The sequence below is a fragment of the Methylobacterium pseudosasicola genome (assembly GCF_900114535.1).
In the GTDB taxonomy this organism is placed as follows: Bacteria; Pseudomonadota; Alphaproteobacteria; order Rhizobiales; family Beijerinckiaceae; genus Methylobacterium; species Methylobacterium pseudosasicola.
In genome coordinates this window covers 55,676-113,346 of record NZ_FOTK01000017.1, presented here as the reverse complement: position 1 = coordinate 113,346, position 57,671 = coordinate 55,676, and the positions used below count along the sequence as shown (strand labels likewise).

Annotated in this window: 42 protein-coding genes, 1 tRNA gene and 3 pseudogenes (2 of these 46 running past the window's edge); 24 read left to right on the top strand and 22 right to left on the bottom strand. The window is 69.0% G+C overall.

The annotated features are described in order from the left end of the window. Positions 1–238, top strand: a pseudogene (locus tag BM228_RS36115) (DUF4365 domain-containing protein) (it extends 284 nt beyond the left edge of the window). After that, positions 235–1,383, top strand: coding sequence for a hypothetical protein (locus tag BM228_RS33815; protein ID WP_139234105.1), 1,149 nt, complete (start codon positions 235–237; stop codon positions 1,381–1,383). Before BM228_RS36115 ends, BM228_RS33815 begins: the two are co-directional and overlap by 4 nt. A 414-nt stretch (positions 1,384–1,797) precedes the next feature. Here the strand turns inward: BM228_RS33815 and BM228_RS35405 are convergent, their stop codons facing one another. The 6 genes and pseudogenes from BM228_RS35405 to BM228_RS17260 all read right to left on the bottom strand — a co-directional run bounded on the left by BM228_RS35405 (position 1,798) and on the right by BM228_RS17260 (position 6,448). Then, positions 1,798–2,082: a DUF4113 domain-containing protein gene (locus BM228_RS35405; protein WP_244537178.1), complete on the bottom strand. Its 285-nt coding sequence runs from the start codon at positions 2,080–2,082 to the stop codon at positions 1,798–1,800. A gap of 11 nt (positions 2,083–2,093) precedes the next feature. Beyond that, complete coding sequence (locus tag BM228_RS17280) at positions 2,094–3,059, bottom strand: Y-family DNA polymerase (protein ID WP_244537177.1); 966 nt, start codon at positions 3,057–3,059, stop codon at positions 2,094–2,096. 3 nt (positions 3,060–3,062) lie between these two features. Then, positions 3,063–3,511 (bottom strand): annotated as a pseudogene (locus tag BM228_RS35400) (LexA family protein). Between the two features lie 243 nt (positions 3,512–3,754). After that, the gene (locus tag BM228_RS17270; RefSeq protein WP_092042605.1) at positions 3,755–5,512 is read right to left on the bottom strand and encodes a retron Ec67 family RNA-directed DNA polymerase/endonuclease; all 1,758 of its coding nucleotides are present in this window, start codon (positions 5,510–5,512) and stop codon (positions 3,755–3,757) included. A gap of 263 nt (positions 5,513–5,775) precedes the next feature. Beyond that, positions 5,776–5,994, bottom strand: a complete 219-nt coding sequence (locus tag BM228_RS35395; RefSeq protein ID WP_244537176.1) for a hypothetical protein — start codon at positions 5,992–5,994, stop codon at positions 5,776–5,778. Between the two features lie 14 nt (positions 5,995–6,008). Then, positions 6,009–6,448 (bottom strand): annotated as a pseudogene (locus BM228_RS17260) (DUF2958 domain-containing protein). Between the two features lie 169 nt (positions 6,449–6,617). On the opposite strand from BM228_RS17260, the gene BM228_RS33810 reads away from it, so the two are divergent. Next, entirely contained in the window at positions 6,618–6,902 is a 285-nt protein-coding gene (locus BM228_RS33810; RefSeq protein WP_139234104.1) for a hypothetical protein, read from the top strand. A 103-nt stretch (positions 6,903–7,005) separates the two neighbouring features. Here BM228_RS33810 and BM228_RS17255 read toward each other — a convergent pair. After that, a tRNA-Glu gene (locus BM228_RS17255) sits at positions 7,006–7,081 on the bottom strand. A 106-nt stretch (positions 7,082–7,187) separates the two neighbouring features. Here BM228_RS17255 and cobU point away from each other — a divergent pair. The 5 genes from cobU (at position 7,188) to BM228_RS34710 (ending at position 11,513) form a co-directional block, all read left to right on the top strand. Further along, entirely contained in the window at positions 7,188–7,742 is a 555-nt protein-coding gene (gene cobU / locus BM228_RS17250; protein ID WP_208612055.1) for a bifunctional adenosylcobinamide kinase/adenosylcobinamide-phosphate guanylyltransferase, read from the top strand. Continuing rightward, positions 7,739–8,341 carry a cob(I)yrinic acid a,c-diamide adenosyltransferase gene (gene cobO, locus BM228_RS17245; RefSeq protein ID WP_092042603.1) on the top strand — a complete coding sequence of 201 codons (603 nt, stop codon included), beginning with the start codon at positions 7,739–7,741 and terminating at the stop codon, positions 8,339–8,341. Before cobU ends, cobO begins: the two co-directional genes overlap by 4 nt. 23 nt (positions 8,342–8,364) lie before the next feature. After that, positions 8,365–9,807: a cobyric acid synthase gene (locus BM228_RS17240; RefSeq protein ID WP_092042602.1), complete on the top strand. Its 1,443-nt coding sequence runs from the start codon at positions 8,365–8,367 to the stop codon at positions 9,805–9,807. Positions 9,808–9,885: 78 nt separating this feature from the next. Next, positions 9,886–11,235 (top strand): MFS transporter, encoded by a 1,350-nt coding sequence (locus tag BM228_RS17235; RefSeq protein WP_092042601.1) that lies wholly within the window; start codon positions 9,886–9,888, stop codon positions 11,233–11,235. A 101-nt stretch (positions 11,236–11,336) separates the two neighbouring features. After that, on the top strand, positions 11,337–11,513 hold the full coding sequence (locus tag BM228_RS34710; RefSeq protein WP_167367757.1) for a hypothetical protein: 177 nt from the start codon (positions 11,337–11,339) through the stop codon (positions 11,511–11,513). 4 nt (positions 11,514–11,517) lie between these two features. On the opposite strand, the gene BM228_RS17225 is transcribed toward BM228_RS34710, so the two are convergent. Together BM228_RS17225 and cbiB are read right to left on the bottom strand one after the other, a co-directional pair. Beyond that, entirely contained in the window at positions 11,518–12,432 is a 915-nt protein-coding gene (locus BM228_RS17225) for an NAD(P)-dependent oxidoreductase (protein ID WP_092042598.1), read from the bottom strand. Positions 12,433–12,482: 50 nt separating this feature from the next. Then, positions 12,483–13,466, bottom strand: coding sequence for an adenosylcobinamide-phosphate synthase CbiB (cbiB, locus tag BM228_RS17220; protein ID WP_208612054.1), 984 nt, complete (start codon positions 13,464–13,466; stop codon positions 12,483–12,485). Here cbiB and cobD point away from each other — a divergent pair. Further along, entirely contained in the window at positions 13,458–14,474 is a 1,017-nt protein-coding gene (cobD, locus tag BM228_RS17215) for a threonine-phosphate decarboxylase CobD (RefSeq protein ID WP_092042596.1), read from the top strand. The genes cbiB and cobD overlap by 9 nt on opposite strands. Here cobD and BM228_RS17210 read toward each other — a convergent pair. Further along, positions 14,467–15,642: an MFS transporter gene (locus BM228_RS17210; protein ID WP_092042595.1), complete on the bottom strand. Its 1,176-nt coding sequence runs from the start codon at positions 15,640–15,642 to the stop codon at positions 14,467–14,469. The two genes, cobD and BM228_RS17210, sit on opposite strands and share 8 nt — an antisense overlap. A gap of 319 nt (positions 15,643–15,961) precedes the next feature. Between BM228_RS17210 and BM228_RS17205 the strand changes: the two genes are divergently transcribed. The 3 genes from BM228_RS17205 to BM228_RS17195 all read left to right on the top strand — a co-directional run bounded on the left by BM228_RS17205 (position 15,962) and on the right by BM228_RS17195 (position 19,484). Further along, positions 15,962–16,153 carry a hypothetical protein gene (locus tag BM228_RS17205; protein ID WP_092042594.1) on the top strand — a complete coding sequence of 64 codons (192 nt, stop codon included), beginning with the start codon at positions 15,962–15,964 and terminating at the stop codon, positions 16,151–16,153. A gap of 261 nt (positions 16,154–16,414) precedes the next feature. Further along, entirely contained in the window at positions 16,415–17,824 is a 1,410-nt protein-coding gene (locus BM228_RS17200) for a malonyl-CoA decarboxylase (RefSeq protein WP_092042592.1), read from the top strand. 151 nt (positions 17,825–17,975) lie between these two features. Further along, positions 17,976–19,484: a malonate--CoA ligase gene (locus BM228_RS17195; protein ID WP_092042591.1), complete on the top strand. Its 1,509-nt coding sequence runs from the start codon at positions 17,976–17,978 to the stop codon at positions 19,482–19,484. Positions 19,485–19,529: 45 nt separating this feature from the next. Here BM228_RS17195 and BM228_RS17190 read toward each other — a convergent pair whose 3' ends face one another. The 4 genes from BM228_RS17190 to BM228_RS17175 form a co-directional block, all read right to left on the bottom strand. Next, entirely contained in the window at positions 19,530–20,306 is a 777-nt protein-coding gene (locus BM228_RS17190) for a hypothetical protein (RefSeq protein ID WP_092042590.1), read from the bottom strand. A gap of 77 nt (positions 20,307–20,383) precedes the next feature. Further along, positions 20,384–20,755 carry a DUF3618 domain-containing protein gene (locus BM228_RS17185; RefSeq protein ID WP_208612053.1) on the bottom strand — a complete coding sequence of 124 codons (372 nt, stop codon included), beginning with the start codon at positions 20,753–20,755 and terminating at the stop codon, positions 20,384–20,386. Positions 20,756–20,760: 5 nt separating this feature from the next. Next, entirely contained in the window at positions 20,761–21,186 is a 426-nt protein-coding gene (locus BM228_RS17180) for a phage holin family protein (protein WP_092042586.1), read from the bottom strand. A 2-nt stretch (positions 21,187–21,188) separates the two neighbouring features. Next, positions 21,189–21,710, bottom strand: coding sequence for a hypothetical protein (locus BM228_RS17175; protein WP_092042584.1), 522 nt, complete (start codon positions 21,708–21,710; stop codon positions 21,189–21,191). A 479-nt stretch (positions 21,711–22,189) separates the two neighbouring features. Between BM228_RS17175 and BM228_RS17170 the strand changes: the two genes are divergently transcribed. From BM228_RS17170 to glgB, 9 genes are all read left to right on the top strand, one after another. Further along, a complete protein-coding gene (locus tag BM228_RS17170) occupies positions 22,190–23,611 on the top strand; it encodes an alpha,alpha-trehalose-phosphate synthase (UDP-forming) (protein ID WP_092042583.1) in 1,422 nt (473 codons plus the stop codon). A 285-nt stretch (positions 23,612–23,896) separates the two neighbouring features. Continuing rightward, positions 23,897–26,017 (top strand): glycogen debranching protein GlgX, encoded by a 2,121-nt coding sequence (gene glgX / locus BM228_RS17165; protein ID WP_092042581.1) that lies wholly within the window; start codon positions 23,897–23,899, stop codon positions 26,015–26,017. Between the two features lie 176 nt (positions 26,018–26,193). Continuing rightward, complete coding sequence (locus BM228_RS17160; protein ID WP_167367756.1) at positions 26,194–26,418, top strand: hypothetical protein; 225 nt, start codon at positions 26,194–26,196, stop codon at positions 26,416–26,418. Between the two features lie 3 nt (positions 26,419–26,421). Beyond that, positions 26,422–26,982 (top strand): type II toxin-antitoxin system VapC family toxin, encoded by a 561-nt coding sequence (locus BM228_RS17155; RefSeq protein ID WP_092042578.1) that lies wholly within the window; start codon positions 26,422–26,424, stop codon positions 26,980–26,982. Positions 26,983–27,156: 174 nt separating this feature from the next. Next, positions 27,157–28,962 carry a malto-oligosyltrehalose trehalohydrolase gene (treZ, locus tag BM228_RS17150; protein WP_092042576.1) on the top strand — a complete coding sequence of 602 codons (1,806 nt, stop codon included), beginning with the start codon at positions 27,157–27,159 and terminating at the stop codon, positions 28,960–28,962. After that, entirely contained in the window at positions 28,959–33,866 is a 4,908-nt protein-coding gene (locus BM228_RS17145; RefSeq protein ID WP_092042574.1) for a malto-oligosyltrehalose synthase, read from the top strand. The genes treZ and BM228_RS17145 overlap by 4 nt, the downstream gene beginning before the upstream one ends. Before the next feature lie 248 nt (positions 33,867–34,114). Continuing rightward, on the top strand, positions 34,115–37,504 hold the full coding sequence (locus tag BM228_RS17140; RefSeq protein WP_092042573.1) for a maltotransferase domain-containing protein: 3,390 nt from the start codon (positions 34,115–34,117) through the stop codon (positions 37,502–37,504). A 146-nt stretch (positions 37,505–37,650) separates the two neighbouring features. Continuing rightward, positions 37,651–40,929, top strand: coding sequence for a maltose alpha-D-glucosyltransferase (gene treS, locus BM228_RS17135; protein ID WP_092042571.1), 3,279 nt, complete (start codon positions 37,651–37,653; stop codon positions 40,927–40,929). After that, on the top strand, positions 40,926–43,211 hold the full coding sequence (gene glgB, locus BM228_RS17130) for a 1,4-alpha-glucan branching protein GlgB (protein WP_092042570.1): 2,286 nt from the start codon (positions 40,926–40,928) through the stop codon (positions 43,209–43,211). Before treS ends, glgB begins: the two co-directional genes overlap by 4 nt. Positions 43,212–43,356: 145 nt before the next feature. Here glgB and glgA read toward each other — a convergent pair whose 3' ends face one another. Both glgA and BM228_RS17120 read right to left on the bottom strand, forming a co-directional pair. Further along, positions 43,357–44,898 carry a glycogen synthase GlgA gene (gene glgA / locus BM228_RS17125; RefSeq protein ID WP_092042568.1) on the bottom strand — a complete coding sequence of 514 codons (1,542 nt, stop codon included), beginning with the start codon at positions 44,896–44,898 and terminating at the stop codon, positions 43,357–43,359. A gap of 212 nt (positions 44,899–45,110) precedes the next feature. Next, entirely contained in the window at positions 45,111–46,694 is a 1,584-nt protein-coding gene (locus BM228_RS17120) for an alpha-amylase family glycosyl hydrolase (RefSeq protein WP_092042567.1), read from the bottom strand. A 322-nt stretch (positions 46,695–47,016) separates the two neighbouring features. Between BM228_RS17120 and BM228_RS17115 the strand changes: the two genes are divergently transcribed. Beyond that, on the top strand, positions 47,017–49,557 hold the full coding sequence (locus tag BM228_RS17115; protein WP_092042635.1) for a glycogen/starch/alpha-glucan phosphorylase: 2,541 nt from the start codon (positions 47,017–47,019) through the stop codon (positions 49,555–49,557). Between the two features lie 71 nt (positions 49,558–49,628). Here BM228_RS17115 and BM228_RS17110 read toward each other — a convergent pair whose 3' ends face one another. From BM228_RS17110 to BM228_RS17100, 3 genes are read right to left on the bottom strand one after another with little or no spacing between them, the layout of a single operon-like run. Then, entirely contained in the window at positions 49,629–50,672 is a 1,044-nt protein-coding gene (locus BM228_RS17110) for an SGNH/GDSL hydrolase family protein (RefSeq protein WP_092042565.1), read from the bottom strand. Positions 50,673–50,710: 38 nt separating this feature from the next. Beyond that, positions 50,711–51,634, bottom strand: a complete 924-nt coding sequence (locus tag BM228_RS17105; protein WP_092042563.1) for a ferredoxin reductase domain-containing protein — start codon at positions 51,632–51,634, stop codon at positions 50,711–50,713. Positions 51,635–51,663: 29 nt separating this feature from the next. Beyond that, on the bottom strand, positions 51,664–52,017 hold the full coding sequence (locus tag BM228_RS17100; RefSeq protein ID WP_092042562.1) for a hypothetical protein: 354 nt from the start codon (positions 52,015–52,017) through the stop codon (positions 51,664–51,666). 319 nt (positions 52,018–52,336) lie between these two features. On the opposite strand from BM228_RS17100, the gene BM228_RS17095 reads away from it, so the two are divergent. Both BM228_RS17095 and BM228_RS17090 read left to right on the top strand, forming a co-directional pair. Further along, complete coding sequence (locus tag BM228_RS17095; RefSeq protein ID WP_092042560.1) at positions 52,337–52,777, top strand: helix-turn-helix domain-containing protein; 441 nt, start codon at positions 52,337–52,339, stop codon at positions 52,775–52,777. A gap of 2 nt (positions 52,778–52,779) precedes the next feature. Continuing rightward, positions 52,780–53,370 (top strand): PIN domain-containing protein, encoded by a 591-nt coding sequence (locus BM228_RS17090; protein ID WP_208612052.1) that lies wholly within the window; start codon positions 52,780–52,782, stop codon positions 53,368–53,370. Positions 53,371–53,400: 30 nt separating this feature from the next. Here the strand turns inward: BM228_RS17090 and BM228_RS17085 are convergent, their stop codons facing one another. From BM228_RS17085 to BM228_RS17075, 3 genes are all read right to left on the bottom strand, one after another. Further along, entirely contained in the window at positions 53,401–53,814 is a 414-nt protein-coding gene (locus BM228_RS17085) for a globin family protein (RefSeq protein ID WP_092042557.1), read from the bottom strand. Between the two features lie 71 nt (positions 53,815–53,885). Beyond that, positions 53,886–56,768 carry an EAL domain-containing protein gene (locus tag BM228_RS17080; RefSeq protein WP_092042556.1) on the bottom strand — a complete coding sequence of 961 codons (2,883 nt, stop codon included), beginning with the start codon at positions 56,766–56,768 and terminating at the stop codon, positions 53,886–53,888. Between the two features lie 204 nt (positions 56,769–56,972). After that, positions 56,973–57,671, bottom strand: the 3' portion of a protein-coding gene (locus BM228_RS17075; RefSeq protein ID WP_092042554.1) for a M16 family metallopeptidase. It continues 597 nt past the right edge of the window; only the last 699 of its 1,296 coding nucleotides appear in the window; its start codon lies off the right edge, out of view; its stop codon occupies positions 56,973–56,975.

Here is a 57,671-nt window from a genome sequence, read left to right as displayed (position 1 = left end):
TACGAACCCGCGCTACCTCGTCGTAGTATTCGTATCTAATACCGTTGATGAGTGGATTTCTCAAACGGAGCAAGAGCTGACGTTTAGACATTGCGGTTACTGGTGTTCCCTCAAGGGACAGCCAGAAAGCGAAAACGGAACGGTTCAGACTGTCTACCTGGCGAGGGCAAACGTCTTCACTCCTGACGTGCTGCGGCGAATGATGGAGAGAGCAAGCAACGGCGAGGACATGCCATGAAAGCATTGATCCAAGACGCTGTAGCAATCAATTCCATCAAGCCGTTGAACGTCATCGGCTATCTGCGCTCGCACGGATGGAGCAAATTTAGCGAAGTTCACGGTAAGTTTTCCGTGTGGGATAATCCTGCGTTCCCAGATAACGAGGTTGTTGTACCTTTACGGCGGGAAGCTAGTGATTTTATCATCCGCCTTGGGGATATTCTCAAGGAACTATCCGCGGCAGAAGGTCGCTCACAGCTTGAGGTTCTTCGTGACCTAATAAATTCAGGGTTTGACGTCATTCGGCTGGGCGTTAGATCGCCAAACACTGATAGCGGAACTGTGAGAATTGAAGACGGTGTAAGGCTGTTTGAGCAAACACGCGAAATGCTGCTTGCTGCGGCATGTTCTACGGTGCGCCCGCGTGCGGTGTTCCACTCACGGAAGCCACAACAGGCACTTGAGTATATGAATGGTGCGCGGCTTGGACAGACTGAACATGGAAGCTTCATTCTAACCGTGCTTTCGCCAGTTGCGCCACAGCTTAACCCGTTCAGCGAAACCGACCTTTTCCCGGAAGAACCTTTTGAAAGGCAGGTCGTAAAGACGCTTGCACTAGGCGTTCAAACTACAGTCACAGCCGCAGAACAGTCTGCCCTTGCGACTGAGGATAATTTCCGGCCATTCCAGGAGGCCGTAAACTTAGGGGTGAGCGCGAACCTGTGCGAGGGCATTGTAGGGCTATTTAGGTTCGGCGATCAGGCTTCTATCAGCCTGTCTGTAGCATGGGCACAAAACAGGCCGATGCCTGAGGCGGTGCCATCCCGAACTGTCATCACAAGCGACGTTATCCCGACAATAACGGAAGCTGCCCGCATATTCAGGGCACGGGATGCCCTTGAAGACTACCAAGTTACCGGTCCTGTGGTGAAGCTTGAACGCGCAGACGGGCAGGAAGCTGGGCGTGTTACAATCTATGCATTGATTGAAGGCGTCATGAGAAAGGTCAACGTAACTCTACTACCAACGGAATACGCGCAAGCGACCCGTGCCCACGAGGAATACAAGTCAGTCAAGCTGATAGGTACGGTGGTAAGAGAAGGGCGCTCTTACCGGGTTAACAATCCTACGGGCTTCTCTTTTGCTTCTGACGAAGACGAATAACTTAAATCCGCCCGCGGCCTCTAAGGGTGTTACTACTGCCATGCCAGGCCATAGAGGATGATCCCTCCGGCTACGATCTGGGCCGCGAGCAAGACTGGGTATAGGTGCTGCCGTAATTCCTCGATCTGTTTTAATTCTGGTAGGCATGGCCCTTTGGTGGGCATTCAGCGGGTTGAGAAAAACGGCATGACACATTCGCCGCAAAGCTCTTAATATTTTGCCATGTACATCCTATTCATTGCCATAGTGCAACGTCCGGCGTTGCCATGCACAGCATAGAATTTAACAGCGCCGCAGCCTGCGAAGTTGCCAAATCTCAAATCGTTGGCTTTGGCGATGCGGGAAATGTCTCAGCGAAATGCGTTGCAAAGGGACCGGAGAAACACGTTTAGGCGCTAGTATCAGGCTGCGCCGCTAGACCGCCAACAGCTCGCCCCATCGGGTCGTGTAGCGTTGAGACAAGAACTCCGCCTTGAGCTTCCATGGCCGATCGGTGCCGCTGCACGCGAACCGCACCCGGTCGCGCCCGTAGCGGGCATTAAGCTGGTCCACGCATGCCATCAAGCGTACCCGTTCGGGCCGGTCCGGCCGGAGGAACAGCGAGCCTTGCACGCTGTCGGCCGGGTGCAGATCGAGGAACAGCACCCCGCACTTTTTGTAGCGGAACCCGGGCCGGTAGATGCCCTTCAGGCCCCACAAGGCGGCGCGGATCAGCCGGCCGGTGTCGCGCTGGTGCCAATCGTCAGCCGGACGGGCCGGGTCGCGTAGTACGGGGCGTCCTCGGGTTTGTGCCGGTTGGTGGTGACCATCACGACCACGGAGGCGGTCGCCAGGCCCTGCCGACGCATTTTCTGCGCGGCGTAGGAGGTGTAGGCGGTCAGTGCCTCGGCCATCTCGGAAAATCCTTCCACCGCTCGCCCGAAACTTCGGCTGCAGCAGATGGTTTTGCTCTCCGGACTGTCCTGTTCGAGGTCCAAGCAGGGTGTCCCCTGCAGCTCCAGGACGGTCCGCTGTAGGACTACGTTGAACCGCTGGCGGATCATGGTGGGGTCCGCGTCGCGTAGCTGGAGAGGGGTGGTGATCCCGATCTCCGCCAGACGCTGCACGATGCGATGTCCGACGCCCCACACGTCGCCGAGGTCCAGCTTCGCCAGCGCTGCGGTCTGCTCCTTGTCATTGGGGAGGTAGCAGACTCCTCCGCTGGCGGGGTCCTTCTTGGCCGTGCGGTTGGCGACCTTGGCGATGGTCTTGGTTGTGCTGATCCCGACGCACACGGGGATCCCGGTCTTCTGAAGGACGGTGGCGCGTGCCTGCCGCGCAAGGGCGTCCGGATCGGCAAAGCCGGACAGCCCGAGGAAGGCTTCGTCGATCGAGTACATCTCCAGGTCCGGTGTGAATTCGGACAGCACACGCATCACCCGGGCGGAGAGATCGCCGTAGAGGGTATAGTTGGAGCTGCGCACCTGGACGCCCCAACGCTCAAACTCGGCGCGGCGCAGGTGCCAGGCATCGCCCATCTTGATCCCGAGCGCCTTGGCCTCGTTGCTGCGCGCGATCACGCAGCCGTCGTTGTTGGAGAGGACCACCACCGGCACGCCGCGCAGCTTGGGCTGAAACAGCCGCTCGCACGAGGCGTAGAAGTTGTTGCAGTCGACGAGGGCGACCGGGCCGCCCATGGATCAAAACATCCACACGGAACGGATCACGACACCCCAGATCTCAAATTCGGCCTTCGGGGAGACCGGGATGTCGGAGAACGCCTCGTTCTCCGGGCGCAGGATGACCTGCTCGCCTTTGAGGATGTAGCGCTTGAGGGTGAACTCACCGTTCAGGCAGGCGACGATCACACAGCCGGAGCGGACCGGCGCCGCCTTTCGACGACGGCGATGTCACCGGGAAACAGCCCCGCCTCGATCATGCTTTCGCCGGTGACGCGCACGGCGAACACCGACGGCAGGTGGGCGCTCATCAGCTCGTTGAAGTCGAGCGGGTTCTCCAGGTCGGCCTCGGCCGGGGAGGGGAAGCCGCAGGCCACGGAGCCGGCCACAAAGGGCACCGCACCCGCCGTGCGGGCCTCGACATTCAGAAACGCGCCGATGCCACTGGAGGAGCCGCCGCGGGCTGCCATGCGCCGCGCCATATCGGCAATCTCCACCGGCAGGCGAACCACTGTGGTCGGTTCCTTCTTCGGCTGGCCGGCGCCCTCACGGGGGCCGCCCCAGCCGGTTCTCTTGCTCTGGCGCACAGGGCCATCCTCCGTCTTGATACTTGTTACAGGTATCAAGCGCGGGGATGCCGCCCGAGGCCCAGACAGTTTCTTATGTCAATGCCCGTTTGACAGGCAGGACTGTGTCTTCTGGGGATAAGTGTTCTACGCCGCAGGAGGCGCTTTCGCCGCGTGATGATCTAAGACAGCAGTAATACGGTCGAGGAGCGGCTCGAACGCATCGAATTTAATCGTCGCTTTGTTCGGTCTAATCACTTTCTCGGCGAAAATCGCTTTCCCGTACTTCCCTGGCTCGAGGTGCTTCTTGTTCAGGCTGAGGGTTTTCCCGCCAAGGACAGTCTTGAGAACAGTATCCTCAAAAAATGTTTCTATGCACGTCATACCCTTATCTTTACCAATTTCTGGGGTTTTGATCATATACAGATTGGCAGTGATGTAATAAAACGGTTCTGTGGTGAGGGTGCTAATAGGGGGGCACTTTGTTAAACCCTGAATTTTACCAAATATCTTCCCTGCTCCATCATCATTGTCGATCAAGACAATAACTGGTGCAGCAAGAGGCGCATGCTTAAACTTTGATAGGATCTTGAAGTATTTCTCGATGAAGTGCATCAGATCGCCGCTTCCTCCTCCTAGCTGCAGTACATCGCGAACCGTGCTGGTAAAATTCAGAAAACGTACGGTTGTCTGAAACTTGCCACCTTTGAAAGCGCCCAGTTTTGGATGAAATTTGGGCAGCCGCTCAATCGCGGCCTTCAGGTAAATTGGGTCTGTTTTGCCTTCCGTCACAATAAGGGGACGCACAGAAATGACGAAATTTTTGTAGAAGAGAAAATGATGATAAAGCTTACGAATAGCTGTTACGTTCTCTTCTTTTTTCTTTTCCGCGCTTGTCCGCCGATCGACGGTATTTTTGATCAAGTAAATGTGACTTAGGATGCCTTCAAGTACCGGCGGAGTGTCATAGACTATATCTTCCATCGGATCCTCAGCCTTGCCGCCTACCAGCGCAGCGGGCACTCGATGGTAGTATTTCCCTGTCTGAAAAAATGCCGAGCACATCGAACGCGCGGCACGATAATACTCCGGGACGATATTGACTTTCTCGTTAACCAGAAGACCAGTTACCGTCTGACGCGAGTCACGGAACTGCATTCGAGTTTTGCCGTGATTGATTTTGAACCCGGTCCCGACAATCTCAGCATCTAACGCATTTCCAACGATCCACTTGCCAGCAGCTGCAGGGTCGGGCGCAGCTAAAGCCGCAGGGAACGTTGACTGATTGGTGGAGAAGGTTAGGTCATCCGCGTAGCGCGAGTAGGTGCATTTGTGCTCCTTGGCCAGACGGACCAGACGGACATCAAGCAAGCGGCCAACAATATTTGAGATTACCGGCGAACATGGACTTCCTTGAGGCAAGGAATGATCATGACATGCGATTTGCGCAATTATGGTTGCGATTTTCGGATCGAACTCGAAGCGTCTGTCTTTGATAAAAACGCCGCGAACTCGCCCAAAATTTATGGTCGGAAAGAAATCTTCTAAATCGATATTGAGGACATATCGACGCCTTTTGTGAACGGCGGCATTTGTGATAATGGACTTACCTTCAGCAAAACCATGCGAAACAGCCTTGAAAGGCTTCTTTTTCTCCTCAATGCCATCAAGATAATTATAAAGTATTTCTGCAAGTCTGGTTTGTAAAAGCTTCAGTTTCGGCTCGGGCGCCTTGATCGTTCTTGTTCCACCCTTGCGTTTTGGGATCTGGAACTCAGTGTAACGAGCGGCACTATTCGATTTGTATAGAATGTATGACAATCCGCTGGCCGAGAAACCGAGCAACAAGGCCAGATCGTCTAAGGATTTCGCGGCCTTAAGATCTTTAACAATCGACACTGTCATTTCCAAGATTGTAAAAGCTTGCAGGCACTCTTATGCGGTATGGTCGTCAGTGATGCGGATCATAGATCTGCAATAAGGGGTCATGGGAAGCAATCGCCTCCTGACATTCTTAGCTTATATCGCGATGCGCGATAACAACTCTGCCTGCAAGCTTGCCCCCTCATGGGCCACCCTAGGTTAAATTTCAATGAGAAATTGCCGAGCTAGGCCTCCGGTGGCTGACTATGCACAGACCGCCCCGGGGGCGGTTTGGCAGTGAGCAGCTAGCCGAATAGGCTGAGCTGCCGCCGGTCGGTTTCGGCCTGCGTCCACACCGTCCCAAAGGCCTCGGCGTCCAGCCATCGCAGGACGAAGGCGACCGGCCCACCGCTATCCTGCACCAGCGCCGGCGACATGAACCATGACAGGTAGCCGCTTGCGGTGATCGGCAGGGGCGCGCGATGCGGGTCGATGCTCTCGATCTGCAGGTGCCCCGGCTGCATGCGGGCGCCGGTGTTCAGGAACTGCGGCTCCCAGCGGATGCGGAGGGCAACACCGCGCCAGCGCGCGGTGTGCTCCTCGATGTACCGGAGACCGGCGGTAATGCGACCGGCTCTAGTTCGACGATGTGCTCGGCCCAATGGGCCGTCGCCGCGAAGGCGGACAGCGGTCCCTTGGCCTCGAACCATAGATCCCGCTCGACCGGCAGGCCCAGCTTGTCGTGCACGGTCTGCAGCTCAGACGGGCGCACGTAAACCAGCTTCGGGCAGCCCGCCCCAGGTCGCACAGGCCAAAGGCAATGTCCGGCTCGGTCGGATCCAGCTCGGTCAGCAACCACGTGGCGCCGGCATCGGGGATGAACAGCTTGACCACCGGATAGGGATCGATGTCCCGCTTGGCGCTTTCTACGCCGTTGACGAGCAACGCGGCGCGCTGCTCTGCGGCGAGGAGTTGCATGGGATTGGCTTCGTTGGTTCAGAACTAAGCCGCAGAACCCTTCCCCGTGAAGCGTGAGGCCCCGTCCTGACCTTCTGCCCATCGCGAGACCGGGGGTGGCGCAGGTCACAGAGGAGGGGGATCACCCGCCTAGCAGGCGTGCCATCACGCCGAAGGCATGGGACACTCCTTGACCGCAGCCGAGAGCCAGCACCACGCCTTCAAGGCGATGCGGACGCTCACCGGAAATTGTGGCCAACAGCTGCGCGCTACCAGAGATCTGAGGCTCTACGCCAAAAAGCGCCTTGTGGTTCGAAGCCGGCTCAAACGGCAGGCCATTCGTTTGGCTGCGAAACCGCACCCGGATTGCGACAGCTTCGACAAGGGTTGGCACTGTAACGGCAAGCCTAAGCCCACCGCAGGCGAGGCCCGCTTCAACGTGGCTTGGATTCAAAAAGAGCTGGATGGCCGGTGACGTGGCCACTGACGTCCAGTCCTGTCCAGAGCTATCCAACCTGTCGGACGGGACACAAACTGGACACCGCCTCCAGCCACTCAAGCTAAGTGCTTGATTTTGCTGGCGCGCCCTACGGGAATCGAACCCGTGTTTTCGCCGTGAAAGGGCGACGTCCTGGACCGCTAGACGAAGGGCGCTTTGGCTAGGCCGGGGTTCTATAGTCGGCGGCGGGGCGTCCGGCAACCATCGATCCGCAGGTTGGCGCGGGTTTGACCGCGGGGCGGGTTGGGGCGATGGAGGGGCATGGTGCAGATTCCGCCCCGCATGACCCTCGTCCTCGGCGGGGCGCGTTCCGGCAAGAGTGCTTACGCGGAGGGGTTGATCGAGGCCTGCCCCGGCCCGTGGCTCTATCTCGCCACCGCGCAGGCTTTCGATGACGAGATGGTCGCGCGCATCGCCCAGCATCGGGCTCGGCGCAGCGAGGCGTGGCGCACGCGCGACGTGCCGCTCGCCCTGCCGGAAGCGGTGGCGGCGGCGGAGGGGCCCGTCCTGGTCGATTGCCTCACCCTCTGGCTCACCAACCTGATCCTGGCGGAGGCCGATATGGAGGACGCGGTGGCGCGGCTTCTTGCCGCCTGCGCGCGGGCGCCGGGGCCGCTGGTGCTGGTCGGCAATGAGGTCGGGCTCGGGATCGTGCCCGACAACGCGCTCGCCCGCCGCTTCCGCGACGAGGCCGGGCGTCTGCACCAGCGGCTCGCCGCCCGGGCCGACCGGGTAGTGCTCACCGTGGCGGGCCTGCCGCTCATCGTGAAGCCGCAAGCCCCCATTCAAGCCCCTATGCCCGGAGCCTGCTCATGAGCGACGACGCGACCCGCCACCGCGAGAAGATGGAGAAGCGCAAGGCCGTGCAGGACGCCGAGGTGGCGGAAAAGACCCTCGAGAAGGGCCTGCTCCTGGTCCATACCGGCCCCGGCAAGGGCAAGAGCACGGCGGCGCTGGGGCTGATGCTGCGGGCGCTCGGCCGCGGCTGGCGGGTCGGCATGGTGCAGTTCATCAAGGGCGGCTGGGATACCGGCGAGCGCCACGCGGTCGGGGTGTTCGGCGACCGGGTCGCTTGGCACACCCTGGGGGAGGGGTTCACCTGGGAGACCCAGGACAAGGCCCGGGACATCGCCGCCTGCCGCCACGCCTGGGCCGTGGCCGAGAGCCTGATGGCCGATCCCACGATCCGCCTGCTCGTCCTCGACGAGCTCAACATCGCGCTGCGCTACGATTATCTCGACCTCGACGCTGTGGTCGCCGCGCTGCAGGCGCGCCGGCCGGATCTGCACGTGGTCGTCACCGGCCGCAACGCCAAGCCGGCCCTGATCGAGGCCGCCGACCTCGTCACCGAGATGGGCAGCGTGAAGCACCACTTCTCGGCCGGCGTGAAGGCCCAGGAGGGGATCGAGTTCTGACCCCCCCACGCAAGAAGGCCCTGATGATCCAGGGCACCGGCTCCGATGTCGGCAAGTCGCTGCTCGTGGCGGGACTGGCGCGCGCCTTCACCGACCGGGGCTTGGCGGTGCGCCCGTTCAAGCCGCAGAACATGTCGAACAACGCCGCCGTCACCCCGGATGGCGGCGAGATCGGCCGCGCCCAGGCGCTCCAGGCTCGGGCCGCCCGGGTGGCGCCCTCCGTCCACATGAACCCGGTGCTGCTCAAGCCCCAGAGCGAAATCGGCTCCCAGGTGGTGGTTCAGGGCCGGATGGTCGCCACCGTGAAGGCCCGCGACTACCAGGCCTGGAAACCCCGGCTGATGCCCGCCGTCCTGGAGAGTTTTTCGCGCTTGGCCGCGGAGTCCGACCTGGTGCTGGTCGAGGGCGCGGGCTCGGCCTCCGAGGTGAATCTCCGGGCCGGCGACATCGCCAATATGGGCTTTGCCCGGGCCACCGACACGCCGGTGGTGCTGGTCGGCGATATCGACCGGGGCGGGGTGATCGCGAGCCTCGTCGGCACCAAGGCTGTGATCGAGCCCGCCGACGCCGCGATGATCGCCGGCTTCATCGTCAACCGCTTCCGGGGCGATCCGAGCCTGTTCGCCGACGGCATGCGGTTGATCGCCGAGCGGACCGGCTGGGCGCCGCTGGGCCTGGTGCCGCACTTCCCCGAGGCCGCGCGCCTGCCGGCCGAGGACGTGCTCGGGCTCGCGGGCTCCGGGCCGCGCCCGGCCGGGACCGTCACGGTGGCGGTGCCGGTGCTGCCGCGGATCGCCAATTTCGACGATCTCGACCCGCTCCGGGCGGAGCCCGGCGTGTCGGTGGTGCTGGTGCGCCCCGGAACGCCGATCCCCGCAGAGGCCGCCCTGGTGCTGCTGCCGGGCTCCAAGACCACGATCGACGACCTGGACGTCTTCCGGGCCGAGGGCTGGGACATCGACCTGCGCGCCCATGTCCGGCGGGGCGGGCGGGTGCTCGGCCTGTGCGGCGGCTACCAGATGCTCGGCCGCAGCCTCGCCGATCCGCACGGGATCGAGGGGGCGCCCCGCACGGTGCCGGGCCTCGGGCTCCTCGACGTCGAGACCGTGATGAGTCCGGACAAGCGGCTGGCCGCCGTGACCGGCACGAGCCTGCCCGATGCGGTGCCGTTCTCGGGCTACGAGATGCATATCGGCGCCACCCACGGCCCCGACGCGGCCCGGCCGCTGCTGCGGCTCGCCGACGGACGCGCCGACGGGGCGGTCTCGGCGGACGGGCTTGTGGCCGGGACCTACGTGCACGGCCTGTTCGCGCACGATGCCCAGCGCGCGGCCTGGCTCGCCCGTCTCGGCACGGTCTCGGAGGGGGCGGGCTACGAGGCGGGGGTCGAGGCGGCCCTCGACGGCCTCGCGCGACACATCGCGGCCCATGTCGACTGCGACCGGCTCCTGGCGCTTGCCCGGTAGGCGAGGGCCGGGCCAGGGATTACTCTGTGTAATGCCGGCCCTCGCCATGAAGGGCCGCAGGGCCCAGAGGAACGCCATATGCCCCCCACGCAGCCCCCGGTCGGCGAGGAGTTTGCCGAGAGCACCGTCCGGACGGTGACCCTGCGGCTGATGCCGCTGCTCGGCCTGCTCTACCTGATCGCCTATATCGACCGGCAGAACGTGTCCTACGCCAAGCTGGACATGGTCGGCAGCCTGGGCCTCAGCGAGACCGCCTACGGGCTCGGCGCGTCGCTGTTCTTCCTCGGCTACTTCCTGTTCGAGGTGCCGGCCAACGTCTTCCTGGAGCGGGTCGGCGCCCGGATCTGGTTCGCCCGGATCATGTTCACCTGGGGCATCGTCACGATCCTGCTCGGCTTCACCCAGAACGCCGCGATGTTCTATGTGCTGCGCTTCCTGCTCGGCGCCGCGGAGGCCGGCTTCTTCCCCGGCGTGCTGTTCGCCCTCACGCTCTGGTTCCCGCAGGCACACCGAGCCCGGATGATCGGCTGGTTCATGATCGCCAGCGCGGTGGCCAACGCGGTCGGCGCGGCGATCGGCGGGGCGCTGCTCGGCCTCGACGGGATTCTGGGGCTGGCCGGTTGGCAATGGGTGTTCCTGGCCACGGGGGCGCCGGCGATCGTGATGACCGCAATCGTGCTGTTGATCCTGCCGAACGGTCCCGAGACGGCGCCCTGGCTCTCCCAGGACCAGCGCGACTGGCTCGCGCGCACGCTCCGGGCCGAGCGCGAGGGCGGGAGCCACGTGGATCACGGCAATCCGTTCGCGGCGCTCCTCGACAAGCGCGTGCTGATGCTGGCCGGGGTCTACGTCTCGCTGCCGCTAGCCGCCTACGGCCTGGGCTACTGGCTGCCCACGGTGGTCAAGGGGTTCGGCGTCTCGAACCTGACCAACGGCTTCCTCAACATCATCCCGTGGGCCGCCACCGCCGTCGCACTCTGGTGGGTCCCCCGCCACGCCGCTCGCACCGGCGCCCAGGGCAACGCCCTGACCTGGCACGTGGTCGGGCCGGCCCTGGTCGGGGCGGCCGGGCTCGCGCTCAGCGTCATCCTGCCGGGCAATGCGGTGAAGTTCGCCTGCCTGTGCGTGGCGGCCGCCGGGACCTTCTCCGCCCAGCCGGTCTTCTGGTCGATGCCCGCCACCTTCCTGCGCGGCGCCACGGCGGCGGCCGGGATCGCGGCGATCAACTCAGTGGGCAATCTCGGCGGCTTCGTCGCGCAGAACATGGTCCCGTTCATCCGCGACCAGACCCAGAGCGACCTCGTGCCGATGCTGTTCCTGTCCGCCTGCCTGGCGATCGGCGCCGGCCTGATGTTCATCGTGCTCTCCGCCCTGCGGCGGGACGCGGCCCGGCGCGAGACGGCGCCGCGGGCAGCCCGCACCGCCTGAACATCGGACCGCATCGTGCGTTATCGTGCCTGACGCCGGTATATCCGGCAGGATGATGCAAATCCGTGCCCCTACGGACCATCATCGAGGAGGGCACCGCGATGAGCGAAGGAATACCGCTTCTGATTCTCGCCCTGGGGACTCTGGGCGGCGTCTGGTTCCTGGCCGCCGCGGCCCGGAAGCAGGTCGCCGACGCCAAGGGTTCCCCGGAACGGTCCAACGTGATCCGCGACCATGGCGGCGCACCGCGGGCGAACATGCCAGGTACGGAACACTGATCCCTCAGCCGGCGGCGATCCGCCGGCAATGATCGAGGGCGGCGCCGATCAGGTTGTCGATGGCCTCCGGCGTGCGGAAGGCCGAATGCGCCGACAAGGCGACGTTCGGCAGGGACGCGAGCGGGTGGTCGGCGGGCAGCGGCTCGACCGTGAACACGTCGAGCCCGGCCCGGGCGATCCGCCCGTCGCGCAGGGCCTCGACCAGGGCGGTTTCGTCGATCAGCGCCCCCCGGGCGGTGTTGATCAGGATCGCGCCGGGCTTCAGGGCGGCGATGCGCGCGGCCGACAGGAAGCCGCTTGTCTCGTCGGTCAGGAGCAGGTGGAGCGAGACCACGTCGCTCTCGGCCAGCAGCTGATCGAGCGGGACGAAGTCGACTCCCGGATGCGTTTTCGGGGTCCGGTTCCAGGCCAGCACCCGCAGGCCGGCGCCGCGGCAGAGCCGCGCCATCTCGGCCGCGATCCCGCCGAAGCCGATGAGCCCGACGGTCTTGCCGGTGAGCTGGATCGCCTCGGTGCGCAGCCAGCGCCCCGCCCGCATCGCCCGGTCCATCTCGGGCAGGCCCCGGGCGGCGGCCCAGAGCAGCGCGAAGGCGCATTCCGCCACCGCGGTATCGCCGTAGCCCTTGATCGTGTGGACCGTGATGCCGAGCTCGGCCTGGAGCGCCTCCGGGTCCATGTAGCTGCGGGCGCCGGTGCCGAGGAACACCACGTGGCGCAGGTCCGCGCAGGCGCGGGCCACGTCGACGGGGAGGGCGGTGTGGTCGATCACCGCGATCTCCGCCCCGGCGAGCAGGCCGGGCAGGTCCTGCGGGGTGATGTCGGGCTGGAGGTTGATCGCGAAGGGCGGATCGTCCAGCCGCAGTAGGCGCCGCGCCACGGCCGCCAGGGTCTCGCTGGCATCGACGAACACCGCGCGCATCGGCTTCTCCCCGTCCCTCGGGCGACCGTAGCGCAGGCCGTGCCATTGGGTCAGCCCATCACCACCAGCCAGAGCGCGAGCAGCGCCAGGACGAGCCCCCCCTGGATCAGGCAGGCGGTGCGGTAGAGGGTCAGCGCCCGGGCGATGTCGTCGGCCGTGGCCTCGGCCCGGCCGTCGCCCATATGGGCGTCGGGGACGCGGGTGCCGCCATAGACCCGCGGGCCCGCGAGCCGCAGGCCGAGCGCCCCGGCCATGGCGGCCTCGGGCCAGCCGGCATTGGGCGAGCGGTGGCGGCCGGCATCGCGGGCCATCGCCCGGAGCGCGCCGCGCGCATCGGCGCCGCGCAAGAGCGCCGCCCCGACGATCAGCAGGCCGGCGAGCCGCGAGGCCGGCAGGTTCACCACATCGTCCAACCGGGCCGCCGCCCAGCCGAAGGCGGCGTAGCGCGGCGTGCGGTGGCCGATCATGCTGTCGGCGGTGTTGATCGCCTTGTAGAGGGCACCGCCCGGCAGGCCGAGACAGCCGATCCAGAAGGACGGCGCCACGATCCCGTCCGAAAAATTCTCCGCCAGGCTCTCGATCGCGGCGCGGCACACCGCTGCCGCGTCGAGGGTCTCGGGGTCGCGCCCGACGATCATCGACACGGCCCGGCGCCCGGCCTCCAGGCCGCCGTCGCGCAGGGCGGTTTCTACCGCCGCGACATGGTCGTTCAGGCTGCGCTGCGCCGGCAGGCTCGCGCAGAGCAGGCCGAGGAGCAGGAGGGCGGGGAGGGGGCCGAACCATTCTGCCAGCCCGGTGAGCGCCCAGGCCGGCAGCCCGGTGGCGGCGAGCAGGAGCGCCAGGGCGACGCAGCCGGCGACCCGACGCCGCCCTTCGGAGCCGCGGTTCAGACCGCGCTCCAGCCAGGAAATCAGCCGGCCGATCCAGGTGACAGGGTGGCCGATGGCCTTGTAGAGCGCGTCCGGGTAGCCGGACGCCGCCTCGATCCCGAGGGCGAGGGCGAGGATGGCAAGCGTGTCGGGCGGATGGACCATCGTTTCTGGAATTCCGCTCCGAAGCCGGGTCCCATCCCCCATGGCGGCGATCTCGGAAGCCTCCGACACGCCTTTCCGGACGCGCCGGAGCCCTGGCTCGACCTTTCGACGGGGATCAATCCGGTCCCGTATCCCGTGCCGCCGGTGGAGGCCAGCGCCTGGACGCGGTTGCCCGCCGCCGCCGAGGTCGAGGCCCTGCGGGCGGCGGCCGCTTCGGCCTACGGCGCGCCCGATGCGGCGCATGTCGTCCCCGCCCCCGGCACGCAGATCCTGATCGAGACCCTGCCCCGGCTCGTGGCTCCCACCCGGGTCGCGGTGGTCGGCCCGACCTATGCCGAGCACGAAGCCGCCTGGGTGCGGGCCGGGCACGTGGTGACGCCGGTCGACGGGATCGCGGCGATCGGCGACGCGGCCGTGGCGGTGCTGGTCGATCCGAACAACCCGGATGGGCGGACCCATCCGCTGGTTGAGCGGCTCGCCCTGGCGGAAGCGCTGCGCGCCCGCGGCGGCCTGCTGGTCGCCGACGAGGCTTTTGCGGATCTGGAGCCGGTGGCGAGCCTGTGCCGGCACGCGGCCGCGGGGCTCGTGGTTTTGCGCTCCTTCGGCAAGACCTACGGGCTCGCGGGCCTGCGCCTCGGCTTCGCGATCGCCGATCCCGGGACGGCGGACCGGATCCGTACGGCGCTCGGCCCCTGGGCGGTGTCGGGGCCGGCCCTGGCGATCGGCCGGACCGCCCTCTCGGACACGGTGTGGCGGGCCGAGACCGCCCGGGCCCGGGCGGCGGATGCGGCGCGCCTCGACCGGCTGATCGCCCGCGGCGGCGGCACCCTCGTCGGCGGCACCAGCCTGTTCCGCACCGCCGATTTCCCCGACGGGGCGGGGCTGTACCGCCGGCTCGCGGAAGCCGGCATCGCGGTCCGGCGCTTCCCCGAGCGGCCCGCGCGCCTGCGCTTCGGCCTGCCGGCCGGGAAGGCGGCGTGGTGCCGCCTGTCGCGCGTGCTCAAGTAGCCGGCGTCGCGGGCCCGTGCGGATCGCGGGCCGCCACCAGCACGGCCAGCGCCGAGAAGGCCAGCCCCACCGCGCAGACCCCCGGCCAGCCCACCACCAGGAAGGCCTGCGAGCCCGCGAAGGCGCCGAGCGCCCCGAACACGAACAGGGTCGTGAACAGCACGGTGTTGATCCGGCCCCGCGCCCCCGGGACCAGGGCGTAGGCCCGGGTCTGGTTGGCGATGAGCGCACCGTTCATGCCGATATCGATCAGCAGGACCCCGATCCCGACCGCCACCAGCGACCACGTCCCCCCGGCCCAGAGCACCAGGAACGAAAGGGCGACCATCAGGCTGCCGCCGAGCACCACGGGCTTCGCGCCGCGCGTGTCGGTGAACCGGCCCGACACCGGCGCCACGAAGGCGCCGCAGACGCCGATCACCCCGAACAGCCCTGCCCCGGCGGCGGAGAGCCCGAAGGGCGGGTTCTCCACCAGCAGCGCCAGGGTCGCCCAGAAGGCGTTGAAGGCGGCAAACAGCAGCGCCTGCGACAGGCTGGCGGTGCGCAGCACCGGCTGCGACCGGGCGAGATGCAGGATCGACAGCATCAGGGCGCGGTAGCGCAGGCGCTGGGTCTGGGGCGTGTGCGGCAGGGTCGCCCGGGCGATGCCGGCCATGGCGAGCGCCAGGAGCGAGGCGGCCAGAAACACCGCCCGCCAGCCGAGATGCGCCCCCAAAAACCCGCTCGCTGTGCGGGCGAGCAGGATGCCGGTGAGCAGCCCGGTCATCACCTGCCCGACGATCCGCCCACGGCTCGCATCGGGGGCGAGCTCGGCCGCGAACGGCACGGCCTGCTGCGCGGCGCAGCTGAGCACGCCGACGACGAGGTGGGCGAGCGCAAGGCAGGCGAGGTTCGGGGCGAGGCCCACGGCGAGCAGCGCCACGGCGAGGCCGAGGCATTGCCACACGATCAGGCTGCGGCGGGGCAGGGCGTCGCCCAGGGGCACGAGTCCGATGATGCCGAGCCCGTAGCCGACGAGCGCCGTGGTCGGCACCCACAGGGCGGCGGCATCGCCGAATTCGGATACGATCAGGCCGAGCAGCGGCTGGTTGTAATAGATGTTGGCGACCGCCCCGCCGGCGATCAGCGTCAGGCCGAGCCGGGCCTTCGCGTCGAGGATGGTCGTCACGGCAGGATCGGGGGCGGGCAGGCGCACCGCCGCTTCAGGGCCGTCATGGGGGCCATGGTGAGGTCCGTGTCGGGAGGGGAGGGCCGAGACCGATACGGGCAGGGCACGCCCTCCGGCAAGCGCCGCGGCTGCAGCCCTCGGTCACGCCCCCTGCCTCTTCACCGGCCAACGTCCTGCACCATATGCGATCGACGCGGTCCCGGCCGTCCGCGTCCCGGGCGTCGAACCTAAACACGCTGGTTCGTCAGCCGGATACGGTTTCGGGGCCGGGTTCGTTCCGTGCGGGCACGTCCGGAACCACCGCAGCAGGGAGTACGGGATGCCGAACTACCGCGTCGAGTTCGCCAAGGAGATCCTCGGGGTGCCCTTCACCATCGGGTCCGTCGCGATCATGCGGGCTCGCGATCCGGAGCGCGCTCGCCGCGCCGCCGAGATCCGCTTCGCCCGCCAGCACGGCCTCGGCGACTGGCGGGAGTTGGCCGACCTCGCCACCGTGGCGGAAAGGCTCTGACCGGACGGGATCAGCCCGTCACATCACCGTCGTCGCGAGCCCGCAGGCTGCACGTTTGGGGCGCTCCGCGACCGCTCAAGCTCTGGTCGTCGCGCCCGTGCCGCCGTAGAATGGTAGGCGGAACCGGGGGTCTGAGCCGACCGGCCTGAACAGGCCAGGCTCGTCCCGGTTCGACGGTTTCGCGCGCCTCCGATCGACGAGCCGGCGTCACGGGTCCGGGTGCGCTTCGGGTCCGGTCCGACAGGGGTCAGTGCGAGGGTCATGGCGGCGATCTCCTTCTTCGGCGACCTGCTCCAGACCATCAGCGAGCGCGGCCGCGACCTGATCGGCATCGGCCGCGGCGACATCGCCGGCCGGGCCAATGCGGGCGAGCTAGTCAAGCTGTGCGAGGACCTGATCTCCCGGCGCGGCGAGGCCTCCGGGGTGGCCCTGGCCCGGCTGATCCTCGACCGCTACGCCAGCTTCGGCCAGACTGAGCGCCACGCCTTCCTGCGGGCGATCGCGCTGGATTTCGACGCGGACCACGCCGCTGTCGACGAGGCGATCGCCGCCTACCGATCCGACCCGACCCGCGCCCGTCTCGGCACCCTGCACGAGGCCGCCGAGCCGCGCAGCCAGGAGTTGATCCGCCGCCTCAACCTCGCCCGCGGCGGCACGCTCAGCCTCGTGCGGATGCGCGAGGACCTGTTCGACCTGCGCAAGGCGCTGCGTGCCGGTGCCGAGGCAGAGGCCGCCGTGCTCGACGCGGTCGACAGCCTCGATTCCGATTTCGAGCACCTGTTCGCCTCCTGGTTCAACCGGGGCTTCCTGGTGCTGCGGCACATCGACTGGACCACGCCCGCCCATATCCTGGAGAAGATCATCCGGTACGAGGCGGTGCATGCCATCACCGGCTGGGACGACCTGCGCGCCCGGATCGAGCCGCCGGACCGGCGCTGCTTCGCGTTCTTCCACCCGGCGCTCGCCGACGAGCCGCTGATCTTCGTGGAGGTGGCGCTCACCGATCAGGTCGCGCCGGCCATCGCCCCGATCCTGTCGCGCGAGCGCAAGCCGCTGCAACCGCGGGCGGCGACCACGGCGATTTTTTACTCGATCTCCAACTGCCAGAAGGGGTTGGCTGGCGTCACCTTCGGCAATTTCCTGATCAAGCAGGTGGTGGAGGACCTCACCCGCGAAGTGCCCTCGCTCAAGACCTTCGTGACCCTCTCGCCGGTGCCGGGCTTCGCCGCCTGGCTCGCCCGGGAGCGCCGGGCCGATAGCCCGCAAGGGCTGCTGCCCGAGGATGTCGAGGTCCTGCGGGCGCTGGACGATCCGGACTGGCACGCCGACAAGGCCCGAGCCGAGGCGGTGCGCAAGGCACTGATCCCGGCCGCGGCCGCCTATTTCCTGCGCGCCAAGAACGAGCGCGGGCGCCCCCTCGACCCGGTGGCCCGGTTCCATCTCGGCAACGGCGCCCGGCTGGACCGGATCAATTTCCTCGGCGATACCTCGAAGAAGGGGCTGGCCCAGTCGCACGGGCTGATGGTGAATTACCTCTACGACCTCGCGGCGATCGAGAAGAACCACGAGACCTACGCCAATCTCGGCACCGTGGCGGCCTCGCCGGCGGTGACCCGGGAGCTGCGCGCCAAGCTGCCGCCACCGCGGGCGGTGGTGCTTGCCGAGGCCTGAGGCCGAGCCTTCCCGACCCTGAAGGGGATGCCGGTTCGGGCGTAGGCGGCCCGTGAACGTCATGACGGAGCGTCGGCCCCGATTGCGGGGCGATCGAGAACGGTTCTATGGCTGCCTGAACCCTGCGGCCCGTGATAGCTCAAGCCTCACGATGACGAACCATCTCTTCTCCCTGGTCCGGGACGGCGTTCCGGATCCCGCCAAGACCGTGATCGAGACGCCGGAGGGGCGCCGCTACACGTATGCGGACCTGATCGCGCGCTCCGGCGCCTACGCGGCGGCCCTGCAGGCGGCCGGCGTGCAGCCCGGCGACCGGGTGGCGGTCCAAGTCGAGAAGAGCCCCGAGGTGATCTTCCTGTATCTCGGGGTGGTGCGGGCCGGCGCCGCGTTCCTGCCGCTCAACACCGCCTACACCCCGGCGGAGATCGGGTACTTTTTGGGCGACGCCGAGCCCACGATCTTCGTCTGCGATCCGGGAAAGCGCGAGGCCCTGGCGCAGGCTGCCTCCGGCATCCGCGCCATCTGGACCCTGGACGCGGCGGGGACCGGCAGCGCCGCCGAGGCCGCGGACCGGCAGGTCGGCGATGTCACGGACGTGCCCCGGGGCCCGGAGGATCTCGCCGCGATCCTCTACACCTCGGGCACGACCGGGCGCTCCAAGGGCGCCATGCTCACCCACGACAACCTAGCCTCGAATGCTCGGACGCTGGTGGATGTCTGGCGCTTCACCGAAGACGACGTGCTGATCCACGCCCTGCCGGTGTTCCACACCCACGGCCTGTTCGTGGCGACCAACACGGTGCTGGCGAGCGGCGGCACCATGCTGTTCCTGCCGCGCCTCGACCCGAAGCTGATCCTGAGCCTGATGGGCCGGGCGACCGCCCTGATGGGCGTCCCGACCTTCTACACGCGCCTTCTCAAGGAGCCTGGCCTCACCCAAGAGGCGGCCAGGGGCATGCGCCTGTTCGTGTCGGGCTCGGCGCCGCTGCTCGCCGAGACGCATCGGGAGTGGCAGGCGCGCACCGGCCACGCCATCCTCGAACGCTACGGCATGACCGAGACCAACATGAGTACCTCGAACCCCTATGCGGGGGACCGGGTCGCCGGCACGGTCGGCTTCCCCCTGCCGGGCGTGTCCTTGCGGGTGGTCGATCCCGAGACCGGCGCGGCGCTGGGGCCGGACGCGGTCGGCATGATCGAGGTGAAGGGCCCGAACGTCTTCAAGGGCTACTGGCGCATGCCCGAGAAGACCGAAGCCGAGTTCCAGCCAGACGGCTTCTTCATCACCGGCGACCTCGGCAAGGTCGATACCCGGGGCTACGTCCACATCGTCGGGCGCGGCAAGGACCTAATCATCTCCGGGGGCTTCAACGTCTACCCGAAGGAGGTCGAGACCGAGATCGACGCCCTGCCGGGCGTGGTCGAATCCGCGGTGATCGGGTTGGCGCACCCGGATTTCGGCGAGGCCGTCACCGCCGTGGTGGTCGGCGGGATGAACGCCCCGGACGAAGCCGGCGTGCTGGCGGCCCTGGAGGGGCGGCTCGCCCGGTTCAAATGTCCCAAGCGCGTGCTGTTCGTGGACGAGTTGCCGCGCAATACTATGGGCAAAGTGCAAAAAAACCTGCTCCGCGAGGCCCATGCGGGGCTGTATCGGGCATAAAAACCGCCCGCCGGCTTTGAGGCCGGCGGGAGGCGGACTTCGTCGTCAGAGGTTATGCGCGGTCCGCTCGTTCGCCGGCGGCGTGTGGCCGTCGGAGTCGGTAGCCTTGCGGACCGCCGCGTTGAGATTGTCCGGATCGAGGGCGGTCTGGACGAACTCGCGGCCCATATTGGTCACCTCGCGGGCGTAGCGCAGGCCCTGGTCGCGCACCTCGTCGGCCCAGGGGCCGATGTTGCGGTCCTCCTGGCGGGTCCGCGGCAGCAGCGCGCCGAGCAGGAGGCCGGCGGCGACGCCGACGACGCCCACCAGCAGCGGGTTGTCGTCCACGAAGCGCTCGACCGTGCTGCGGCCGCGCTGGAGCCCGTCGATCCCCTGGGCGGTGATGTCGTCGAGCGCCCGCAGGTTGCGCTTGTGCAGAGCGCCGGCGCGCTCCTTCGCCTCGTCATAGGCCGAGGCGGCGCGGGCGCGCGCCTGGTCGGCGGCGCTGCCGAGGCGATTGCCGATATCGTCGGCCAATTCCGACACGGTCTGGCGCGCCTGCCCGGCGAGGTCGGCGGCGCGATCACCCGCCGCCTGGGCACCGTCCTTTACGGATGCGGTCGCGTCGATCGGGCGGGTCGCGGCGCCGGGCGGGAGCGGATCATGCAGGCCGCGCGGGTCGGGGCGGAGGGTGAAGTCGCCCGCCGCCTCGCCGGGGGCCGGGCGCGGATCGCCGTGGCCGGCCGGATCGGGCCGCAGGCTATTGTCACTCGAGCCCGTCGGCATGCCGGCCTGGGCGGCGAGCTGTTCGGGGAGGCTGGACGGGGTCGGCTTGTCGGTCATGGCGGGGTCCTCGAATGTCCGTCTCGGCGCCGCGCGGGGGCGTCGCCCATCCCGGCCGTCGGGCCGGGCTCGAATCGTCAGATGTCGGTCTTCTCGAGCGGATCGCGCGGCGGGCGCGCCGTCGGGAGGTCGGGGTCGTAGCCGCGGGCCGTGCCGGTGTTGAGCGTGGCTACGCGCTCGGCCGAGACCTGGGTGCGGCGGCGCTCGGCATCCCGGGCCATCCGGTTGAACAGCAGCCCCACCCCGGCGGCGATCAGCAGAACCGGCACGGGGTTGCGGCGCACCGCCTCCAGGGCGCCGTCGTAGACGCCGCTCAGCGCGGGCGTGCGCCGGGCATTGCCCAGCATCTCGTCCACGATGTTCGGGACCGAGAGCTTGCCCTGGATGCGGTCGATCGTGTCGTCGAGCCGCGCCCGGCTCGCCTCGATTTCCTTCTCGAGGTCGGTCATCGAACTCATCCGGATACGCGCTCCGACAGGGCCTGGGCATCCTGGCGAACTTGGCGCGTCGTGCGCGTGGGCGCCAGGGTGGAGAGGGACAGGACGCTGCGCGCCCACAGGGCCATGCCGACGGCGATGACCAGCAGCACGCCGCCGACGATCAGGGCCGACAGCCACTCGGAGCCGACGATCGTGGCGAGCCACTTCACGAGGGCGCCGATCAGGACCAAGAGGGCGACCACGGCGAACACCGCCGAGCCGACCATGCAGGCCAGACCGATGATGAGCTGGCGGACATTGCCCGCCATCTCGGCGCGGAACAGCGCAATCTCCTTGCGGGCGAGCTCGTTGGTCTCCCGCAGGGCATCGCCGATCAGGCTCTGGATGCTCGATGCGCCGGCGGACGGGCCGGCTTGGCGCGGATCAGATCCCTGGGCCATCGTCAGGCCCGGAAGCTGTCGCGGGCATCGCCGTCGGGCGCTTCCGGCGGCAGGCTCGACGACTTGATGAACCGGGCGGCGATCAGGCCGGCCACGAAGGTGCCGACCGCCACCGCCACCGGCGCGCGCCGGGCGAAGGCCTCGGCCTCGCCGTAGAAGTCGCCGAGGCTGCGCCGCTCGATCGAGGAGCCGAGCTGCTCCAGGCCATCGGCGGCGCTGTCGAAGAAGGCGCGCACATGTGGCTTGTCGCCGAGATCGCGGCCGGAATTGCGAATCGTCTGCGCGAGATCGTGGACCGATTGCGCCGCGTCGCTCTTGCGGCGCTCGACGTAATCCTGGGCCTGGAGCCGCGCCGCGTCGATCAGCCCGCGGCCGCGCTCGGCGGCCTCGTCGGCCAGACCCTCGACGTCGCCCTGGAGAGCGCGCCACTGGGCGCGCTCGCCGGCGGTGGCGTCGGGCCGGTCGTGCAAGGAATCCTTGAGCGGATCCTTGAGCGGGTCCTGCGGAAACTCGTTACCGGCCATCTCGAAAGCACTCCTCGCGGCGCGGGGACGGCGTCGCTCGCGGCGACCGCGGCCCCCGCGATGGCTGAGTAACCGGCTGGGCTCTCACCGGTTCCGGTCTGTCCGGCAGACCGGTCCGCGCGACTCATCGACCCTCGCTCAGCCGGCGTTCAGGCGCGGTCTGGCAGAACCGCCGAGCTTGCACAACGGCACCCCTTCGGCCGCCCTTCAGCACGGCGCGCGCTTCGCTGCGCAGCGCCTGCGAAGGCTGGCCGCAGAGGAGTCAGAGCGGAGCCAGACTGCGCCTCAAGCACCGGACAGGGCGGCGATCCTGTCCGGCGCGGCGGCGTGCTCGACTTGACCCGCGCCCGGCTTCACGCTTGGGTTGCCTCAACAAAGGATCGCGCAGGGTCTCCGCGCGTTCTGCTACACAGAAGTCCCGATGCAGGCGCGGCCAGGTTCTCGGCCTGACCCGCGCCCATGATCCGGAGCCGACCCGCGTGGCACGCCTTGTGATCGTATCGAACCGCGTCGCCATCCCGGAGGATGGCGGCAAGGCGGTTGCGGCGGGCGGCCTCGCCGTTGCCGTGAAGGAGGCGTTCACCGCCTACGAGGGGCTGTGGTTCGGCTGGAGCGGCAACATCACGGAGGAGCCCTCCGAGGAGCCGACCCTGATCGACCGCGGCCGGGTCCAGTACGCCGTGGTCGACCTCTCGCCGCAGGACCACCTGGAATATTACGCCGGCTTTGCGAATCGGGCCCTGTGGCCGATCATGCATTACCGGCTGGGCCTGGGCGCCTTCTCGCGCTCGGATTATGCCGGCTACAGCCGCGTCAACCGCACCTTCGCTCGGGCGCTCGCCAAGTTGGTCGAGCCCGACGACATCATCTGGGTGCACGATTACCACCTGCTGCCGCTGGCGGCCGAATTGCGCGGCCTCGGGCTCGACAACCCGATCGGCTATTTCCACCACATCCCCTGGCCCGCCGCCGACGTGTTCAACTCGCTGCCGGCGAGCACCGAGCTGCTGCGCGCCATCGTCGATTACGACCTGATCGGCCTGCAGACTGAGGCCGACGTACAGAACCTCCAGCGCAACCTGGTCGACACCCAGCGGGCGATCCCGCTCGGCGGCGGCTCGCTGATGGTTGACGGGCGCCGGACCCGGATCCGCGCCTTCCCGATCGGCATCGACGTCGCCGGCTTCAAGGAGGCCGCCGACAAGGCCAATGCCAACAAGGTGGTGCGCGAGACCATCGCGGGCCTGCGCACCCGCAAGCTGCTGATCGGCGTCGACCGGCTGGACTATTCCAAGGGCGTGTCCGAGCGGATGGAGGCGGTGGAGAGCTTCTTCGCCTCCAATCCCGACCAGCGCGGCAACGTCACCTACATCCAGATCACCCCGAAATCCCGCAGCGAGGTGCCGGAATACGAGCAGCTCGCCCGGGACGTGAACGAGAAGGTCGGCGAGATCAACGGCTCGCTCGGCGACCCGGCCTGGACGCCGATCCAGTACATCACCAAGGCGTATCCACGCCCGGTCCTGGCCGGCCTCTATCGGGCGGCCCGGGTCGGCCTGGTCACGCCGATGCGCGACGGCATGAACCTCGTCGCCAAGGAATACGTGGTCGCGCAGAGCGAGGACGATCCCGGCGTTCTGGTCCTGTCGAAATTCGCCGGTTCGGCCCGGCAGATGCCGGAAGCGCTGCTGATCAACCCCTACGACCGGTTCGAGGTCGCCGAGGCGATCCGCTCCGCCCTGTACATGCCGAAGGCCGAGCGGCTCGCGCGCTGGAAGCCGATGGTCGAGCGCATGACCCGCGAGGACGTAGATTGGTGGGCGCGCAACTTCCTGTCGGAGCTGGAGAATTTCCGCACGATGGAACGCGAGCCTCCAACGGCCGCCGCGGCTGCCGAGTAGCCGGTTCTTTCTCGCTGGCACCGACCATGTCGATACAGCTTTGAGGCGCCCTCGCAGGCCGCGCCGCGCCCCCTCTCCCGTGCGGGAGAGGGTTGGGGTGAGGGACCCGGTCTTTCCGGATACGGGACGCCCCTCACCCTGTCCCACTTCCGCACGGGAGAGGGGACCCGAGCCGCATCCGGCCGACGACGTTGTTCCAAGCGCCTTGCCGGGCCCGGTGGTCAATCTCGCCCGCCGCCACCGGCACGCCCATCGCCCCAACTCCCAAAAAACCGGACCCTGCCCATGATCGCCGTCGATGACGGGGTGCCGGCGCCGCTGGGCGCGCATTTCGATGGGCGCGGGGTGAACTTCGCCCTGTTCTCCGAGCACGCCACCGCGGTGGACATCTGCCTGTTCGAGCCGGGGGAACGGCACGAGACCCGCACGGTCCGGCTGCCCTGCCGCACCGACGACGTCTGGCACGGCTACCTGCGCGGGGTGCTGCCGGGCCAACTCTACGGCTACCGGGTGCACGGGCCCTGGGACCCGGCGAACGGCCACCGGTTCAACGCCTCGAAGCTGGTGCTCGACCCCTATGCAAGGGAGATCCGCGGCCGGATCCGCTGGCACGACGCGCTCTACGGCCATCGCCGGGCCGGCGACAACCGCCGGGAGGACCGGATCGACCGGCGCGACAGCGCGGTCTACATGCCCAAGGGCGTTGTCACCGCCCCCGAGGTGCCCGACCTCGCCCTCGCCCCCGTGCGCCGGCCGCTCACCGAGACGGTCATCTACGAGGCCCACGTCAAGGCGCTGACCCGCACCCATCCCGACATCCCCGAGGCCGAACGCGGCACCTACGCGGCGCTCGCCCACCCGGCGATCATCGAGCACCTGGTCAAGCTCGGCATCACCGCCCTGGAGCTGCTGCCGATCCAGGCCTTCGCGGACGACCGCTTTCTGGTCGAGAAGGGGCTCGTCAATTTCTGGGGCTATCAGCCCCTGAACTACTTCGCCCCGGACCCGCGCTATCTCGGGGAGGGCGGTCTCGGCGGCCTCAAGGCCGCGATCCGCGAGCTCAACGCCGCCGGGATCGAGACCTGGCTCGACGTGGTCTACAACCACACCGCCGAGGGCGACCACAGCGGCCCGACCCTGTCGTTCCGCGGCATCGACAATGCCAGCTACTACAAGCTCGACCCCGCGGACCGGCGCCGCACGATCGATTGCACCGGCTGCGGCAACACCTTCGACGTGAGCCACCCGCGGGTGATGCAGCTGGTGCTGGATTCCCTGCGCCACTGGGTCACCGCCTACGGCATCGCCGGCTTCCGGTTCGACCTCGCATCGAGCCTCGGGCGATCGCCCCTGGCGTTCACCCCGCAGGCGGCCTTCTTCCAGGCGGTGGCGCAGGATCCGGTCCTCGCCCGGGTCAAGATGGTGGCCGAGCCCTGGGATATCGGGGAGGGGGGCTACCAGCTCGGCGGCTACCCGCGCGGCTGGAGCGAGTGGAACGACAAGTTCCGCGACGCCGCCCGCGGCTTCTGGAAGGGCGATTCCGGCACCCTGGCGAAGCTGACCCAGGGGCTGACCGGCTCGCGCGAGGTCTTCGCCCCGTCCCGGCGCTCGCCGCTGGCCAGCGTCAACTTCATCGCCAGCCACGACGGCTACACCCTGGCCGACACGGTGGCCTACGAGCAGAAGCACAACGCGGCCAACGGCGAGGACAACCGCGACGGCCACAACCACAATGTTAGCTGCAATTACGGCTTCGAGGGCGACACCGACGACGTGGGCATCCTGAGCATCCGCGCCCGCCAGAAGCGCAACATGCTGGCCACGGTGATGCTGGCCCAGGGCGTGCCGATGCTGCTGATGGGCGACGAGCGCTCCCGCAGCCAGGGGGGCAACAACAACGCCTATGCCCAGGACAATCCGACGAGCTGGATGGACTGGTCCAGCGACCCGGACCCGAAGCTCGCCGCGTTCGTGGCGAACCTCCTGGCCCTGCGCCGGGCGCAACCGGCCCTGCGGCGGCGCAGCTTCTTCACCGGCGCCCCGATCGGCCCGGACGCCCCCTTGCGGGACGTGCACTGGCTCGCCCCCGAGGGCACCGAGATGGAGAACCGCCATTGGGCCGATGACGGCCTCCAGGTGTTCGGCATGCAGATCGGCAATGACGGGGCCGGCGACCGCCTGCTGCTCCTGTTCAATGCCGGAGTGGAGGCCCTCGACTTCCGCCTCGCCCCGGTGATCGGCGGCCCCTGGCAGCCGGTCTTCGACACCGGCGAGGCCACCGGCACGGCTCCGCCGGGCGCCCCGTCCTACGGGCCGGACGACGCGGTGCCGCTGCCCGGCCGCTCGGTCCTGGTGCTCACCGCAGCGGGCGTCGGCGCGCGGAGCGGGTGGGTGCCGACGGGTTGAGAGCGCGCCGGTCGAAGCGAGATGAGATGATTGCGCTCGGGGGGTCCGGCGCGTTATGTTGCCTGATCATACGATTTGTTGAACATCGTCGGAGCATCGCCATGGCTGGAGATCGTTCGCAGCCGAGGCAGGCCTCAGGGATTGAGACATCCCTGGCCCCTTCCGTCACCGCCGTCATGGCCCGCGCGCAGGCAAGCGGCCTGACCCGGGGCAAGGCTAGCCGGATCTCTGGACGCGTCGCGCCCGAATTGATCGAACGCGCCAAGGCCCGGACTGGGCTTCACTCCGATACCGCGCTGATCGAGTTCGCGCTCGCCAACATCGCCATTGAGGATGGCTTCGCGGACGTATTCCGCACGCTGCGGGCATCGGTCGACCCGGAACTCGACCTGAGCTTCTAGCGCGTGGTCTTCACCTTCAAGGCCGCGGAACGGCTGCGTCGGCAGGGACCGAAGACGGCGTTGCAGCGCCGGGACGATACCGCTTTGCCCTTCCTGGACGCGCAGGCGCAGGCGGGGCGCCCGCTTTTGCTCGATACCTGCGTCTACATCGACCAGATGCAGGGGAGGGCACCGCCCCTGGTCGAAGACCTCCTCGGCATCCGGATCGTGAACCACAGCACCGTGGCCATCCAGGAGTTGATGCACACGGTGGGGGTCCTCGATCCCAGGGACCCTCGCAGCGCCCAGGCCGTCGCGGCGATCGGAACCGCGATCGACGCCATGCCGGCGCACCGGATCTTCACGCCCGACGCCGAGATCCTGGGAAGCGCCGCCGTCTATGCGGGCATGCTCTGCCGGATCCAGGGCTATGCAAAGGACGACCGCATGGGCGCACTCCATGATTGTGTCCTGTTCCTGCAGGCGCTCAAGCTCGGCTTCTGCGTGCTGACGCGCAATCTGCGGGACTTCGACGCGCTGCTGCAGATTCGCCCGGACGGCCAAGTCCTGTTCTATCGAACCTGATTCGATCGGCGATCACCTCGACCCCCGCGCCATTTTTCGCACGGTTGTCGTCTCATCACGCCGCCATGGCTGCGCTGCGGGAACCGGATCGAACCCGGGGCCTTCTCCCACGACAACGAGCCCTGCCGCGCTTGTCCCCCAGGGCGCACGGCCAACGACGAGGATTGTGGCCCGATGCGGCGCGCCCACAGCATGGATTTCGGAGCCGAGATGGTGGAGGGCGGCGTGCGCTTCGCCCTCTGGGCGCCGACCGCCAAGAGCGTCGAGCTCGTCGTCGACGGCATCGCCCATCCGCTGCCCGAATCCGGCGGCGGCTGGCGGCGCACCGCCCTGCCCGGGGTGAAGCCCGGCGCCCGCTACGGCTTCCGGATCGACGGCGACCTCGTGGTGCCGGACCCCGCCTCGCGCTTCCAGCCGGACGACGTTTCGGGCCTGAGCGAGGTGGTCGATGCCCGCGCCTTCGCGTGGTCCGACGAGGCCTGGACCGGGCGGCCGTTCGAGGAGGCGGTGATCTACGAGTGCCATGTCGGCACCGCGACCCCGGAGGGCACCTATGCCGGCCTGCAGGCGCGCCTGCCCGATCTCAAGGCGCTCGGCGTCACCGCGATCGAGCTGCTGCCGCTCGCCGACTTCAAGGGCTCGCGCAACTGGGGCTATGACGGCGTCCTGCCCTACGCCCCCGACGGCGCCTATGGCCGCCCGGACGACCTCAAGCGCCTGATCGACGCCGCCCACGAGCTCGGGCTGATGGTCTATCTCGACGCGGTCTACAACCATTTCGGGCCGGCCGGGAATTACCTCCACGCCTACGCCAAGACCTTCTTCACCGAGCGTCACCAGACGCCGTGGGGCGCGGGCATCAATTTCGACGGCAAGGAGAGCGGCGCCACCGTGCGGCAGTTCTTCATCCAGAACACCCTGTACTGGCTGGAGGAATACCATTTCGACGGCCTGCGCTTCGACGCCGTCCACGCGATCCTCGACGATTCACCCCGCCACTTCCTGGCCGAGCTCGGCGAGACGGTCCGGCAGACCTTTCCGGACCGGCAGATCCACCTGATGCTGGAGAACGAGGCCAACCAGGCGCGCTGGCTGGAGCGCGACGCCGCCGGGCGGCCGAAGATGCATGACGCGCAATGGGCCGACGACCTGCACCATTGCTGGCACGTGCTGCTCACCGGCGAGGAGGCCGGCTATTATCAAAGCTTTGCCGACAAACCAGTCGAACACTTAGCCCGCTGCCTGGCGGAGGGCTTCGCGTATCAGGGCGAGCCGTTCTCGACGCTGGACAACCATCCGCGCGGCGAGCCCTCGGGCCACCTGCCGCCCTCTTCCTTCGTGACCTTCCTGCAGAACCACGACCAGGTCGGCAACCGGGCGCTCGGCGAGCGGCTGAGCCATCTGGCGGATCCCAAAAAGCTCGATCTCGCCCGGGCCGGTTTTCTGCTGGCGCCGCAGATCCCGATGCTCTGGATGGGCGAGGAATGGTCGGCTTCGACGCCGTTCCTGTTCTTCGTCGACTTCGCCCCGGATGAGGAATTGAACAAGGCGGTGCGCGACGGCCGCCGCCGGGAGTTCAAGAGTTTTGCGGCCTTCGCCGACGACACCTCGAAGATCCCGGATCCCACCGAGCGCGAGACCTTCGAGGCCTCGAAGCTCGACTGGTCCGAGCGCGAGCGCGCGCCGCACCGGGAGGTGCTGGCCGAGACGACGCGGCTCCTCGGCCTTCGCCGGGACGTGGTCGTGCCGCTGGCGAAGTCCGGCTACCAGGGCGCCGCCGCGACCCTGCCGCGATCCGACGTGGTCGATTGCACTTGGCGGTTCGGCGCCGGCACCCTGCGGTTCGTTGCCAATGTCGGCGACGCGGCCTTCGCGGTGGATCCGGGCGGTGCCCGGGTGGTCTGGACCAACGCCCCTGATAAGACCGGACGGGACCTGCCGTCCTGGACCGGCCTGTTCCTGACGGAGCCCCGCTCGTGAGCGCCCTCGAAAAGCTCGCCGACCTCGTCGGCGTCGCCGCCGGCTATACCGACGCTTTCGGCCAGCCGGTGGAGACCTCCCTGGAAGTGCGGCGCGGCCTGCTGGCGGCCCTCGGCTTCGCGGTGGAGGACGAGGCCGGCGTGGCGCAGAGCCTCGCTCAGGTCGAGGCCCTGCGCCGGGGCCTGGTGCCGCCGCTCCTGCCCGTGGAGGCGCGCCGCGCCGCCCGGGTGCCGGTGCGCGTCGAAGACGGTGCCCCGCACACCCTGGTCTGGCGCCTCGTGGACGAGCGCGGCGCCGCCCGCGAGGGCCGGGCCAACCCGCAGGGTCCGGAGCCGGGTTTCGAGCTGCCGCCCCTGACCCCGGGCTACCATCGCCTCACCGTCCAGGCCGGCCGGATCCGGGCCGAGTCCTGGGTGATCGCCGCGCCCCAGCGCTGCTGGCGCCCAAGGCCTTACACGGAGGAGGGCGCCTCCGATTGGGGCCTGGCCGCCCAGCTCTACGGCCTGCGCTCGGCCACCAATATCGGCATCGGCACCTACGCGGATGCCGGCGAGGCCGCCCGCGAGGCGGCGTTACGCGGGGCGGCGTTCCTGGGGCTCAGCCCGGTCCACGCCCTGTTCGGCTCCGACCGGACCAAGATCTCGCCCTATTCGCCGTCCTCGCGGCTGTTCCTCGAGACCCTGTTCATCGCGCCGCGCAGCTTGCCAGGGCTCGCCGGCTCCCGGGCCGAGGCGCTCTTGGCCGACCGCGCCGACGCGATCACGGCGCTCCGCGAGGCGGCCCTTGTCGATCACCAGGGCGTGGCCGACGTGCTCGACCCGGTGCTGCGCGCCCTTTGGCTGGACTCCCCGGCCCGGGCCGGTACCGATGCCGAATTCGAGCGCTTCCGCCAGGAGGGCGGCCCGGACCTCGCCGCCCACGCGGTGTTCGAGGCCTTGTCCGAGCATTTCCGGCAGCAGGGCGCCCATTGGCTCGGCGACTGGCCCGAGGAATACCGCCGCGCCGGCACGGACGCCGTCGTGGCCTTCGCGGCCGAGAAGGCCGAGGCGGTCGCCTACCACGCCTGGCTGCAATACCTCGCCGACCGCCAGCTCGCCGCGGCCTCGGCGGCGGCGCTCACGGCTGGCATGCGGGTCGGGCTCTACCGCGACCTGGCGGTGGGCGCCGACCGCGGCGGCTCCGAGATCTGGTCGCATCCCGAGCGTTTCGCCGACCGGGTCTCGATCGGCGCGCCCCCGGACCTCTTGGCCCCCAAGGGCCAGAACTGGGGCCTGCCCGCCTTCGACCCTCTGGAGATGGAGCGGGACGGCCTCGCAGCCTTCCGCGCCCTGGTTCAGGCCAACATGCGCCATGCCGGCGCGATCCGGATCGACCACGCCTTCCAGCTCGCCCGGCTGTTCCTGATCCCGCTGGGGGCGGGCGCCCATGCCGGCGCCTACGTGGCGATGCCGTTCGAGCCGATGCTGGCGGTGCTGCGGCTGGAGAGCCACCGCAACAAGTGCCTGGTCATCGCCGAGGATCTCGGCACCGCGCCCGAGGGTTTTTCCGACGCCCTGATGCGGGCCGGCGTGCTCAGCTACCGGATCCTCGCCTTCGAGCGGGAAGGGGACGGCCGGTTCAAGGCCCCCTCCGCCTATCCGCGCGACGCGCTCACCGCCATTACCACCCACGATCTGCCGACCTTCGTCGGCTGGTGGCGCGGGGTCGACACCGACACCCGCCAGTCACTGGGCCTCTACGATCACGAGCGCGCCGAGGCCGAGCGCAACGAGCGCGTGGTCGAGCGCCGCCGCCTCACCGAGGCGCTGGCGGCCGAGCAGCTTCTGCCGTCGGCCGAGCCCCCCGAGGCCGCGCCGTTCGAGGCCGCCGCCCGCTACCTCGCCCGCGCCCCCTCGATGCTGACCGCCGTGCAGTACGAGGACGTGGTCTCCGAGCTCGCCCAGGCCAACGTGCCGGGCTCCACCGAGGGCTACCCGAACTGGCGGCGCAAGCTCGACCGGGATCTCGTCGAGATCGCCGCCCCCGGCGGCCCGCTGGCCAAGCTGGCGGCCTCGCTCTCGGCCGAGTCGCGGGGGCCGCGCTCCGGCTCAGCCCGGCTGGCGGCGCCTCCGCCGCAATCGACCTACCGGCTGCAATTCCACAAGGACTTCACCTTCGCGGACGCCGAACGGATCGTCCCGTATCTGAAAAAGCTCGGGATCAGCCACGTCTACGCCTCACCGCTCCAGAAGGCGCGACCCGGCTCGACCCACGGCTACGACATCGTCGATCACGGCGCGATCAATCCAGAGCTCGGCGGCGAGGCCGACTTCGTCAGGCTCTCCGAGACCCTGCACGGGCACGGGCTGAAGCTGCTCCTCGACATCGTGCCCAACCACATGGGCGTCGGCGGCTCCGATAACCCGTGGTGGCTCTCGGTGCTCGAATGGGGCTCCCTGTCGCCCTTCGCGGACGCGTTCGACATCGACTGGCAGCGCCTCGGCGCCGGCCGCAACCTGGTGATCCCGTTCCTGGGCGACCGCTACGGCGAGGCCCTGGAAAAGGGCACCCTGGAGCTGAAGTTCGATCCCGAGACCGGCGCCTTCAGCGTCTGGCACTACGAGCACCAGCTGCCGATCCGCCCCCTGAGCTACCCGACCATCCTCAACCGGGTGATCGCCGCCATCGGCGCGGTGGACGACGACACCACCGCGGAGCTGCTCGCCATCTCCGAGCGCCTGCGCGCCATGTCGATCGACACCGACGAGACCCGCCGGAAAAGCTTCCCCGAGGAGGCCGAGGGGCTCAAGCGCCGGCTCGCCGAGATCTACGGCGTCTCGCCACTGATCCAGGAGGCCACCGCCAGCACCCTGGCGCTGCTCAACGGCTTCAAGGGCCGCCCGGACAGCTTCGGGCCGCTGCACCGGCTGCTGGAATCCCAGGCCTACCGGCTGGCCCATTGGCGGGTGGCGTCGAGTGACATCAATTACCGCCGGTTCTTCGACGTGAACTCACTCGCCGGCCTGCGGGTGGAGTTGTCCGACATCTTCCACCGCTCGCACGAGACCGTGTTCCGGCACATCCGCGAGGGCCGGATCGACGGGTTGCGCATCGACCATATCGACGGGCTCGCCGACCCGCTGGGTTACGCGCGCGCGCTCCAGGCGGCGGTCGGGCCGGGCTTCTACGTCGTCGTCGAAAAAATCCTGGAGCCCGGCGAGCGGCTGCGGCCCTGGCCGGTGGCCGGGACCACGGGCTACGACGTGCTCAACCAGCTCGACGGCATCCTGGTGGACAAGGAGCGCCAGGGGAAGGTCCGGCGCCTCTATGAGTGGGCCTCGGGCTTCGACGAGCCCTACGGGTTCCAGCTCCGCGCCGCCAAGGCCGAGATCCTGGAGATCAGCTTCGCCAGCGAGCTGGAGGTGCTGACCACCGACCTCAAGGAGGTGGCCGATGCCGACCGTCGCACCCGCGACTTCACCGTCAACGCGCTCCGCCGAGCCCTGATCGAGATCATCGCCCGCTTCCCGACCTATCGCAGCTATCTGCCGCCGGAGCTGGAGGAGGGCGAGGTCGAGCCGGAGGACGTACGGCTGATCGAGGGCGCGGTCGCCAAGGCCAAGCGCTGGTCGGGCCTGCCCGACCGCTCGGTGCACGACTTCGCCGCCGACGTGCTGCTCGGGCGGATCGAGACCACGGGACCGGGCCGCCCGGACCCGCGAGTGGTCCTGCGCTTCCGCCGCCGGTTCCAGCAGCTCACCGGCCCGGTCATGGCCAAGAGCCTGGAGGACACGCTGTTCTACAGGTATGCCTGCCTGCTCGGCCTCAACGAGGTCGGCGGCGATCCCGGCGAGTACGGCATCGACGCCGAGCATTTCCACGACCTGCAGATCGCCCGCGCCCGGGACTGGCCGAACGCCATGATCACCACGGCGACCCACGATACCAAGCGCGGCGAGGATGCCCGGACCCGGCTGCTCGCCCTCTCGGAGATCCCGGAGGGCTGGGCCGGCGCCTGGGACCTGTGGCAGCGCACCGCCGGGCCGCACCTTGCCCGGATCGACGGCGAGCCGGCCCCGGACGCCAACGACCAGTGGATGTTCTTCCAGGCGATCCTCGGCGCCTGGCCGCTGGAGCTTTTGGAGCAGGACGAGACGGCCGCGATCGCGGATTTTCGCGATCGGCTGATCGCCTATGGCGAGAAGGCCATGCGCGAGGGCAAGCGCCGGTCGAGCTGGGTCAATGTCGACGAGGTCTACGAGGGCGCGGTCAAGAAGCTGTTTTCCGCGCTGATCGCCCCGGGCTCGGACTTCCTGCGCGAGTTGCGCCCCTTCGCCCGGCGACTCGCCCATCTCGGCATGCTCGCGGGGCTGGGCCGGACGGTGCTGAAATGCACCCTGCCGGGCCTGCCCGACACCTACCAGGGCACGGAAATCTGGGACTTCTCCTTCGTCGATCCCGACAACCGCCGCCCGGTGGATTACCCGGCCCTTGAGCGGATGCTGGAGCAGGGCGGCGCGCCGGCCGACCTGCTGCCGCACTGGCCGGACGGACGGGTCAAGCAGGCGACCCTGGCGCGGCTGCTCGCCGAGCGGGCCGAGCGCCCGGCCTTCTACGCCAGCGCGGCCTACGAGCCGGTGGAGGCCAAGGGCGCCCGGGCGGCCCACGTGATCGCCTACCTGCGGACCGATCCCGGCGAGGAGGGCGGCGACCTGTTCGTGGCGGTGCCGCGCCTGTTCGCCACCATCCTCGGCGAGGCAATCTGGTCCGGCGAGGCCTTCGCCGGCACCCGGGTCGATCTCGGGGCGGGCACAACCTGGCGCGACATCGTCTCGGGGCAGATCGTAGAGACCGGAGGGGAGGGGGTCGATCTCGGCCAGCTCCTGCGCGACCTGCCCTACGCGGTCCTGCGGCGGGAGGGGTGATCCTCTCCGTCATTGCGAGCGGAGCGAAGCAACCCAGAGAGACGCGACGATCTGGGGACGCGCGCTGCCCTGGGTTGCTTCGCTTCGCTCGCAATGACGCCGGTCGCTTTGGCAGGCCCCTCGCGGCCCTGTCATGCGAATCTGCTGAGAGGCGGGTGGCGCGGACCTGACCATCCGCGCCGTCCCACGCAAGGCACGCCCGTGCGGTTCGGGCGTTACGACACATGGATCAGGAGCCAGAGGCCAGCATGAACGCACCGACCACCGCCGCTGCCACCGCCGCCGCGACGACCGGAGCCGTCCTGCCCGCGTCCCTGGCGCCCCGCGCCGAGGGGCCCCGGATCTACAACCTGTTCCCGCTCCTGGTCGGGCGGGTGTCCGACTGGGCGGCCGAATTGCCCCGGATCGCATCGCTCGGCTTCGACTGGATCTACCTGAACCCGTTCCACCAGACCGGCGGCTCGCGCAGCCTCTACGCCGTGGCCGATCCCGAGCGGCTCGACGAGCGGTTCCGGGACCAGGACGGCACGCCGGACGACGAGCAGATCCGCCGCTTCTGCGCCGCCGCCCGGGCGGCCGGCCTGTCGGTGATGAGCGACCTCGTGATCAACCACACCGCCGACAACGCCCGGCTCGCGGTGGAGCGGCCCGACCTGTTCATGAAGGAGCCCGACGGCTCGATCATGCATCCGGCCGCGGTGGACCCGGACGATCCCACGATCCGCACTGTCTGGGGCGACCTGGCCGAGCTCGACTATCACACGCCCGCCGCCCGGGACGAGCTGACCCGGATCTGGGGCGCCTACGTCGCCCGGCTCCAAGAACTCGGCGTCGCCGGCTTCCGGTGCGATGCCGCCTACAAGGTCCCGCCGGAGACCTGGCGGGTCCTGATCGGCGAGGCCAAGGGCCGCGATCCCGCCTGCCTGTTCGCCGCCGAGACCCTGGGCTGCACCTTCGAGGAGGCGAAGGCCACGGCCGGCGCCGGCTTCGACTACCTGTTCAACTCCTTCGCGTGGTGGGACCTGAAGAAGCCCTGGGCTCTGGAACAGTATGACCGCCTGCGGGTGCTGGCGCCCTCGATCGCCTTCCCGGAAAACCACGACATGCAGCGCCTAGCCGCCGAGATCGGCGGCGGTCCCGAGGCGGTGGCGCGGCACCTGCGCACCCGCTACGCGCTGGCCGCCTTCTTCTCGGCCGGCGTGCTGATGCCGATCGGCTACGAATGGGGCTACCGGCGGGCGCTGCACGTGGTCGAGACCACCCCGCGCGACCGGGAGAACGACACCGGCATCGACATCTCCGCCTCGATCCGGGCGATCAACGCCCTGCGGGCCGAGCTGCCGGCCGCCAATGTCGAGGGCGCGCAGCTGCGCATCTCGGCCCCCGACAGCGACCTCGTGGCGCTGGCCCGCTTCGACACCGGCCATCCGGCCTCGGCGCGACACGCGCTGATCGTGCTCTACAACCCCTCGGACAAGCCGGTGCCGGTGGAGGCGGGCTCGCTCATCGCCCGGACCGGCGGGATGCTCGGCCCCTTCGTCGACCGGACCCCCGAGGCCGAGCCCATCGCCTTCCATCCCGGCAGCGCCATCGACCTGCTGCCGGGCGAGCTGCGCATCCTCAGCGCCAGCGCCGCCCAGGTCGCCCAGCTGCCCGAGCGCGACACGCCGGACGGGGAGGGCCGTGTGGTGATCGAGGCCGTGAGCCCCGAGATCGACGGCGGCCGCTCGGCGGTGAAGCGCATCGTCGGCGAATCCCTGCGGGTCGAAGCCGACATCTTCTCCGACGGCCACGAGGTGCTCGACGCCGCGATCCTGTCGCGGGTCGCCGGCACCGAGGCGTGGCGCGAGGACCCGATGGTCTTCGTCGACAATGACCGCTGGGCCGGGCAATTCCCCCTGGAGCGCAACGCCCGCTACGAGTTCACCCTGATCGCCTGGCGCGACCCGTTCTCCTCCTGGGTGCGCGACACCCTGAAGAAGCGCGCCGCTGGCGTCGACATCCGCCTGGAGACCATCGAGGGCGTCACCCTGGTCGAGACCGCGGCCTCGCTGGCCCGCGGCCGGGCCGCCGGGCGCGACGCGGAGCGGCTCGCCGCCCTGGTGGCGGCGCTCGCCGCGGAGGAGACCGGCTCGGCCGCCCAGCTCGAGCGGATCCTCCAGCCCGAGGCCGCCAGCCTCGTGCGCCGGAACGCCGAGCGGGTGAATCTCAGCCGCTATCCCGTGACCCTGCCGGTGATCGCCGACCGCCTCGCGGCCCGGTTCTCCGCCTGGTACGAGATCTTTCCGCGCTCCCAGTCGATGGACGTGAACCGCCACGGCACCTTCGACGACGTGATCAAGCGCCTGCCCGAGATCCGCGAGCTCGGCTTCGACGTGCTCTACTTCACGCCGATCCACCCGGTGGGCCGGACCAACCGCAAGGGCAAGAACAACACCCTCAAGGCCGAGCCCGGGGATGTCGGCTCGGTCTACGCGGTCGGCGCGGAGGAGGGCGGCCACGAGGCCGTGCATCCCGACCTCGGAACCCTGGAGGATTTCGAGCGGCTGGTGGCGGCGAGCCACGCTTACGGCATGGAGATCGCCCTCGACTTCGCGATCCAGTGCTCGCCGGACCATCCCTGGATCAAGAACCATCCGGAATGGTTCGAGTGGCGTCCCGACGGGACGCTCCGCTTCGCCGAGAACCCGCCCAAGAAGTACGAGGACATCTCGAACGTCCATTTCTACGGGGGCGCCCTGCCCTCGCTCTGGATCGAATTGCGCGACATCCTGCTCGGCTGGTGCGCGCGCAGCGTGCGCATCTTCCGGGTCGACAACCCGCACACCAAGCCGATTCCGTTCTGGGAATGGGTGATCGCCGAGGTGAACGGCCGCTATCCCGACGCGCTGTTCCTGGCCGAGGCCTTCACCCGGCCGAAGATGATGAAGAAGCTCGCCAAGGCCGGCTACCAGCAGAGCTACACCTACTTCACTTGGCGCAACACCAAGCAAGAACTCACCGAGTATGCCCTGGAGCTTGCCGGCGAGATGGGCGAGTACTACCGCCCGAACTTCTTTGCGAATACGCCCGACATCAATCCGTACTTCCTCCAGACCAGCGGACGCGCGGGCTTCGTCATTCGCGGCACGCTCGCCGCGACCCTGTCGTCGGTCTACGGCATCTACAACGGCTTCGAGCTGTGCGATGCGGCGCCCTATCCGGGCAAGGAAGAGTATCTCAACTCCGAAAAATACGAGCTGAAGGCTTGGGACTACGACCGGCCCGGTAACATCCGCGAGCACATCGTCAAGCTGAACAAGATCCGGCGCGAGAACCCCGCCCTCTGGGACTTCCGCAACGTGGTCTTCACCGGCGCCTTCAACGACCAGGTCATCGCCTACGCCAAGGCGACGCCGGAGCGCGACAATTGCGTCTTCACCATGGTCAACCTCGATCCCAAGAACCGTCAGGAATGCACCTACGAGGTGCCGCTCTGGCTGTTCGGCCTGCCGGATGACGGCGCCGTGGAGGTTGAGGACCTGCTCCAGGGCTACACGTTCGAGCTGCGCGGCAAGACCCACCGGATCGCGCTCGATCCGGCCGAGCGATCCTGCATCATCTGGCGTCTTCGGGCGCCGCGGCGGGTTGCGGGCTGAGGCCGCCCATGGCACCTGACCATGACTCCTGATCCCGACGACGGGCTCGCCCGTCGCCGACACTTGCGCCGCGCGGCCGATCGCCCGCGCCCCGGCCGGCTCCCGCCGCCGGTCCCAGTCCCTTCGACCGATGAGGCAGCGACGCGATGATCGATCGCAGCGACCCGCAATGGTACCGTGACGCCATCATCTACCAGATCCACGTCAAGTCGTTCTTCGACTCGAACGACGACGGGATCGGCGATTTCGAGGGGCTGACCCGGCGGCTCGACTATGTCCGCGACCTCGGCGTCACGGCGATCTGGCTGATGCCGTTCTACCCCTCGCCCCTGCGCGACGACGGCTACGACATCGCCGATTACGAGGGCATCAACCCGTCCTACGGGACCATGGAGGATTTTCGGGCCTTCGTGGCGGCGGCGCACGAGCGCGGCCTGCGGGTGATCACCGAGCTCGTGATCAACCACACCAGCGACCAGCATCCCTGGTTCCAGGCGGCCCGCGAGGCGCCCCCCGGCTCGCCCGAGCGCGACTTCTACGTCTGGTCGGATACCGACGAGCCGTACAAGGACACGCGCATCATCTTCCTGGACACCGAGGCCTCGAACTGGACCTGGGACCCGGTCGCCAAGCAGTATTTCTGGCACCGGTTCTACAGCCACCAGCCGGACCTGAACTTCGACAACCCGAAGGTGCTGGAAGCCGTCATCGCGACGATGCGCTACTGGCTCGACATGGGCGTCGACGGCCTGCGGCTCGACGCGATCCCCTACCTGATCGAGCGCGACGGCACGAACTGCGAGAACCTGTCCGAGACCCACGACGTCATCAAGGCGATCAGGGCGGCGCTGGATGCCAGCTATCCCGACCGGATGCTGCTGGCGGAAGCCAATCAGTGGCCCGAGGAGACCGCCCAGTATTTCGGCGACGGCGACGAATGCCACATGGCGTTCCACTTCCCGCTGATGCCGCGGATGTACATGGCGATCGCCCGGGAGGATCGGCACCCGATCACCGACATCATGCGCCAGACCCCGGAGATCCCCGAGGGCTGCCAATGGGCGATCTTTTTGCGGAATCACGACGAGCTGACGCTCGAAATGGTGACGGCTGAAGAACGCGATTATCTCTGGTCGTTCTACGCCGCCGAGCGCCGCGCCCGGATCAATCTCGGCATCCGCCGCCGCCTCGCACCGCTCTTGGAGAACGACCGGCGCAAGATCGAGCTGATGAAGTCCCTCGTCCTGTCGATGCCCGGCACGCCGGTACTCTATTACGGCGACGAGATCGGCATGGGCGACAACATCTATCTCGGCGACCGCGACGGCGTGCGCACGCCGATGCAATGGACCCCGGACCGCAACGGCGGCTTCTCCCGGGCGAACCCGCAGCGGCTGTTCCTGCCGGCGATCCAGGACCCGATCTACGGCTTCGACGCGATCAACGTCGAGGCGCAGACCCAGTCGCAGACGAGCCTGCTGAACTGGACCCGGCGAATGATCGCGATCCGTAACAACAGCGTCGCCCTGGGGCGCGGCACGATCCAGTTCCTCTACCCCTCGAACCGCAAGGTCCTGGCCTGGATCCGCGAGCACGAGGACGAGCGGATCCTGTGCGTCGCCAACCTGTCGCGGGCGCCCCAGGCGGTGCAGCTCGACCTGTCGGAACTGCGTACCGCGGTGCCGATCGAGCTCACCGGCGGCACCGAGTTCCCGCCGATCGGCGACCTGCCTTACCTGCTGACCCTGCCGTCCTACGGCTTCTACTGGTTCTCGCTCAGCGCCGCCCGCTCGGGCGCGATCGGCCCGCAGCAGGAGCCCCCGGAGCTGTTCACCCTGGTGCTCACCGGCGGCATCGAGAGCCTGATGTCGGGCCGCGAGCGCGTCGCCTTCGAGCGCACCGTGGTGCCGCCGTTCCTGACGAGCCGGCGCTGGTTCGGCGCCAAGGGCTCGCGGATCCGGTCCGTGAAGGTGATCGACTGCGCCGCCCTGAAGGACGTGGACGGCAGCGCCCGCTTCCTGCTGCCGCGCCTGCAGGTCCAGCTCGCCAACGGCGAATCCCAGGAGTACTTCGTGCCCGTGGGCGTCGAGGAGGGCCGCGAGGACGAGACGCTGCTGCCCTTCGCGGTGGCGCGGGTGCGCCGCGGGCCGCGCACCGGCCTGCTCTACGGCGCGGCCGGCTCAAACGCCTTCGCCGCCGGCCTGATCGACGCCATGCGCCAGGGCACCGCGATTCCCACGGAGAGCGGGCGGCTGGTGTTTTCCACCACCTCGGCCTTCGATCCGGACGTCACGGTGGACGTGGCCGATATCCGCCGGGTGTCGGCGGAGCAGAGCAACACCTCGATCGCCATCGGCTCGAAGATGATGCTCAAGCTCCTGCGCCGTCTGCAGCCGGGGACGCATCCCGAGATCGAGGTCGGGCGCTTCCTCACCGAGCAGGCGGGTTTCTCCAACACGCCCGCGCTGCTCGGCACCCTCGAACACGTGGCCGAGGACGGCACGCGGACGGCGCTGGCGGTCCTCCAGAAGTTCGTCATGAACCAGGGCGACGCCTGGACGCTGATGCTGGAGGGGCTGCGCCGGGACTTCGAGACCGTGGTGCTCACCCCCGAGAGCGAGGCCGCCAGCCCCGAGGAAGCGTTCCAGGCTCATGGCCCCTGGGCGGACCTGCTCGGCCGGCGCACCGCCGAGATGCACGCCGCCTTTGCCATGGAGACGGACGACCCGGCCTTCGCGGCCGAGCCCTTCGCCGAGGACGACCTGGCGGTCCTCGCCCGGGACGCGCGCCACCAGGCCGAGCGGGCCTTCCGGGCGCTGAAAGGTCTCGCCGAGCGCGGCCTCGATACCGGCAAGCCCGCCTGCGCGGAGCTGGCCGGGCGGCGCGCCGAGGTCGAGACGCTGATCGAAGCGCTCACCGCCGAGCCGGCGGTGGGCGCCCACAAGATCCGGATCCACGGCGACTATCACCTCGGTCAGGTGCTGGTCTCCGAGAGCGACCTGATCATCGTCGACTTCGAGGGCGAGCCCTCGCGGCCGGCGGACGAGCGGCGCGCCAAGTCCATGCCCCTGCGCGACGTCGCCGGCCTGATGCGCTCCTTCGCGTATGGAGCCGAGACCGTGATCCGCGAGATCACCGTCCGGTTCGGCGATTCCGAGGAGCGGGCGCGGGACGCCGCTATCGCCTGGCGCGGCATGATCGAGGCGGCGTTCCTGGCCGGCTACGACGCGGCCGTGGCGGGGACGCGGGCGGCGGTGACCGACCCGGCCACGCGGGCGCGGTTGCTGCGCCTCTGCCTGCTGACCAAGGCGCTCTACGAAGTCGATTACGAGGCCAACAACCGGCCGGACTGGATCGAAATCCCCGCACGGGGGGTTCTCACCATTCTGGACACGGACGGACACGAGCCCGGGGAAACCGAATGACGGCGATCGACGAGACCTTCGCACCGCGGATCGACCCGGAAGCGGCGAGCGCGCGGAACGCGGATGTCCCGCATTCCGGAGCCGCCTCGGCGCAGCCGAGCGTCCACCCGGACGCGATCGCGGCGCTGATGGGCGCCAACCACGGCGACCCGTTCTCGGTGCTCGGCCCCCACCGGGTCGGCCCGAATCTCTGGGAGGTGCGCGCCGTCCTGCCCGAGGCGCGGGCCGCCGCCTTGGTGATGAGCGACCGCACCGTACCGTTCGAGAAGCGGCACCCGGAAGGCTTCTACGTCGCCAAGGTCGAGGGCGAGGGCCGGCCGCTCTACGAGATTGAGGTCGAGTTCTGGGACGGGACCAAGAAGCGGCGCTTCGATCCCTACGGCTTCGGCTCCTCCATCGAGCAATACGACGTCGCGACCCTGCGCGAGGTCGGCACCAACCTGGTCTACCGGATGCTCGGTGCCCAGTCCGGACAGCTCGACGGCATCGACGGCTTCCGCTTCGCCGTCTGGGCGCCCAATGCCCGCAAGGTCAGCGTCGTCGGCGACTTCAACGACTGGGACGGGCGGCGCCACCCGATGCGCCTGTGGCAGGATGGCGGGATCTGGGAATTGTTCGTGCCCGGCCTCAAGGCCGGCGCCTGCTACAAGTTCGAGATCCGCGGTCCCGACGGCGCCCTGATCCCCCTCAAGGCCGACCCGGTCGCCTTCGCCGCCCAGCACCCGCCGGAGACCGCCTCGGTCACCCACGGGACGGGGGAGTTCCCCTGGCGCGATTCCGGCTGGATGAAGACCCGCGGTGCCAAGGATCCGCGCCACGCCGCGATCTCGATCTACGAGGTCCATCTCGGCTCCTGGGCGCGGGTGCCCGAGGAGGGCAACCGCTACCTCACCTACAAGGAACTGGGCGAACGGCTGATCCCCTACGTCAAGGATATGGGCTTCACCCATATCGAGATGCTGCCGATCACCGAGTTCCCGTTCGACGGGTCCTGGGGCTACCAGCCGGTCTCGCTGTTCGCGCCGACCAGCCGCTTCGGCACGCCCGAGGATTTCGCCGCCTTCGTCGATACCGCCCACGAGGCCGGCATCGGCGTGATGCTCGACTGGGTGCCCGGCCACTTCCCGCTCGACGCCCACGGGCTCGGCCTGTTCGACGGCACCCACCTCTACGAGCACGCCGACCCGCGCCAGGGCTTCCACCAGGATTGGGGCACCTACATCTACAATTTCGGCCGGACCGAGGTCGCGACCTTCCTGGCCGCCAATGCCCGGTTCTGGCTGGAGCACTACCACCTCGACGGCCTGCGCGTGGATGCCGTGGCGTCGATGCTCTACCTCGATTATTCGCGCCGTCAGGGCGAGTGGATTCCGAACCGCTACGGCGGCAACGAGAACCTCGACGCCATCGATTTCCTGCGCAAGACCAACGAGGCGACCTACAGCCACGCCCCAGGCACGATCACGGTGGCGGAGGAATCGACCTCCTGGCCGGGGGTCTCGCACCCGACCTACACGGGCGGCCTCGGCTTCGGCTTCAAGTGGAACATGGGCTGGATGCACGACACGTTGAAATACGTGTCGGAGGATCCGATCCACCGCCGCTACCACCACCACAACCTGACCTTCGGGCTGCTCTACGCCTTCTCGGAGAATTTCATCCTGCCGCTCTCCCACGACGAGGTCGTGCATGGGAAGGGCTCGCTGCTCGGCAAGATGCCGGGCGACCGCTGGCAGAAATTCGCGAACCTGCGCGCCTATTTCGGCTTCATGTGGGGGCATCCCGGCAAGAAGCTGCTGTTCATGGGCGGCGAGTTCGGCCAGGAGCGCGAGTGGAACCACGACAACAGCCTGGACTGGCACCTGCTCGACGATCCCCTGCACAAGGGCGTCAAGGACGTGGTCCGGGACCTCAACCGGCTCTACGTCTCGACCCCGGCGCTCTACAGCCGCGACGCGGAGCATACCGGGTTCCAGTGGCTGGTGGCCGACGATCAGGACAACAGCGTCATCGCCTGGGCCCGCAAGGGCGCCAATCCGGGTGAAGTCGCGATCGTGGTGTCGAACTTCACCCCGATCCCCCGGGAGGGCTATCGCGTCGGCGTGCCGGAGGCGGGCTTCTACCGCGAGGCGTTCAACTCGGACGCGGCGGTCTATGGCGGCTCGAACCTCGGCAACAACGGCGGCGGCCACACCGACGGCCAGGCGAGCCACGGCCAGGCCCAGTCCCTGTCGCTGACCCTGCCGCCGCTGGCGACGATGATCTTCGTGCTGGAGCGATAGAGGCTTGTCCTCGAAGGTCACGGATTCGAAAGGTCCGTGACTTTTCGCGGGTCCAGGGCGGAGCCCTGGTGTCGGGCTTTGCCCGATCCTTCAGGGCTCCGCCCCGACACCCCGCCAAAGGGCTGAGCCCTTTGGAAACCCGGTCTTACGCGGCGCGCCAGCGCAGCGCCGGGCTGTTGCCCATGGCGCGGGCGTAGAGGCCGGCATAGCTCTCGGCGGCCTGGTCCCAGCCGAACCGGGCGGCCATGGCGCGCCGGCGCATGGCGTTGAGGCGCTTCTTCTGGCCGAACGCCTCGAAGGCCCGGCGGACCGCCGAGCCGAAGGCCGAGGCCGAAGCCTCTGGGAAGGTGAAGCCCGTCACGCCGTCCTCGACCGTGTCGGCCAGCCCCCCGGTGCGATGCACGATCGGCAGGGAGCCGAAGCGCTGGGCGTACATCTGGGCGAGCCCGCAGGGTTCGAACCGCGACGGCATCAGCAAAAAATCGCTGCCGGCGAACATCCGCCTGGCCTGGGCCTCCTCGAAGCCGACATGCACGCCGACCGCGTCTGGATGGCGCTTGGACAGGCCGCGCAGGGCCTGCTCGAACCGGCCCTCGCCCTGGCCGATCACCACGAGCTGGCCGCCCTCGGCGACGATCGCCTCCGCCGCCTGAAGGCTCAGGTCGATGCCTTTCTGGTGCACCAGCCGCGAGACGATAGCGAAGAGCGGGCCGCGGGACACCGCCAGCCCGAATTGCTGGCGCACCGCCTCGGCATTGGCGCGCTTGCCCTTCCAGTCATCGACCTCGAACCGGGTGGCGAGGTGCTGGTCGGTGCTCGGGTCCCAGGTCTCGTCGATGCCGTTGAGGATGCCGGCGAGCCGACCCTGGCCGGCGCGGGTGCGCAGCAGCCCGTCGAGCCCGCAGCCCATCTCGGCCGTCTGGATCTCGCGGGCATAAGTCTCGCTCACCGTGGTGACCTGAGAGGCGTAGAAGATGCCGGCCTTGAGGAAGGAGAGCTGGCCGTAGAACTCCGCGCCGTCCACCTGGAAGGCCAAGTCCGGCACGCCGAGGCGGCCCAGGCTGTCGCGGGGAAACAGGCCCTGATAGGCGAGGTTGTGGATCGTCAGCACGCTCGGGATGCGCCGGCCGCGCCAGGCCAGGTAGGCCGGGGCGAGGGCCGCCTGCCAGTCGTTGAGGTGCAGCAGGTCGGCGGCCCAGTCGGCATCGATGCCGGCGGCGATCTCCGCAGCCGCGAGGCTCAGGCGGGCGAAGCGCAGGTCGTTGTCACCGAAATCGCCGTGGGCGTCGCCGTAGGGCGTGCCGTCACGCTCGTAGAGCTCGGGCGCCAGCAGGACGTAGATGCGCAATCCGTCGGCGGCCTCGACCAGGCCGAGGTCGCAGGGCGGAACACCCGCGAAGCCCTCCAGCCGGGCGACCACCGGGATCTCGGGAAACGCGGCGCGGACCTGGCGGTAGCCGGGGATCAGAACGCGGATGTCGTAATGCGGCACCAGGGCCCGGGGCAGGGCGGCCGAGACCTCGCCGAGGCCGCCGGTTTTCACGAAGTCAGCCATCTCCGGGGTGGCATAGAGGATGCGGCGGCGCAGGGAGGCCGGCCAGGCCGGATTCGTGAACTGCGCCGCGGAGCCCCCATCCTCGCCGAAGGACCGATCGGCCGAGGAACCACCGCGGAGCGCATCGTGCATGGGCATCGATCCTGGCCGGGCAGGATGCCCCGGTCGGGCAGAGGATCGGGCAGACACGGCTGTCACGGCCTCAACCATGTCCAATGCTCCTCCGTCACGACGGTTCCGTTGCGACGCACAATTTAGGCCAGGGGTAGCCTTAAGCATCGGTTACAGATTCGGCCATGGCGCGATGACTGCGCTGCACTGCGACAAGAGATGGCAGGCAAGCCTCAGATTCGACGGAGAATCACCCCCTCGTCGGGTCCGAGGGCGAGCGTCGTGCGGGCCGGCGCGCCCGCTCGGCCGGCCAGGGTCGAGAGCAGGATCGTCCAATCGCCCTCGGGCAGGGGCAGGCTCTGCGACTCGCCGCCGAAGTTCAGGACCACGCGCAGGCTCTCGCCGTCGGCGAAGCGCTCGTAGGCGAACACCGCCTCGGCCTCGACGGGCAGGCCCCGGTATTCGCCGACCGCCAGCGCGGCGTGGTCGCGCCGCAGCGCCAGGAGCCGCCGGTGCAGGGTCAGCATCGAGGCCGGGTCCGAGCGCTGGGCTTCGACGTTGCGGATCGGCCAATCCTCCGACAGCGGGAGCCACGGCTCCGCATCGGAGAAACCGGCCTGCGGGGCCTCGTCCCACTGCATCGGCGTGCGCTCCGGGTCGCGGCCGTGGCCGGGCTCGTTGCGCTCCCAGGGGTCCTGGGCGCGCTCAGGCGGAATCGGCACATGCCCGAGGCCGATCTCGTCGCCGTAATAGAGGGTCGGGGTGCCGCGTAGGGTGAGCAGCAGCATCGCGGCGATGCGGGCCTGGGCCTCGCCCACCCGGGCGGCGATCCGCGGCTGGTCGTGGTTGCCCAGCACCCAGTTCGGCCAGCCGCCCTCGGGCAAAGCCGCCTCGTAATTCGCCACCAGGTCGGCGACTGCATCGGCCCGCCACGGGGTCTGGATCAACTGGAAATTGAATGGCAGGTCGGCACCGGTGAGGTCCGGGCCGTAATAGGCCACCAGCCGCTCGATCGGCAGGTAGATCTCCCCGATCAGCACCCGCTCGCCGTACTGGCGCAGCACCGCCCGCATCCCGGCGATCACGTCGAACACCTCCGGGCGGTCGGCGGAATAGACCTGGGTGAAGCGGTTGATCTCCGGCGTGCCCGGCGCGTAGTCGGGATTGGCCGGGTTGTCGCGGAATCCCGCATCCTTCATCAGGTGCCAGATCACGTCGACCCGGAACCCGTCGACGCCGCGCTCCAGCCAGAAGCGCAGCGCGTCGTGCATCGCCGCCCGCACGGCGGGGTTGCGCCAGTTCAGGTCCGGCTGCTCGGCCAGGAAGGCGTGGTAGTAATACTGGCCGGTGGCCTCATCCAGCGTCCAGGCCGGGCCGCCGAAATTCGACACCCAGTTGTTCGGCGGGCCGCCCCCCGGGGCCGGGTCGCGCCAGATGTACCAGTCCCGCTTCGGGCTCGACCGCGACGACCGGCTCTCCGCGAACCACGGATGCGCGATCGAGGAATGGTTGGGCACGAAGTCGAGGATCACCTTCAGCTTGCGCCGATGCGCCTCGTCGATCAGCGCGTCGAAATCGGCGAGCGTGCCGAACAGCGGGTCGATGCCGCAATAATCGGCCACGTCGTAGCCGAAATCCGCCATGGGCGAGGGGTAGACCGGCGAGATCCACACCGCGTCGACCCCGAGCCAGGCGAGGTAGTCCAGCCGCGCCATGATGCCGGGCAGGTCGCCGACCCCGTCGCCGTTCGTGTCCTGGAACGAGCGGGGATAGACCTGGTAGACGGTGCCGCGCTTCCACCAGACGGTCTCGGTCATGCTGCACCCCGCGAATCCCCGAAGCAGGGTTAACCGCTGAGCCGCGCGCTGGCGACGGCTCAGATGCGCGCGTCACGGGCTGGCGGCGCGGATCGTTGTGTCTAGAATGTCACGTAGTCGCGCCATATCTCTGGCTGCGCGGTCGCACGCCTCGGTCGGGGCGGCACCGCCACGACTTCGCCCGGAAGCCGATCGCAAACTCACGACTTCGGGGCACGGATCGCCGAGACGTTCATTCGCTGGCAATCCGTCAAAAGAGATAATCCGCCCACGATAGCCCTGGCGCTAGAATCCGGGGCGCCGACTTTTGGGGGACCCGCACGTGCTGAACGACGTTCTCACTCCGCCCGCCCAGCGGGACGCCTTGCGCGACGACAGCGCTTCCGAGATCCCGGCGGCCGCCGCCTGGACCGCGCCGCTCCTGTGGCAGACCGGCGATTCCGTGGTCGACCTGCGGGAATCGATCCGCGCCAAGCTCACCTTCGCGCTGGGCCGGACGCCTGAATCCGCCCGCCCCCGCGACTGGTTCGCGGCGACGGCGCTCGCCCTGCGCGAGCGGATCGTGGCGGCCTGCATGGCCTCCGAGAAGGCCGTGCCGAACAAGCGGGTCTACTACCTCTCGCTCGAATTCCTCATCGGCCGGCTGATGTCGGATGCGATGAACAATCTGGGCCTCACCGAGACGACCCGGGCGGCGCTCCGCGAGCTCGGGGTCGATCTCGACGCCGTGCAGGATGCCGAGCCCGACGCGGCTTTGGGCAATGGCGGCCTCGGGCGGCTCGCCGCCTGCTTCATGGACAGCATGGCCAGCATCGGCATCCCGGCGGTCGGCTACGGCATCCGGTACGATCACGGCCTGTTCCGGCAATCCTTCGAGGATGGCTGGCAGCGCGAGGCGCCGGAGACCTGGCTCGCCGAGGGCAACCCCTGGGAGTTCGTCCGGCCCGACGCGAGCTACACGATCGGCTTCGGCGGAACCGTCACGATGTCGTCCCCCAATGAGGGCGTGATCCGCCGCCATTGGCAACCGGCCGAGACCGTGCGGGCGGTGGCCCACGACATCCCGGTGGTCGGCTGGCGCGGGCGCCACGTCAACCGGCTGCGCCTGTGGAAGGCGGAGGCCGGCGAGCCCGTCGACCTCGCCCGCTTCAACGGCGGCGACCATGTCGGCGCCGTGGCGGCGCGCAGCCGCGCCGAGGCGATCTCCCGGGTGCTTTATCCGAGCGATTCTTCGGCCGAGGGCCAGGAGCTGCGCCTGCGCCAGGAATACTTCTTCACCTCGGCCTCGCTCCAGGATCTCATCGCCCGGCATGTGAACGAGCGCGGCGACGTGCGCTCCCTGCCGGATCACGCGGCGATCCAGCTCAACGACACCCACCCGGCCATCGCGGTGCCGGAGCTGATGCGCATCCTCATGGAGGACCACGACCTCTCCTGGGAGGATGCGTGGCACGTCACCACCAACACGCTGAACTACACCAACCACACCCTGATGCCGGAGGCGCTGGAGACCTGGCCGGTGGAGCTGATGGAGCGGCTGCTGCCGCGCCACATGCAGATCATCTACCTGATCAACTGGATGCACCTGGAAGAGCAGGCCAAGCACGGCCGCCAGGACCCCGCCCATCAGGACGCCGCCTACCTGGCCTCGATCTCGCTGATCGACGAGGCCCATGGCCGCCGGGTGCGCATGGGCCACCTCGCCTTCCACGGCGCCCGCCGGGTCAACGGCGTCTCGGCCCTGCACACCGACCTGATGCGCTCCACGGTGTTCGCGCACCTGCACGCGCTCGATCCCGACAAGATCGTCAACAAGACCAACGGCATCACCTTCCGGCGCTGGCTGCACAACGCCAATCCGGGCCTCACCCGCCTCGCCGTTGAGACGGTGGGCTCGGGCGTGCTCGACGATCCGGCGCTGCTCCGGGGCCTCGAGGCCCATGCCGAGGATCCGGCCTTCGTGGCGCGCTACGCCGCCGTGCGCCGGCAGCGCAAGGAGGCCCTCGCCCGGCTCGTGGCCGAGCGCACCGGCACCGACATCGATCCGGAGGCGCTGTTCGACGTCCAGGTCAAGCGCATTCACGAGTACAAGCGCCAGCTGCTCAACGTGGTCGAGACTGTGGCGCTCTACCAGGCGATCAAGGCCGAGCCGCACCGGGACTGGACGCCCCGGGTCAAGATCTTCGCGGGCAAGGCGGCGCCGAGCTATGTCCAGGCCAAGCTGATCATCAAGCTCGCCTGCGACGTCGCCCGGGCGGTGAACGACGACCCCGAGGTCGCCGGCCGGCTGAAGGTGGTGTTCCTGCCGAACTACTCGGTAAGCCTCGCGGAGACGATCATCCCGGGCGCCGACCTGTCCGAGCAGATCTCCACCGCCGGCATGGAAGCGTCGGGCACCGGCAACATGAAGTTCGCCCTCAACGGCGCGCTCACGGTCGGCACGCTGGACGGCGCCAATATCGAGATCCGCGACCATGTCGGGGCGGACAACATCTTCATCTTCGGCCTCGACGCCGCCGGCGTGCAGGCCCGTGAGGCCGAGCCGGGCTACGCGGCACGGGCGATCCAGGCGTCACCCCGGCTGGCAGCGGCCCTCGACATGATCGCCTCCGGGCGGTTCTCGCCAGGGGAGCCGGGCCGGTTCCGGCCGCTCACCGACGACCTGCGCCGGCGCGACCAGTACCTGCTCACCGCCGATTTCGACGATTACTGGCGGGTGCAGCGCTCCATCGACGCCGCCTGGCGCGACCCGCGCGGCTGGTGGGCCAAGGCGATCCGCAACACCGCCCGGATGGCGTGGTTCTCGTCCGACCGGTCGATGCGCGAATACGCCGAGGAGATCTGGCGCGTCCGCCTAAGCTGAAATCCCGGTTTCGAAAGGTCCGAGATCTTTCGCGGGTCCAGGGCTCTGCCCCGACACCCCGCCGAAGAGCCTCAGGCCCTTCGGAAACCCTTCAGCCGGCGCCAGAGCCGGTGGCGGAGCAACGCCGCGCGCTCAGCAAGCCCGAGCCTGCGCCGGAAGAAGATGTGCGACACGCGCCCGAGCCGTGGCCCTGGGTCCGGCTCGCCCTTGCGCAGGGCGATGTCCGGCAGCACCGCCGATTGCGCAATCCTCAGGGACCAGGCGGCCGGGAAGGCCAGGTCCCGGAAGACCGAGCGCGTATAATAAGAAAATTCGTCGTAGGCGGTGATCGCGCGGGCGCGTCCGGTCGCCGGGTCCTGGACCATCAGCGTGCCGGCCTGCGGCCCGTAGGTCACGAGCGCGCCGATCGCGTGGCGCGGGCGCCCGAACGGGATCTCGGCGCTCTCGCCCTCGGGAATCTCCAGGAAATGCAGCGGGATGCCGTTGCGGCACAGGGTGAACCCGCATTCCAGGCCGGGGAGGGTGCGCAGCGGCAGGGATTCGAACCGGACCGGCAAGCCCAGGAACCGGTCGAGATAGGCGCGGCCCGGCGGCGGCGCCCGCATCAGGGCGTAGACCAGGGTGCCGTAGAGCTCGGACCCCGCCGGGGCGACATGGGTCCCGTCCTTCAGCAGGTAGGTGATGTCGCCCGCCCCCGCGGCCGCCATCGGGGCAGCGAGGTCGAGATACGGGATGCCGTAGAGGGCGCGGTACTCGCCAAGCAGGCCGGCGACGGGTTCGGCCGCGTAATCGACCCCGCCCTGGTGGAGGTTGAGGAAGGCGACCGGCAGGTTCCGGCGCGCGGTCGCCGCCAGGATGTCGTCCAGATAGGCCCGCATCGTCGCGCCGTCGAAGTAGCGGACGTTGCCGGTGAACAGCTCCAGCAGGACGTGGTCGCAGGGACAAGCGTCGAGGATCTCGTCGATCAGGCAGGCGATCGAGGGCAGGGAGTGGCCGCCCCAGCCGCTGCGCAGGAAGGTGACGGGGCGCCCCTCGGCCGCGGCTAGGGCGTTGGCCCGCTCGACATAGCCCGGCAGCTCCGTGACGCTGTAGCCGAGGCAGAGCACGCGGAGCATCGTAGAATCCGCTCGGCCTGGCGCCGGGACTGACGCGGTCAGGCGAGCACGATCGGGTAGCAGCGCGCGCCCACCGCGGCGGCAAGCACCTGCACGGCGCCGATGGTGGCGATGTCGCCGGCCACGTGGACGACGTCGGTGGCGCGCAGGCTCGGCAGATGGGCGGTGAGCGGGCCGGAGCGCACGTCCGGCGGGCGCTGGCGGCCGCGATCGGCGCAGAGCACGATTCGGCCGACGCCGGTGCAGCGCAGCCAGTCCAGGCTCTCGCGCATGTAGAGGTCGAGGGCGTCCCGGGCGCCGACGGCGAGCGCCATCTCGCGGGCGGGCTCGATGTAACGGGCCGCCCGGGCGATCGACCAGATCGGGCCGAAGCCGGCCCCGGCCGCCACCAGCACGAGGCGCCCGCCGCCGGGCCGGTACTGGCCGCGGCCGACGGGGCCCTTCACGCGCACCGGCTGGTCGAGGCGGATCGCGTCGACCGGGCCGCCCTCGGGATCCCGGGGGAGGTGGAACACCGCCTCGTTGATCTCGGCGGACCCGTCGACCCGCAGGGTCGGGGACAGGGTCAGGGTGGGCAGGCCGGCGAAGGTAACGAGGGCCTGATGGCCGGGTTCGAGGTTCGGGCGCCGGGTCAGGGTCGCCACCACCTCGACGATGCCCGGGCAGAGCCGGCGGATCTCCGTGACGGTGCCCTTGCGGATCGCCACCGGCAGGGGCGGGGCCTCCTCCTGGCCCAGGATCGGAGCGCCGGGCAGGCTCGGCCGCAGGGCCTCCGCCCGAGCCCGGCGGGCCGGGGGGCGGCGGCTCGACGGGGCGGCACTGCCCTGGCCGGCAATCTGGTTGGCGAGCTGCGCCTGGACGGGCGCGATCATGCCTTCGGCGAGCGCCGCTTCGAGTGGCGTGTCGCCGGTCGAGACGCGCACCGACCGGCCGTTGACGACGAGCGAGCAGCGCGCGCCCATGGCCGTACCCCGCTTGGTCTGAAGAGGGATCACCGGGCGCGGATCAGGAGCGTGTCGACCAGGGACGCCCAGCGCTCGCGGGTCGCCCGGACGTCGTCGCTCGCTGCGGACTCGGTCAGAAGCTGGCGCTGCGCCCGCAGGGCCTCGACCTCCTGCCGCTGGGCCCGGAGCACCGCCTTCATCACCTGCAGCTCGGTCTCGAGCCGGGCGATCTCGTCGGCCTCGTCCGGATCCTCGGACAGGTCGTCGGAGACGCGCAGATCCGGGCCGGGCAGGGGCAGCCGGGTGCGGGCCTGCTGCTCCAGCCGGACCGGCCGGGCGATCAGGCGCCGCACGAGATCCGAGCTGCCCGCCTGCTGGTAACGCCTCGCCGCCTCGGCCATCCGCCCATCCCCTTCACGGGCGCCGGAGGGCCCGCCTGTCAACAGGAGCTTGCGCGGACATGGTTAAGGGGGGCTTAAACCGATCGGCGACATCGGGGGTGTTCAGGTGAAAAGCCTTACGGGGCCCAAGGCCATGCCCGGAAGCCCCACATGCGATCGGCGCATGATTCCGCGGTCGGCCGCGCGTCGAACCGGGCTTACGCGTTTCGTTGATTTCGAATATTGCGTTTGGGGATGAAATCTCTTGGTCGGTCATGCGACCGACCGATGCGGAGGGCCCATGACGGTCACGACCGAGAGGCGGGATAGGCAGTCGTGCATGGAGAACGTGCCTTTCGTGGCAAGCGACGAGGAGGCTCTTATCGCGCGCGAGGCCGTGGCGCGCTTGAGACCGATCGCCGAGGGCAATCAGGATGTCCGCCTGCGCGTGATGGAATCGGTCGATGTCGTCGTGCCGGTGCCCGCCCGCGCGCTTCGGCTGATCGTCGACGTGCTGGCCTGTATGGGCGATCAGAGGGCCGTGTCGTTCATCCCCCTGGACGCCGAGCTGACGACCCAGCAGGCCGCGGATCTGCTCAACGTCTCCCGGCCCCATCTCGTCGGCCTGCTGGAGCGCGGCGAGCTGCCGTTCCGCCGCGTTGGAGCGCATAGGCGCGTGCGGGCCGCCGACCTGATCGCGTTCAAGCGCAAGGATGAGGCACAGCGCAAGGACGCCCTCGATCGCATGGCCGCCCTGTCCCAGGACCTCGGCCTCGACTGATCATGCCGTCGACGTTCACCGCCTTCTTCGACGCGAACGTATTCTTCGGAGCCCGCCTGCGCAGCCTCGTGATGGAGGTGGCGCAGAGCGGGGTTTTTCGGGCGCGCTGGAGCGCGGATGTCCATGACGAATGGATCCGGTCGTTGCTCGGCAGGCGCGCCGACCTAAGGCGCGAGCAGATCGAGCCGATCCGGGCGATGATGGACGTTGCGGTCCCGGATGCCCTCGTCTCGGGATATGCTGGCCTGATCCCAGCGCTGACGTTACCCGATCCCGACGACCGCCACATCCTGGCCGCCGCCATCGCCGGCCGGGCCGACGTGATCGTAACCTTCAACGAGAAGGATTTTCCGGCCGAAGCCCTGGCGCCCTACGGAATCCACACGCGCCATCCGGATGCGTTCTTCAGCGAGGCCGAGGGGGTCGAGCCGGGCATGCTGACTGATGCGGCCGCCCGCGACCTCGCCCACTACAAGCGGCCGCCCCTGACGCCCAGACAGTACACGGACGATCTGCGCAGAGCGGGCGTCCCCCAGCTTGCAGACTATCTCTGGCGCATGCGCGTTCTGCTCAACGATCAAGCCGAGCCGTAGGGTGGCGTGCGGTCGTAGGCGGCGTGCCCCTTAAGCGGTTTCCGCCGCCGCCCCCGTCATCAACCCGGCCACGAGCGCGTAGGTCTCGGTCCAGGCCTCGCGGACCTCGGGGGTGAAGTCCGGGCCGAGGCCCTGTTCCAGGGTCCAGAGCAGGGCGGCGCCGACCGGGGCGTAATGGGCGGCCTGTGTGCCGTAGGCCACGTGCTTGCGCCCGAGTTCCTGGATCGCCGGGGCCACGGTCTCGGGGTGGCCGAGATGGGCCACGGCCAGGCCCAGCATGGCCATCAGTTTCTTTTTCTGCTCGGCCATGTCGTCGGGGAAGAGCGGGCGCACCTCCGGGGCGATCTCGAACAGGCGCCCGTAGAACAGGTCGGCCGCCGTCCCGGCGATCGGCCGCACCTTCGCGTAACTGTCCTGGACGAGCCGGACCTGATCGGGCGTCATCGCATCCCCTGCCGAAAGACGTGGCCCCCCCGGCGGGATTATAGCCCGGCCCGGGCCGGGCGAAACCGCGATCAGGCGGCCTCGGGCGCCGCACCGACGATCTGGCGGGCCTGCAGCATGGTCATCGGCTCGCCGAAGGCGGGGCCGAGGGCGTATTCGCAGCCGAGGCCGGCCAGCGCCTGGGCGTCGCCCTCCGATTCGCAGCCCTCGGCCACGATGGCGAGGTTCAACTCGCTCGCCATCCGGACGATGGAGCGCAAGATCGCGGTCTGGCCGGTGCCGATCTGGCGCACGAAGGTGGCGTCCACCTTGATCGTGTCGAAGGGGAAGCGCTGGAGGTAGGACAGGGCCGAGTAGCCGGTGCCGAAATCCGACAGGCACAGGCCGGCCCCGAGGTCGTGGATCCGGGCCAGCATCTGGGCTGCGTATTCCGGGTTCTCCATCACCAGGCTCTCGCTGAATTCCAGCTTGAGCGAGCCCGGCAAAGCCCCGGAGCGGGCCAGCACGGTCTTCACGTCGTGCAGCAGGTCGTGGCGCAGGAGCTGGCGCGAGGAGAGGTTGCAGGCCGCGAAGATCGGCGGCTCGACCTCGAGGGAGCGCTGCCAGGCGGCGAGCTCCAGGGCGGTGCGCTCCAGGGCGAAGATGCCGAGATTGACCACGAAGCCGCTCTCTTCGGCCAGCGGCATGAAGGTCGAGGCCGGAATGCGCCCGAGCTTCGGATGGTCCCAGCGCAAGACGGTCTCGAACCCCGCCACGGTGCGGTCCTCGAGGCGGACCACCGGCAGGAACAGCACCCGCAATTCGTTGCGCTCGATCGCCTTGCGCAGGTCGCTCTCCAGCATCAGCCGGTCGGAGCGGTCGGTGCGCATATGGGCGCGGAACACCTCGATCCGGTCGCCGCCGTTGCGCTTGGCCTGGATCATGGCGATCTCGGCGCTCTTGAACACCTCGTCGCGCTTGAGGTTGGCGCCCGCCTCGTAGAGGGCGAGCCCGATCGAGACCGTGAGGAAGATCTCCCGGTCGGCATAGGTGATCGGCGTCGCGATCGCCCGGCGGATCATCTCGGCGAAGGCCAGGATCCGGTCGGGGTCGCGCTCGGACAGCAGGATCACAGCGAACTCGTCGCCGGCGACCCGGGCCAGAGTGTCCTGCGGGCGCAGCAGGCGGCCGAGCCGGCGCGACAGGGTCAGCAGGATCGAGTCGCCCGCCGACAGGCCGATGGCGTCGTTGATGCCCTTGAACCGGTCGACATCCAGCACGATCACGGTGGGCCGGAGGCGCTGGTCCTGGCCCGCGAAGGCGAGAGCCGCGTCGAGGCGGTCGCCGAACAGCTCGCGGTTGGGGAGGCCGGTCAGGCTGTCATGCACGGCGTCGTGGAGCAGACGCTCCTCGGCGGTCTTGATCTCGGTCACGTCCGCGATGGTGCCGACCACGCGGATCACCTCGCCGTCGGCGCCGATCACCGGCCGGGCCTTCAGCCGATACCAGAAATAGGTGCCGGCGGCCGAGCGCAGGCGGAAATCGTGGACGATGCGCCCGCGCCGCTCCTCGATCACCGTGTCGAGGGCCGCCGAGTAGCGCTCCACGTCGAAGGGGTGGAGCGTGCCGAGCCAGTTCGTCGCCGGGCCCTCCAGGGTGCCCCGGGGCAGGCCGAGCTGCGCCTCGATCTCGGGGCCCGCAAAAACCCGGTCGGCGGGCACGTCCCAGTCGAACACCACGTCACCCGCGCCGGTGAGCGCCAGCGCCCGGCGCTCGGTGTCCGAGACCAGGGCGTGGCTGAGGCCGCCCCCCGCGAAGGCGTGCTGGAGCACCGTGAAGCCGATCAGCATCACGATCAGCACGAGGCCGCCGATCAGGGCCGGCTGCACCAGGTCGCTGCCGATCTGGCCGGTGACCGCGAAACCCGCCGCCGTCACCCAGACCACCAGCAGCAGCCAGGTCGGCACCAGCAGGATGGCGCGGTCGTAGCCGTTATGGGCCGCGAGGTAGACGATCAGCAGCAGGCCGATCCCGGCCACGGCCGCGATGGAGATGCGCGCCACCCCCGCCGCCACGGGTGGGTCGAACACCGCCAGGCCGACGAGGCCTGCCAGGAAGGCGAGCCAGAAGAACGCCACGTGGCTGTAGCGCACGTGCCAGCGGGCGAGGTTCAGGTAGGCGAACAGGAAGACCAGCAGCGTCGCCCCGAGTACCGCCTCGGCGGAGGCCCGGTAGACCCGCTCGGCGAGCTCGGTGACGGGAAACACCCGCTGCAGGAAGCCGAAATCGATGCAGGCATAGGCCAGCACCGACCAGGCCAAAGCCGCGGCGGCCGGGAAGATGATCGCGCCCTTGACCACGAACACGATGGTCAGGAACAGCGCCAGCAAGCCGCTGATGCCGATGATGATGCCCTTGTACAGGGTCAGCCCGGCGGTCTTGCGGCGATAGGCGTCCTGATCCCACAGGTGTAGCTGGGGCACGTTGGGGCCGCGCAGCTCGGCGACGTAGGTGACGGTCGTGCCGGGATCCAGCGTGATGGTGAACTGGTCGGCCTCCGGGTTCTCGTCGCGCTCCGGGCGGATGCCTTGGCTCGCCGTGATGGCGGCGATCCGCGAGCCGCCGAGATCGGGCCAGATCACCCCGGAATCCACCAGCCGGAAATGCGGCGCCACCAGGATGCGGTCGATCTGCTCGTCGGTGTCGTTGGTGAGCGCGAACACGATCCAGTCGGGCCGGGCGCCGGCATCGCGCGCCTTCACGACGATGCGGCGGACGATGCCGTCCTTGCCGGGGGCCGTGGAGATCTGGATCAGGTCGCCGTCCGAGCGATAGCGCTCGATCGCGGTGGTCAGGTCGATCACCGGCGCGTCGAGGGTGACGCGCACCGCCTCGACGGCCAGGGCCGGGGCGCTCGCCGAGACGGCCAGCGACAGGGCACCGACCAGGGTCAGGAGGAGGGCGAGGATGCGCAAGGGTGTCTTGAGTTCCGGCCGTGCGAGCTGCGGCGTCGGCCGCCCGGGCGGCCGCGATCGATTCAGAAGGCCCTGACCCGGGACGAGAACGGCGCCCCGGGCCGGGGCCGCCTCCCGCGGATCGCGCCCCTTTGCGGCCAAATCAAGTTGGGCGCGGCGGGGCGGCGCCCGCCCGGGGTCGCTTGTCCGTAGAGGCAGTGGATTTCAGGCCGCGCCCAGGGCGGCGGCGATCTTGTCGAGGGTGGGCAGCTTGCGGATCGGGCCGATGGCCGCCAGCGTCGGCGCCCCTTTCAGCATGGCGGCCGCGGCCGCCCGCACATCCGCGACCGTGACGGCGTCGACCTTGTCGATCACCTCACCCGCCGGGATCACCCGGCCCCAGGCCAGGATCTGGCGGGCGTTGCGCTCGATGCGCCCGCCGGGCGTCTCCAGCGCGGAGAGCAGGGACACCTTCAGCTGCGCCTTCGCCCGGGCGATCTCGGGCTCGGCGAGGTCCCGGGCGGCCCGGGCCGTGGCCGCGAGCGTCACGTCGACGAGCTCGGGCAGGTCCGCCCCGGCGGTCCCGGCGCCGATGCCGAACAGGCCGCAATCGGAAAAGGGCCAGTGGAAGGCCTGGATCTCGTAGGCGAGGCCGCGGGTCTCGCGCACCTCCTGCCAGAGCCGGGAGGTCAGGCCGCCGCCGAGCACCTGGGCGAACATGTGGAGCGCGTAGTAGCGATCGTCCCGGAACGACAGGCCGGGCAGGCCGATCACCAGATTGGCCTGTTCGAGCTTGCGCGGCATCCGCCGCTCGCCGCCGCCATAGACGCCCGGCACCGCCGCGGGCGCCACCGTCGCCGGCAGGGCGCCGAAATGGCGCTCGGCGGCCTCGACGATCGCCTCGTGGGTCACCGCCCCGGCACC

Excerpts from the sequence above, each read along its gene's own strand:
- BM228_RS17160 (WP_167367756.1), top strand. The coding sequence starts at position 26,194 with ATGGCCCGCGCGCAGGCAAGCGGCCTGACCCGGGGCAAGGCTAGCCGG.
- BM228_RS17240 (WP_092042602.1), top strand. The coding sequence starts at position 8,365 with ATGATCCAGGGCACCGGCTCCGATGTCGGCAAGTCGCTGCTCGTGGCG.
- BM228_RS17175 (WP_092042584.1), bottom strand. The coding sequence starts at position 21,710 with ATGGCCGGTAACGAGTTTCCGCAGGACCCGCTCAAGGATCCGCTCAAG.
- BM228_RS17205 (WP_092042594.1), top strand. The coding sequence starts at position 15,962 with ATGCCGAACTACCGCGTCGAGTTCGCCAAGGAGATCCTCGGGGTGCCC.
- BM228_RS33815 (WP_139234105.1), top strand. The coding sequence starts at position 235 with ATGAAAGCATTGATCCAAGACGCTGTAGCAATCAATTCCATCAAGCCG.
- cobD (WP_092042596.1), top strand. The coding sequence starts at position 13,458 with ATGGACCATCGTTTCTGGAATTCCGCTCCGAAGCCGGGTCCCATCCCC.
- BM228_RS17095 (WP_092042560.1), top strand. The coding sequence starts at position 52,337 with ATGGAGAACGTGCCTTTCGTGGCAAGCGACGAGGAGGCTCTTATCGCG.
- BM228_RS17180 (WP_092042586.1), bottom strand. The coding sequence starts at position 21,186 with ATGGCCCAGGGATCTGATCCGCGCCAAGCCGGCCCGTCCGCCGGCGCA.
- BM228_RS17185 (WP_208612053.1), bottom strand. The coding sequence starts at position 20,755 with ATGACCGACCTCGAGAAGGAAATCGAGGCGAGCCGGGCGCGGCTCGAC.
- BM228_RS17195 (WP_092042591.1), top strand. The coding sequence starts at position 17,976 with ATGACGAACCATCTCTTCTCCCTGGTCCGGGACGGCGTTCCGGATCCC.
- BM228_RS17280 (WP_244537177.1), bottom strand. The coding sequence starts at position 3,059 with ATGGGCGGCCCGGTCGCCCTCGTCGACTGCAACAACTTCTACGCCTCG.
- BM228_RS17100 (WP_092042562.1), bottom strand. The coding sequence starts at position 52,017 with ATGGCCGAGGCGGCGAGGCGTTACCAGCAGGCGGGCAGCTCGGATCTC.
- BM228_RS17235 (WP_092042601.1), top strand. The coding sequence starts at position 9,886 with ATGCCCCCCACGCAGCCCCCGGTCGGCGAGGAGTTTGCCGAGAGCACC.
- BM228_RS17225 (WP_092042598.1), bottom strand. The coding sequence starts at position 12,432 with ATGCGCGCGGTGTTCGTCGATGCCAGCGAGACCCTGGCGGCCGTGGCG.
- glgA (WP_092042568.1), bottom strand. The coding sequence starts at position 44,898 with ATGCACGATGCGCTCCGCGGTGGTTCCTCGGCCGATCGGTCCTTCGGC.
- BM228_RS34710 (WP_167367757.1), top strand. The coding sequence starts at position 11,337 with ATGAGCGAAGGAATACCGCTTCTGATTCTCGCCCTGGGGACTCTGGGC.
- BM228_RS17270 (WP_092042605.1), bottom strand. The coding sequence starts at position 5,512 with ATGACAGTGTCGATTGTTAAAGATCTTAAGGCCGCGAAATCCTTAGAC.
- BM228_RS17105 (WP_092042563.1), bottom strand. The coding sequence starts at position 51,634 with ATGGGCGCGCGCTGCTCGCTCGTCGTCAACGGCCGGTCGGTGCGCGTC.
- treS (WP_092042571.1), top strand. The coding sequence starts at position 37,651 with ATGATCGATCGCAGCGACCCGCAATGGTACCGTGACGCCATCATCTAC.
- treZ (WP_092042576.1), top strand. The coding sequence starts at position 27,157 with ATGCGGCGCGCCCACAGCATGGATTTCGGAGCCGAGATGGTGGAGGGC.
- BM228_RS35395 (WP_244537176.1), bottom strand. The coding sequence starts at position 5,994 with ATGCAGCCGGGGCACCTGCAGATCGAGAGCATCGACCCGCATCGCGCG.
- BM228_RS17085 (WP_092042557.1), bottom strand. The coding sequence starts at position 53,814 with ATGACGCCCGATCAGGTCCGGCTCGTCCAGGACAGTTACGCGAAGGTG.
- BM228_RS17190 (WP_092042590.1), bottom strand. The coding sequence starts at position 20,306 with ATGACCGACAAGCCGACCCCGTCCAGCCTCCCCGAACAGCTCGCCGCC.
- BM228_RS17110 (WP_092042565.1), bottom strand. The coding sequence starts at position 50,672 with ATGCTCCGCGTGCTCTGCCTCGGCTACAGCGTCACGGAGCTGCCGGGC.
- glgX (WP_092042581.1), top strand. The coding sequence starts at position 23,897 with ATGATCGCCGTCGATGACGGGGTGCCGGCGCCGCTGGGCGCGCATTTC.
- cobO (WP_092042603.1), top strand. The coding sequence starts at position 7,739 with ATGAGCGACGACGCGACCCGCCACCGCGAGAAGATGGAGAAGCGCAAG.
- BM228_RS17200 (WP_092042592.1), top strand. The coding sequence starts at position 16,415 with ATGGCGGCGATCTCCTTCTTCGGCGACCTGCTCCAGACCATCAGCGAG.
- BM228_RS17140 (WP_092042573.1), top strand. The coding sequence starts at position 34,115 with ATGAACGCACCGACCACCGCCGCTGCCACCGCCGCCGCGACGACCGGA.
- cbiB (WP_208612054.1), bottom strand. The coding sequence starts at position 13,466 with ATGGTCCATCCGCCCGACACGCTTGCCATCCTCGCCCTCGCCCTCGGG.
- cobU (WP_208612055.1), top strand. The coding sequence starts at position 7,188 with ATGGTGCAGATTCCGCCCCGCATGACCCTCGTCCTCGGCGGGGCGCGT.
- BM228_RS17120 (WP_092042567.1), bottom strand. The coding sequence starts at position 46,694 with ATGACCGAGACCGTCTGGTGGAAGCGCGGCACCGTCTACCAGGTCTAT.
- glgB (WP_092042570.1), top strand. The coding sequence starts at position 40,926 with ATGACGGCGATCGACGAGACCTTCGCACCGCGGATCGACCCGGAAGCG.
- BM228_RS17090 (WP_208612052.1), top strand. The coding sequence starts at position 52,780 with ATGCCGTCGACGTTCACCGCCTTCTTCGACGCGAACGTATTCTTCGGA.